The 56,539-nt window shown below is 72.6% G+C and carries 56 protein-coding genes (2 of these 56 running past the window's edge); 43 read left to right on the top strand and 13 right to left on the bottom strand.

Annotation, left to right across the window (positions count from 1 at the left end; translation table 11 throughout):
- The 3 genes from ACZ514_RS17235 to ACZ514_RS17225 form a co-directional block, all read right to left on the bottom strand.
- Positions 1–754: the 5' portion of a mannosyltransferase family protein gene (locus tag ACZ514_RS17235; protein WP_469125067.1), read on the bottom strand. 491 nt of this gene lie to the left of the window's left edge; the window shows 754 of its 1,245 coding nt (coding positions 1–754); its start codon is at positions 752–754; the stop codon falls past the left edge of the window.
- Between the two features lie 250 nt (positions 755–1,004).
- Positions 1,005–2,234: a DUF349 domain-containing protein gene (locus tag ACZ514_RS17230; protein WP_468169079.1), complete on the bottom strand. Its 1,230-nt coding sequence runs from the start codon at positions 2,232–2,234 to the stop codon at positions 1,005–1,007.
- A 187-nt stretch (positions 2,235–2,421) separates the two neighbouring features.
- Positions 2,422–3,204, bottom strand: coding sequence for a peptidylprolyl isomerase (locus tag ACZ514_RS17225; protein ID WP_468169076.1), 783 nt, complete (start codon positions 3,202–3,204; stop codon positions 2,422–2,424).
- 152 nt (positions 3,205–3,356) lie between these two features.
- Here ACZ514_RS17225 and ACZ514_RS17220 point away from each other — a divergent pair, with 152 nt between their 5' ends.
- From ACZ514_RS17220 to ACZ514_RS17205, 4 genes are all read left to right on the top strand, one after another.
- Positions 3,357–4,067 (top strand): MBL fold metallo-hydrolase, encoded by a 711-nt coding sequence (locus tag ACZ514_RS17220; protein ID WP_468169073.1) that lies wholly within the window; start codon positions 3,357–3,359, stop codon positions 4,065–4,067.
- A gap of 10 nt (positions 4,068–4,077) precedes the next feature.
- Positions 4,078–5,337, top strand: coding sequence for a histidine--tRNA ligase (hisS, locus tag ACZ514_RS17215; RefSeq protein WP_468169070.1), 1,260 nt, complete (start codon positions 4,078–4,080; stop codon positions 5,335–5,337).
- 159 nt (positions 5,338–5,496) lie between these two features.
- Complete coding sequence (locus tag ACZ514_RS17210) at positions 5,497–6,111, top strand: vitamin K epoxide reductase family protein (protein ID WP_469125066.1); 615 nt, start codon at positions 5,497–5,499, stop codon at positions 6,109–6,111.
- A 40-nt stretch (positions 6,112–6,151) separates the two neighbouring features.
- Positions 6,152–7,513 carry a replication-associated recombination protein A gene (locus ACZ514_RS17205; RefSeq protein WP_469125065.1) on the top strand — a complete coding sequence of 454 codons (1,362 nt, stop codon included), beginning with the start codon at positions 6,152–6,154 and terminating at the stop codon, positions 7,511–7,513.
- Between the two features lie 2 nt (positions 7,514–7,515).
- Here ACZ514_RS17205 and ACZ514_RS17200 read toward each other — a convergent pair whose 3' ends face one another.
- Positions 7,516–8,418, bottom strand: coding sequence for a DUF2470 domain-containing protein (locus tag ACZ514_RS17200; protein WP_468169061.1), 903 nt, complete (start codon positions 8,416–8,418; stop codon positions 7,516–7,518).
- Positions 8,419–8,473: 55 nt separating this feature from the next.
- Here ACZ514_RS17200 and rpsD point away from each other — a divergent pair, with 55 nt between their 5' ends.
- The gene (gene rpsD / locus ACZ514_RS17195; RefSeq protein WP_007263048.1) at positions 8,474–9,085 is read left to right on the top strand and encodes a 30S ribosomal protein S4; all 612 of its coding nucleotides are present in this window, start codon (positions 8,474–8,476) and stop codon (positions 9,083–9,085) included.
- Between the two features lie 17 nt (positions 9,086–9,102).
- On the opposite strand, the gene ACZ514_RS17190 is transcribed toward rpsD, so the two are convergent.
- Positions 9,103–11,262: an ATP-binding protein gene (locus ACZ514_RS17190; protein WP_469125064.1), complete on the bottom strand. Its 2,160-nt coding sequence runs from the start codon at positions 11,260–11,262 to the stop codon at positions 9,103–9,105.
- Positions 11,263–11,431: 169 nt separating this feature from the next.
- Between ACZ514_RS17190 and ACZ514_RS17185 the strand changes: the two genes are divergently transcribed.
- The 14 genes from ACZ514_RS17185 (at position 11,432) to nusB (ending at position 24,599) form a co-directional block, all read left to right on the top strand.
- A complete protein-coding gene (locus tag ACZ514_RS17185) occupies positions 11,432–11,860 on the top strand; it encodes a DUF948 domain-containing protein (RefSeq protein WP_469125063.1) in 429 nt (142 codons plus the stop codon).
- 8 nt (positions 11,861–11,868) lie between these two features.
- Complete coding sequence (locus tag ACZ514_RS17180; RefSeq protein WP_468169052.1) at positions 11,869–12,231, top strand: DUF6167 family protein; 363 nt, start codon at positions 11,869–11,871, stop codon at positions 12,229–12,231.
- Positions 12,231–14,900, top strand: a complete 2,670-nt coding sequence (alaS, locus tag ACZ514_RS17175; protein WP_468169049.1) for an alanine--tRNA ligase — start codon at positions 12,231–12,233, stop codon at positions 14,898–14,900. The genes ACZ514_RS17180 and alaS overlap by 1 nt, the downstream gene beginning before the upstream one ends.
- Before the next feature lie 2 nt (positions 14,901–14,902).
- Positions 14,903–15,373, top strand: coding sequence for a Holliday junction resolvase RuvX (gene ruvX, locus ACZ514_RS17170; RefSeq protein WP_388944493.1), 471 nt, complete (start codon positions 14,903–14,905; stop codon positions 15,371–15,373).
- 128 nt (positions 15,374–15,501) lie between these two features.
- Positions 15,502–17,220, top strand: coding sequence for an endolytic transglycosylase MltG (gene mltG / locus ACZ514_RS17165; protein ID WP_468169046.1), 1,719 nt, complete (start codon positions 15,502–15,504; stop codon positions 17,218–17,220).
- A 7-nt stretch (positions 17,221–17,227) separates the two neighbouring features.
- Positions 17,228–18,055 (top strand): shikimate dehydrogenase, encoded by an 828-nt coding sequence (locus ACZ514_RS17160; protein ID WP_468169043.1) that lies wholly within the window; start codon positions 17,228–17,230, stop codon positions 18,053–18,055.
- 237 nt (positions 18,056–18,292) lie between these two features.
- Complete coding sequence (gene aroC / locus ACZ514_RS17155; protein ID WP_468169040.1) at positions 18,293–19,477, top strand: chorismate synthase; 1,185 nt, start codon at positions 18,293–18,295, stop codon at positions 19,475–19,477.
- Positions 19,474–19,992 (top strand): shikimate kinase, encoded by a 519-nt coding sequence (locus ACZ514_RS17150; RefSeq protein ID WP_468699921.1) that lies wholly within the window; start codon positions 19,474–19,476, stop codon positions 19,990–19,992. Before aroC ends, ACZ514_RS17150 begins: the two co-directional genes overlap by 4 nt.
- Positions 19,989–21,080 carry a 3-dehydroquinate synthase gene (gene aroB / locus ACZ514_RS17145; protein ID WP_468699922.1) on the top strand — a complete coding sequence of 364 codons (1,092 nt, stop codon included), beginning with the start codon at positions 19,989–19,991 and terminating at the stop codon, positions 21,078–21,080. The genes ACZ514_RS17150 and aroB overlap by 4 nt, the downstream gene beginning before the upstream one ends.
- Positions 21,077–21,517, top strand: coding sequence for a type II 3-dehydroquinate dehydratase (gene aroQ / locus ACZ514_RS17140; protein ID WP_468169031.1), 441 nt, complete (start codon positions 21,077–21,079; stop codon positions 21,515–21,517). Before aroB ends, aroQ begins: the two co-directional genes overlap by 4 nt.
- Before the next feature lie 46 nt (positions 21,518–21,563).
- A complete protein-coding gene (locus ACZ514_RS17135; protein ID WP_469125062.1) occupies positions 21,564–22,340 on the top strand; it encodes an AAA family ATPase in 777 nt (258 codons plus the stop codon).
- Positions 22,341–22,433: 93 nt separating this feature from the next.
- The gene (locus tag ACZ514_RS17130) at positions 22,434–23,540 is read left to right on the top strand and encodes a M24 family metallopeptidase (RefSeq protein WP_468169025.1); all 1,107 of its coding nucleotides are present in this window, start codon (positions 22,434–22,436) and stop codon (positions 23,538–23,540) included.
- Positions 23,541–23,598: 58 nt separating this feature from the next.
- Positions 23,599–24,165: an elongation factor P gene (efp, locus tag ACZ514_RS17125; protein ID WP_352215843.1), complete on the top strand. Its 567-nt coding sequence runs from the start codon at positions 23,599–23,601 to the stop codon at positions 24,163–24,165.
- A gap of 2 nt (positions 24,166–24,167) precedes the next feature.
- Positions 24,168–24,599, top strand: coding sequence for a transcription antitermination factor NusB (nusB, locus tag ACZ514_RS17120; protein ID WP_468169022.1), 432 nt, complete (start codon positions 24,168–24,170; stop codon positions 24,597–24,599).
- Between the two features lie 235 nt (positions 24,600–24,834).
- Here the strand turns inward: nusB and bldD are convergent, their stop codons facing one another.
- Positions 24,835–25,335, bottom strand: a complete 501-nt coding sequence (gene bldD / locus ACZ514_RS17115; RefSeq protein ID WP_007263032.1) for a transcriptional regulator BldD — start codon at positions 25,333–25,335, stop codon at positions 24,835–24,837.
- 249 nt (positions 25,336–25,584) lie between these two features.
- Between bldD and pyrR the strand changes: the two genes are divergently transcribed.
- The 14 genes from pyrR (at position 25,585) to ACZ514_RS17045 (ending at position 42,098) form a co-directional block, all read left to right on the top strand.
- Positions 25,585–26,172 carry a bifunctional pyr operon transcriptional regulator/uracil phosphoribosyltransferase PyrR gene (pyrR, locus tag ACZ514_RS17110; protein WP_469125061.1) on the top strand — a complete coding sequence of 196 codons (588 nt, stop codon included), beginning with the start codon at positions 25,585–25,587 and terminating at the stop codon, positions 26,170–26,172.
- Positions 26,173–26,279: 107 nt separating this feature from the next.
- Complete coding sequence (locus ACZ514_RS17105; RefSeq protein WP_468169016.1) at positions 26,280–27,269, top strand: aspartate carbamoyltransferase catalytic subunit; 990 nt, start codon at positions 26,280–26,282, stop codon at positions 27,267–27,269.
- Positions 27,270–27,271: 2 nt separating this feature from the next.
- On the top strand, positions 27,272–28,558 hold the full coding sequence (locus tag ACZ514_RS17100; RefSeq protein WP_469125060.1) for a dihydroorotase: 1,287 nt from the start codon (positions 27,272–27,274) through the stop codon (positions 28,556–28,558).
- Entirely contained in the window at positions 28,555–29,136 is a 582-nt protein-coding gene (locus tag ACZ514_RS17095) for a PH-like domain-containing protein (protein WP_468169010.1), read from the top strand. Before ACZ514_RS17100 ends, ACZ514_RS17095 begins: the two co-directional genes overlap by 4 nt.
- The gene (gene carA / locus ACZ514_RS17090) at positions 29,133–30,290 is read left to right on the top strand and encodes a glutamine-hydrolyzing carbamoyl-phosphate synthase small subunit (protein ID WP_468169007.1); all 1,158 of its coding nucleotides are present in this window, start codon (positions 29,133–29,135) and stop codon (positions 30,288–30,290) included. Before ACZ514_RS17095 ends, carA begins: the two co-directional genes overlap by 4 nt.
- Positions 30,283–33,591, top strand: a complete 3,309-nt coding sequence (gene carB, locus ACZ514_RS17085; RefSeq protein WP_468169004.1) for a carbamoyl-phosphate synthase large subunit — start codon at positions 30,283–30,285, stop codon at positions 33,589–33,591. The genes carA and carB overlap by 8 nt, the downstream gene beginning before the upstream one ends.
- Positions 33,592–33,678: 87 nt before the next feature.
- The gene (locus tag ACZ514_RS17080; protein ID WP_468169001.1) at positions 33,679–34,788 is read left to right on the top strand and encodes a quinone-dependent dihydroorotate dehydrogenase; all 1,110 of its coding nucleotides are present in this window, start codon (positions 33,679–33,681) and stop codon (positions 34,786–34,788) included.
- Complete coding sequence (pyrF, locus tag ACZ514_RS17075) at positions 34,785–35,627, top strand: orotidine-5'-phosphate decarboxylase (RefSeq protein ID WP_468168998.1); 843 nt, start codon at positions 34,785–34,787, stop codon at positions 35,625–35,627. The genes ACZ514_RS17080 and pyrF overlap by 4 nt, the downstream gene beginning before the upstream one ends.
- Positions 35,628–35,908: 281 nt before the next feature.
- A complete protein-coding gene (locus ACZ514_RS17070; RefSeq protein WP_361607391.1) occupies positions 35,909–36,232 on the top strand; it encodes an integration host factor in 324 nt (107 codons plus the stop codon).
- Positions 36,233–36,293: 61 nt separating this feature from the next.
- Positions 36,294–36,857, top strand: coding sequence for a guanylate kinase (gene gmk / locus ACZ514_RS17065; protein WP_266578270.1), 564 nt, complete (start codon positions 36,294–36,296; stop codon positions 36,855–36,857).
- Between the two features lie 42 nt (positions 36,858–36,899).
- Positions 36,900–37,172: a DNA-directed RNA polymerase subunit omega gene (gene rpoZ, locus ACZ514_RS17060; RefSeq protein ID WP_004948662.1), complete on the top strand. Its 273-nt coding sequence runs from the start codon at positions 36,900–36,902 to the stop codon at positions 37,170–37,172.
- Between the two features lie 97 nt (positions 37,173–37,269).
- Complete coding sequence (gene coaBC, locus ACZ514_RS17055) at positions 37,270–38,493, top strand: bifunctional phosphopantothenoylcysteine decarboxylase/phosphopantothenate--cysteine ligase CoaBC (protein ID WP_468168995.1); 1,224 nt, start codon at positions 37,270–37,272, stop codon at positions 38,491–38,493.
- Between the two features lie 212 nt (positions 38,494–38,705).
- Positions 38,706–39,914: a methionine adenosyltransferase gene (gene metK, locus ACZ514_RS17050; RefSeq protein ID WP_467892650.1), complete on the top strand. Its 1,209-nt coding sequence runs from the start codon at positions 38,706–38,708 to the stop codon at positions 39,912–39,914.
- Positions 39,915–39,998: 84 nt separating this feature from the next.
- Positions 39,999–42,098: a primosomal protein N' gene (locus ACZ514_RS17045; RefSeq protein ID WP_468168992.1), complete on the top strand. Its 2,100-nt coding sequence runs from the start codon at positions 39,999–40,001 to the stop codon at positions 42,096–42,098.
- Positions 42,099–42,270: 172 nt separating this feature from the next.
- On the opposite strand, the gene ACZ514_RS17040 is transcribed toward ACZ514_RS17045, so the two are convergent.
- Positions 42,271–42,801, bottom strand: coding sequence for a hypothetical protein (locus tag ACZ514_RS17040; protein WP_468168989.1), 531 nt, complete (start codon positions 42,799–42,801; stop codon positions 42,271–42,273).
- A 248-nt stretch (positions 42,802–43,049) separates the two neighbouring features.
- Between ACZ514_RS17040 and fmt the strand changes: the two genes are divergently transcribed.
- Both fmt and ACZ514_RS17030 read left to right on the top strand, forming a co-directional pair.
- A complete protein-coding gene (gene fmt / locus ACZ514_RS17035; RefSeq protein ID WP_468168986.1) occupies positions 43,050–43,994 on the top strand; it encodes a methionyl-tRNA formyltransferase in 945 nt (314 codons plus the stop codon).
- A gap of 57 nt (positions 43,995–44,051) precedes the next feature.
- The gene (locus tag ACZ514_RS17030; RefSeq protein ID WP_468168983.1) at positions 44,052–45,518 is read left to right on the top strand and encodes an RsmB/NOP family class I SAM-dependent RNA methyltransferase; all 1,467 of its coding nucleotides are present in this window, start codon (positions 44,052–44,054) and stop codon (positions 45,516–45,518) included.
- Between the two features lie 17 nt (positions 45,519–45,535).
- Here the strand turns inward: ACZ514_RS17030 and ACZ514_RS17025 are convergent, their stop codons facing one another.
- Positions 45,536–46,801 carry an MFS transporter gene (locus ACZ514_RS17025; RefSeq protein ID WP_469125059.1) on the bottom strand — a complete coding sequence of 422 codons (1,266 nt, stop codon included), beginning with the start codon at positions 46,799–46,801 and terminating at the stop codon, positions 45,536–45,538.
- A 134-nt stretch (positions 46,802–46,935) separates the two neighbouring features.
- Between ACZ514_RS17025 and rpe the strand changes: the two genes are divergently transcribed.
- From rpe to ACZ514_RS17000, 5 genes are all read left to right on the top strand, one after another.
- The gene (gene rpe / locus ACZ514_RS17020) at positions 46,936–47,622 is read left to right on the top strand and encodes a ribulose-phosphate 3-epimerase (RefSeq protein ID WP_468168977.1); all 687 of its coding nucleotides are present in this window, start codon (positions 46,936–46,938) and stop codon (positions 47,620–47,622) included.
- Between the two features lie 138 nt (positions 47,623–47,760).
- Positions 47,761–48,774 carry a sugar-binding transcriptional regulator gene (locus ACZ514_RS17015; RefSeq protein ID WP_468169429.1) on the top strand — a complete coding sequence of 338 codons (1,014 nt, stop codon included), beginning with the start codon at positions 47,761–47,763 and terminating at the stop codon, positions 48,772–48,774.
- A gap of 142 nt (positions 48,775–48,916) precedes the next feature.
- Positions 48,917–49,138: a hypothetical protein gene (locus ACZ514_RS17010; protein ID WP_388943635.1), complete on the top strand. Its 222-nt coding sequence runs from the start codon at positions 48,917–48,919 to the stop codon at positions 49,136–49,138.
- A 49-nt stretch (positions 49,139–49,187) separates the two neighbouring features.
- Complete coding sequence (locus ACZ514_RS17005; RefSeq protein WP_469125058.1) at positions 49,188–49,625, top strand: guanyl-specific ribonuclease; 438 nt, start codon at positions 49,188–49,190, stop codon at positions 49,623–49,625.
- On the top strand, positions 49,622–49,996 hold the full coding sequence (locus ACZ514_RS17000; protein WP_468168971.1) for a barstar family protein: 375 nt from the start codon (positions 49,622–49,624) through the stop codon (positions 49,994–49,996). The genes ACZ514_RS17005 and ACZ514_RS17000 overlap by 4 nt, the downstream gene beginning before the upstream one ends.
- Positions 49,997–50,101: 105 nt before the next feature.
- Here the strand turns inward: ACZ514_RS17000 and ACZ514_RS16995 are convergent, their stop codons facing one another.
- From ACZ514_RS16995 to ACZ514_RS16975, 5 genes are all read right to left on the bottom strand, one after another.
- The gene (locus ACZ514_RS16995) at positions 50,102–50,581 is read right to left on the bottom strand and encodes a group II truncated hemoglobin (protein WP_468168968.1); all 480 of its coding nucleotides are present in this window, start codon (positions 50,579–50,581) and stop codon (positions 50,102–50,104) included.
- Positions 50,578–50,907, bottom strand: a complete 330-nt coding sequence (locus ACZ514_RS16990) for a putative quinol monooxygenase (RefSeq protein WP_469125057.1) — start codon at positions 50,905–50,907, stop codon at positions 50,578–50,580. The genes ACZ514_RS16995 and ACZ514_RS16990 overlap by 4 nt, the downstream gene beginning before the upstream one ends.
- A 77-nt stretch (positions 50,908–50,984) precedes the next feature.
- Positions 50,985–51,476: a hypothetical protein gene (locus ACZ514_RS16985; protein ID WP_469125056.1), complete on the bottom strand. Its 492-nt coding sequence runs from the start codon at positions 51,474–51,476 to the stop codon at positions 50,985–50,987.
- An 84-nt stretch (positions 51,477–51,560) separates the two neighbouring features.
- Positions 51,561–53,198, bottom strand: a complete 1,638-nt coding sequence (locus ACZ514_RS16980; RefSeq protein ID WP_469125118.1) for an NAD(P)/FAD-dependent oxidoreductase — start codon at positions 53,196–53,198, stop codon at positions 51,561–51,563.
- Between the two features lie 113 nt (positions 53,199–53,311).
- Positions 53,312–53,578, bottom strand: coding sequence for a UBP-type zinc finger domain-containing protein (locus ACZ514_RS16975; RefSeq protein WP_468169423.1), 267 nt, complete (start codon positions 53,576–53,578; stop codon positions 53,312–53,314).
- 283 nt (positions 53,579–53,861) lie between these two features.
- On the opposite strand from ACZ514_RS16975, the gene ACZ514_RS16970 reads away from it, so the two are divergent.
- The 3 genes from ACZ514_RS16970 to ACZ514_RS16960 all read left to right on the top strand — a co-directional run.
- Complete coding sequence (locus ACZ514_RS16970) at positions 53,862–54,686, top strand: type 1 glutamine amidotransferase domain-containing protein (RefSeq protein ID WP_468168959.1); 825 nt, start codon at positions 53,862–53,864, stop codon at positions 54,684–54,686.
- 20 nt (positions 54,687–54,706) lie between these two features.
- Complete coding sequence (locus ACZ514_RS16965; RefSeq protein WP_469125055.1) at positions 54,707–56,350, top strand: thiamine pyrophosphate-binding protein; 1,644 nt, start codon at positions 54,707–54,709, stop codon at positions 56,348–56,350.
- Positions 56,351–56,417: 67 nt separating this feature from the next.
- Positions 56,418–56,539: the 5' end (the start) of a nuclear transport factor 2 family protein gene (locus ACZ514_RS16960; RefSeq protein WP_468168953.1), read on the top strand. It continues 310 nt past the right edge of the window; 122 of the gene's 432 nt are visible here — the first part of the coding sequence; the start codon lies at positions 56,418–56,420; the stop codon falls past the right edge of the window.

The following is a 56,539-nucleotide window of genomic DNA, read 5'->3' as shown; positions in this document are numbered from 1 at the left end:
TCCGGCCCACGGCCGGACGCTGCGCACGCCGCCCGCGGCGCCACTGCGCGTACTCCCAGACGCCCGCCAGCACCACGGCCGCGACGATCGCCGACCCCGAGGGCCGGGTCGCCCCGGCGAAGAAGGCCAGCACACCGGCCGTCACCCACGACTTCGCCAGCACCGCGTACATCGCCCACACCGACAGGGCGATGAACACCGGCTCGGTGTACGCCATCGACTGGACCAGCGCCGCCGGCACGATCGCGAACAGGGCACAGGTGAAGAGCGCGACCCGGCGCCCGTAGACCTTGTCCGTGACGGCGAAGATCCCCCACGCGGCGACCACCGACGCGAACAGCGCCACCCCGATCGCCGCCCACATCACGGGCAGCTGCGTGAGGTTCGCGGTCCACCGCACCAGCACCGGGTAGACGGGGAAGAACGCCATGTGGCAGCCCGGCCCCACCGGGGCGCAGGACGCGGGCATCTCGGTCGTCAGACCGTGCTCCGCGATGTGCAGGTAGAAGTCGGAGTCCCAGCGCCCGCCGAGGACCTCCAGCGGCCCCACGCCCTCGCGGCGCGCCCAGACCGCCATCACGGCGAGCCCGGTGGCGCGCAGCGCGATGTGGATCAGCAGCGCCTTCCGGGCGCGCTCCAGACTGGCGAGTACGCGCCGTCCGGCCCCCCGGGGCCCCGTTCCCCCCGCGTCGGCGACCGGCCGGGCGACGAGAAGGGGTTCTGGGACATCAGCGCGTATATGGGTGTGCGTCACATTCGATCCTGGTCGCCCGGCGGAGAGCCGCCGAGGCGGCACCGTCCAACGGTACACATGCGTCGGGTGTGACCGGCGCGCAGCCCGCGCCGGTACCGCACCGCCGACGGGGCGCGCGCACGGGACCCGCGGACGGCACGCGCGAGCCGGCGGGTGAAGGGCCCGGGAAGCCCCCGGCCGCCGCTCGCCCCGGAACGCCGGACGGGCACCACCGGACCGAACCGGTGGTGCCCGTCCCGACGGCCGGCCGTCAGCCGCCGAACTCCTCCAGGCCCTTCAGCGCCTGGTCCAGCAGGGCCTGGCGGCCCTCCAGCTCGCGCGACAGCTTGTCCGCCTTCGCGTTGTTGCCGGCCGCGCGCGCCGCGTCGATCTGCTCGCGCAGCTTGTCGACGGCCGCCTGGAGCTGCCCCGTCAGCCCGGCGGCGCGAGCCCGCGCCTCCGGGTTCGTACGGCGCCACTCGCCCTCCTCGGCCTCCTGGATGGCCCGCTCCACGGCGTGCATCCGGCCCTCGACCTTGGGACGGGCGTCGCGCGGCACGTGGCCGATGGCCTCCCAGCGCTCGTTGAGGGAACGGAACGCGGCCCGGGCCGCCTTCAGGTCCGTCACCGGCAGGAGCTTCTCCGCCTCGACGGCCAGCTCCTCCTTCAGCTTCAGGTTCTCGACCTGCTCGGCGTCGCGCTCCGCGAAGACCTCGCTGCGCGCCGCGAAGAACACGTCCTGCGCACCGCGGAAACGGTTCCACAGGTCGTCCTCGGCCTCGCGCTGCGCCCGGCCCGCCGCCTTCCAGCTGTCCATCAGCTCGCGGTAGCGGGCGGCCGTCGGGCCCCAGTCCGTCGACTTCGACAGCGCCTCGGCCTCCGCGACCAGCTTCTCCTTGGCCTTGCGGGCGTCCTCGCGCTGGGCGTCGAGCGCGGCGAAGTGCGCCTTGCGGCGCTTGGAGAAGGCGGAGCGGGCGTGCGAGAAGCGGTGCCACAGCTCGTCGTCCGACTTGCGGTCGAGCCGGGGCAGGCCCTTCCAGATGTCCACGAGCGCGCGCAGCCGCTCACCGGCACTGCGCCACTGGTCGCTCTGCGCCAGCTGCTCGGCCTCGGTGACCAGGGCCTCCTTGGCGGAACGGGCCTCGTCCGCCTGCTTGGCCTTCTGGACCTTGCGCTCCTCGCGCCGCGAGTCCACCGTCGCCACCAGCTTGTCGAGCCGGACGCGCAGCGCGTCGAGGTCACCGACGGCGTGGTGCTCGTCCACCTGCGTCCGCAGGTGCTCGATGGCCGTCTGGGCGTCCTTGGCGGACAGATCGGTGGTCCGCACCCGCCGTTCGAGGAGGCCGATCTCGACCACCAGGCCCTCGTACTTGCGCTCGAAGTAGGCCAGGGCCTCCTCGGGGGTGCCCGCCTGCCACGAGCCGACGACCTGCTCGCCCTCGGAAGTACGCACGTACACGGTGCCGGTCTCGTCGACTCGGCCCCACGGGTCGCTGCTCACAGCGCCTCCTCCACCTGATGCCCGCCAGGGGGTACGCCCCCGGGCATCGTCCACAGTTTCCTGGGGCGGGCAGCGCCCGCCCTGCACAACGCCAACATAGGCGACCGCCGGGCCGGCTGTCCGCATCCCGCACGACGGAATATCGACGTACGGGCGGCGGGCCGCCGCCCCGGGGCCGCGCCGCCCGTCAGTTCTTGGTGACGGTGCCCTTCTCGATGGTCACCGGCGTCTTGGGGGCCCCGTCCTGGGCGCCGTCGGCGGTCCCGGCCTTGGCGACCTCCTCCAGCACCTTCAGCCCGGCCGCGTCGATCTTGCCGAAGGGGGTGTAGGACGGGGCGAGCGGGCTGTCCTTGTAGACCAGGAAGAACTGGCTGCCGCCGGTGCCGGGGCGGCCGGTGTTGGCCATCGCCACCGTGCCGGCCGGGTAGATCACCTGGCCCTGCTCGTTCGGCTTGCCCAGGGCGTCCAGGTTCTCGTCCGGGATGGTGTAGCCGGGGCCGCCCATGCCGGTGCCCTCCGGGTCGCCGCACTGGAGGACGAAGATCCCGCCGGTCACCAGGCGGTGGCACTTGGTCTTGTCGAAGAAGCCCTTGTCGGCGAGCGACTTGAACGAGTTGACCGTCTGGGGGGTCTTCGCCGCGTCCATCTCGAACGTGACGTCGCCCGCGCTGGTCTTCAGGCCGAAGGTGTACTTCGCCTTGTCGTCGATGGCCATCGCGGGGGAGGGCGACTTCTTCGGCGTGGGCGCCGACGGGGACGACGAGGGGTCGGCCGCCGCGTCCTTCGTGTCCTCGCCGTCGAAGACACCGCTCACGACGAGGCCGACCAGCGTGGCGATCACCACGGCCGCGGCCGCGCCGATCACCGCCAGGCGCTGCCGCGACTTGCGGCGGGCCTCCGCGCGGCGCTTCTGCTGGCGCTCGTACTTCTCCCTGGCGAGCTGTCGCCGACGCTGATCGCTCGTGACCACCGGGTCGTCTCCTTGTGCGTCTCTGGTACCGCTGTCCGGGCTCGGTTAGGCCGTACCGTATATGGGTTCGCTGTGTGATGAGGGCCGCCGGTAGGCTCTGAGCAGCAGATTCCGATCCGCTGCCTCCCGCCGGACGACGATTGAGGACGAACGTGCTGATTGCCGGATTCCCCGCCGGGGCCTGGGGCACCAACTGCTACCTGGTCGCCCCCGCCGCCGGTGAGGAGTGCGTCATCATCGACCCGGGCCACCAGGCCGCCCAAGGAGTCGAGGAGACGCTGAGGAAGCACCGTCTCAAGCCCGTCGCGGTCGTCCTCACCCATGGCCACATCGATCACGTGGCCTCGGTGGTCCCGGTCTGCGGAGCACACGACGTGCCCGCCTGGATCCACCCCGAGGACCGCTACATGATGAGCGACCCGGAGAAGGCCCTCGGCCGCTCCATCGGCATGCCGCTCATGGGGGAGCTGACCGTGGGAGAGCCGGACGACGTCCGCGAGCTCGCCGACGGCAGCCGGCTCAAGCTGGCCGGGATGGAGTTCTCGGTGGCGCACGCGCCCGGGCATACCAAGGGGTCGGTGACCTTCAGGATGCCCGAGCAGGCCGACGTCCCGCCGGTCTTCTTCTCGGGCGACCTGCTCTTCGCCGGCTCCATCGGACGCACCGACCTGCCCGGCGGCTCCCACGCCGAGATGCTCCGGTCGCTGGCCCGCGTGTGCCTGCCGCTGGACGACTCGACGGTGGTGCTGTCCGGCCACGGTCCCCAGACCACCATCGGCCGCGAGCGCGCGACCAACCCGTACCTGCGGGAGGTCGCCGCCGGCCCGGGGGGCGACACCGCCGCCCCACGACGAGGAATGTGACGAGAGTTCCGTGAGCACCTTCAAGGCCCCCAAGGGCACGTACGACCTGCTGCCGCCCCGGTCCGCCACCTTCCTGGCGGTCCGCGAGGCGATCGCCGCCCCCCTGAAGAACTCGGGCTACGGCTACGTCGAGACCCCCGGGTTCGAGGACGTCAAGCTGTTCTCCCGCGGTGTCGGCGAGTCCACCGACATCGTCAGCAAGGAGATGTACACCCTCACGACCAAGGGCGGCGACGAGCTCGCCCTGCGCCCGGAGGGCACCGCCTCGGTGCTGCGGGCGGCCCTCCAGGGCAACCTCCACAAGCTCGGCGGCCTGCCCGTCAAGCTCTGGTACTCCGGTTCGTACTACCGCTACGAGCGCGCCCAGGCGGGCCGCTACCGCCACTTCTCGCAGGTCGGGGCCGAGGCCATCGGAGCCGAGGACCCGGCGCTGGACGCCGAGCTGATCATTCTCGCCGACCAGGCGTACCGCTCGCTGGGCCTGCGTGACTTCCGGATCCTGCTGAACTCGCTCGGCGACAAGGAGTGCCGCCCGGTGTACCGGGAGGCACTGCAGACCTTCCTGCGCGGCCTCGACCTCGACGAGGAGACCGTCCGCCGGGCCGAGATCAACCCGCTGCGCGTCCTCGACGACAAGCGGCCCGAGGTGCGGAAGCAGCTGGTGGGCGCGCCCGTGCTGCGCGACTACCTGTGCGACGCGTGCAAGGCGTACCACGAGGAGGTCCGCGGCCTCGTCTCGGCCGCCGGTGTCGCCTTCGAGGACGACGAGAAGCTCGTGCGCGGCCTCGACTACTACACCCGCACCACCTTCGAGTTCGTCCACGACGGTCTGGGCTCGCAGTCCGCGGTGGGCGGCGGCGGCCGTTACGACGGCCTGTCCGAGATGATCGGCGGACCGGCGCTGCCGTCGGTCGGCTGGGCGCTCGGCGTGGACCGGACCGTGCTGGCGCTCGAGGCCGAGGGCGTGGAGCTGGACATCCCGGCCGCCACCGCCGTGTTCGCGGTGGCGCTGGGCGAGGCCAAGCCGGCCGTGTTCGCCCTGGTGACCGAGTTGCGCAGGGCCGGCGTCGCGGCCGACATGTCGTACGGGGGCAAGGGCCTCAAGGGCGCCATGAAGGACGCGAACCGCAGCGGCGCGCGCTTCGCGATCGTCGCGGGCGACCGCGACCTCGCCGACGGCGTGGTCCAGCTCAAGGACCTGGAGTCCGGGGAGCAGACCGCCGTGGCGGTCGCCGACGTGGTCGCCGAGGTACGGGCCCGGCTGGCCTGACACCGGCGTCCCGCGGGGGCGGGGCGGGGAGGGATCCCCGCCCCGCCCCCGTGTTTTTGCGGGCCGTCCTTATCTCCGCCGAACGGATGGCGGACGCCCCCGTACGGCACAATGGCCCCTGCTTGATGACCTTGCGGACGCGGAGCGGGCGGGATCGGGATGACGACAACAGGCGCGGGCGCGGACACCGCTCCGCGGACCTTCGGCGCGAGCCGGGCACTGGCCTGGCTGCTGGTGATCACCGGAGCGGCGGGCCTGCTGGCCGCCTGGGTGATCACCATCGACAAGTTCAAGCTGCTGGAGGACCCGAACTTCACCCCCGGCTGCTCCCTGAACCCGATCGTCTCCTGCGGCAACATCATGAAGAGCGAGCAGGCGGCCGTCTTCGGCTTCCCCAACCCGATGCTGGGCCTGGTCGCCTACGGGATCGTGATCTGCGTCGGCATGAGCCTGCTGGCCGGGGCCCGGTTCGGCCGCTGGTACTGGCTGGCCCTGAACGCCGGCACCCTCTTCGGCGTCGGGTTCTGCACCTGGCTGACGTACCAGTCTCTGTACAACATCAACTCGCTCTGCCTGTGGTGCTGCCTGGCCTGGGTCGCCACCATCCTGATGTTCTGGTACGTCACCTCCCACACCGTGCGCCAGGGCCTGCTCCCCGCCCCCGGCCCGCTGCGCGGCTTCCTCGACGAGTTCACCTGGGTGCTGCCCGTACTGCACGTCGGGATCATCGGCATGCTGGTCCTGACCCGCTGGTGGGACTTCTGGACCTCCTGAACGCGGCCGCCCTGTCGGTGGGCTCGCTTAGGCTTCCGGTGTGGAACCAGATCTCTTCACCGCCGCCGCCGAGGACCGCCAGGAGAAGGACCCCGCGAGCTCTCCGCTCGCCGTCCGCATGCGCCCGCGCAACCTGGACGAGGTCGTCGGCCAGCAGCACCTGCTGAAGCCGGGCTCGCCGCTGCGCCGCCTGGTGGGGGAGGGCGCCGGGGGGCCGGCCGGAGCCTCGTCGGTGATCCTCTGGGGACCGCCCGGCATCGGCAAGACCACCCTCGCGTACGTGGTCAGCCAGGCCACGAAGAAGCGGTTCGTCGAGCTGTCGGCGATCACGGCGGGGGTCAAGGAGGTCCGGGCCGTCATCGAGGGCGCCAAGCGCGCCGCCGGCGGCTACGGCAAGGAGACCGTCCTCTTCCTCGACGAGATCCACCGGTTCAGCAAGGCGCAGCAGGACTCGCTGCTGCCCGCCGTGGAGAACCGCTGGGTCACCCTGATCGCGGCGACCACGGAGAACCCGTACTTCTCGATCATCTCCCCGCTGCTGTCGCGTTCGCTGCTCCTCACGCTGGAACCGCTGACCGACGAGGACCTGAGCGCGCTGCTGCGGCGCGCGCTGACGGAGGAGCGGGGGCTGGGCGGGGCGGTGTCCCTGCCGGCCGAGGCGGAGGCGCACCTGCTGCGCATCGCCGGCGGCGACGCCCGCCGGGCGCTGACCGCGCTGGAGGCCGGAGCCGGCTCGGCCATCGCCAAGGGCGAGGAGGAGATCACCCTCCAGACCCTGGAGGAGGCCGTCGACCGGGCGGCCGTCCGCTACGACCGGGACGGCGACCAGCACTACGACGTGGCGAGCGCCCTGATCAAGTCGATCCGGGGCTCCGACGTGGACGCGGCGCTGCACTACCTGGCCCGGATGATCGAGGCGGGGGAGGACCCCCGGTTCATCGCCCGGCGCCTGATGATCTCCGCGAGCGAGGACATCGGCCTCGCGGACCCGACGGCCCTGCCGCTGGCGGTGGCGGCGGCCCAGGCGGTGGCGATGATCGGCTTCCCGGAGGCCGCGCTGACCCTGTCGCACGCCACCATCGCGCTGGCCCTCGCGCCGAAGTCGAACACCGCCACGACCGCGATCGGCGCCGCGCTGGCCGACGTACGGGCCGGGCTGACCGGGGCCGTTCCCGCGCACCTGCGGGACGGGCACTACAAGGGCGCGGCGAAACTGGGGCACGCCGTGGGCTACGTCTACCCGCACGACGTGCCCGGCGCCATCGCCGCGCAGCAGTACGCCCCGGACGAGATCCACGGCAAGCGCTACTACGAGCCGACGCGGTACGGCGCCGAGGCGCGCTACGCCGACGTGGTGGACAAGGTCCGCGAACGGCTGCGGGGCGGCGGATCCTCCGCCTGACCTCAGCGCGCGGCGGCGGCGAACAGGGCGCGCATCGCCCGGCGCAGCCCGCAGACGTCGGCCACCGGCTCGGGGAAGTCGAAGCGGGCGTCGAAGGAGGCCCGGCCGGGTCCCCGGGTGAAGCGCACGCGCAGCCCGAGCCGGTCCAGGGCCAGCGGGACGGCCGTCGTCGCGGCCCCAGCGCGCGGGCCCAGCAGCGCGCACAGGTCGGCGACGCGGTCGGCGTGGGCGGCGGCGAGGTGCTGGAGCAGTTCGGTCTCGTGGGCGGCCAGCGGGTCGGGTTCGGCCGCCGCCAGCTCGTCCGGGTCCACCGGACCGGCGCCCCACAGGTCGTCCAGCGAGATCTCGCCGACCTCCAGGCGCAGCATCGTCCAGGCGGGACGGCCGGTGTACGGGGGGTCCTGCGACTCGCCCAGGCCCAGCAGCTCGCCCACCGGGTGCCGTTCCACGAGCAGCGCCGCGCAGTCCGCGCGGGCCTCCCCGCGCACCGGGGTCAGCCACCCGGTGAGCCGGGCGCGGCCTCGGATACGATGGGGCACGGACACCGGCGCCACATCCGTGATCTCGATCACGGCGGTGAGGTCGTCGTCCTGGGCGTGAGCGGCGGCCCTGGCAGCCGCGGATTCCCCTGATACCAGGAGGATCACGTCCCCGTCCGGGGTGACGGTCCGCGCGGCCGGCACCCCTGTCCACCACTCGGCCTGGTCAGAAGCACCCGGCAGGGTGAGGGATACTGAGGCGTTGGACTCTACGAGGGTTCGTACGCGTTCGGCTCCGGTGAGCTGCCGAACGCCTTCCCTGGGACGCGGCTGACCTTGCTTATCGTCGTCGAAAGCGGATTCCGTTTCGTTGGAACCCGAACTGCGGCGCGCACTGGGCAGGGGGATCCCATGTGGTCGAGACATTACGTCCTCCTCGCTAAGGTAAGCCTCACCTAACTTACATGGAGGTAGGTTCCACGTGAACCAGAAGCGACCCAAGGTCAAGAAGTCCCGTGCCCTCGGCATCGCCCTGACGCCGAAGGCCGTCAAGTACTTCGAGGCCCGCCCCTACCCGCCGGGCGAGCACGGCCGTGGCCGCAAGCAGAACTCGGACTACAAGGTCCGTCTGCTCGAGAAGCAGCGTCTGCGCGCCCAGTACGACATCTCCGAGCGCCAGATGGCCCGCGCGTACGACCGCGCGAAGAAGGCCGAGGGCAAGACGGGCGAGGCGCTGGTCGTCGAGCTCGAGCGTCGTCTGGACGCCCTGGTCCTGCGTGCCGGCATCGCCCGCACCATCTACCAGGCCCGCCAGATGGTCGTCCACGGCCACATCGAGGTCAACGGTGGCAAGGTCGACAAGCCGTCGTTCCGTGTCCGTCCGGACGACGTCATCACCGTGCGCGAGCGCAGCCGCGAGAAGCACCCCTTCCAGGTCGCCCGCGAGGGTGGCTACGCCGGTGAGGGCGAGACCCCGCGCTACCTGCAGGTCAACCTGAAGGCCCTGGCCTTCCGCCTCGACCGCGACCCGAACCGCAAGGAAATCCCGGTCATCTGCGACGAGCAGCTCGTCGTCGAGTACTACGCCCGCTGATCCGGCGGCCGTAGCCCTCACAGGCTGGTATCGGCCCGCCGTCCCCTCCGGGGGGCGGCGGGCCTTTCCGTTCCCTGGCGCGGCCCCGGCACCCACTGCGCCCGCAGCACCAGCGCGTCCAGCGTCAGCTGCCGCCCCTCCTCCGCGTACGCCGCGTACCGCTCCGGGCCCAGCACCTCCCCGGCCCGCTCCTGGCACAGCAGCCGGGGCGCGTTGAAGTACCCCGATCCGAACAGCCGCAGGCCGACCCCGTCCCACATGGGCTCCGCCGCCCCCTGGAGCACCGCCGCCTCGGCCGCCGCGCCCTCGGTGACCGTGACCAGCGCCAGCAGCTCCACCGCCAGCACCAGCCCGACCAGGTCGCGGAACGTGTGGTTCACCACCACGCACTCGGTCAGCAGCCGCCGGGCCCGCGCCGGGTCCCCCTCGTCCAGGGCCGCGTACGCCAGCACGTACAGGGCGTACGCCTTCGTCCAGCGCTCACCGCGCTCCAGGCAGATGTCCCGGACCTCCTCGCACAGCGCGACCGCGCCCGCAAGATCACCCTGGAAGGCCCGCGCCATCGCCAGCTCCACCTGGCACATCAGTACGTTGCTGTTCAGCTCCCCGGCCTCCCGGTAGCGCTCCAGCGCCTCGCCCAGCAGCTCCCCGGCCCGCGCCATCTCGTCCGAGACCAGCGCCAGGCACCCCAGCCGGTGCACCGCGTACGCGGCCGCCACCCGGTTCCCCGTGAGCTCCGCGCGGTCCCGGCACTCGTGCAGCGCGCCCATCGAGGCCACCGCGTCACCCTGGAGCGCCGCCACGTACCCCAGCACCCACAGGGCCTTCAGCCGCGAGCCCTCGTACTCCTCGTCCTCCCCGGCCCGCCCCGGGCCGGACTCCAGGCTGCGCGCCAGCCAGTGCCGGCCCTCGGTGAGCCGGCCGCAGCCCGCCCAGTAGAACCACAGGGTCCCCGCCAGGTACTGCCCCAGGTGCTGTTCCCCGGGCTCCTCCAGACAGCACTCCAGGGCCAGCCGCAGATTCGGCAGCTCCGCCTCCACCAGGGCGGCCACCTCCTGCTGGCGCGGGCCGAACCAGTCCAGCTCGCACCACGTGGCCAGCCCCACGTACCAGTCCCGGTGGCGCCGCCGCAGCCGCCCCGCGTCACCGAGCTCCTCCAGCCACCCCGCCCCGTACAGCCGTACGGTCTCCAGCATCCGGTAGCGCACCCCGGCCGGCGTCTCCTCCCGCGCCAGCACCGACTGCGCGAGCAGCTCCCCGACCAGGTCGAGCACGCCGTCCGCCGGCAGGTCCGGCCCCGCGCACACGTACTCGGCGGCGTCCAGGTCGAACCGCCCGGCGAACACCGACAGCCGGGCCCACAGCAGCCGCTCCGCCGGGGTGCACAGCTCGTGGCTCCACCCGATCGCCGTCCGCAGCGTCCGGTGCCGCGGCAGCGCCCCGCGCGCCCCGCCGGTCAGCAGCGCGAACCGGTCCTCCAGGCGGGCCAGCACCTGCTCCGGGGAGAGCACCCGCAGCCGGGCCGCCGCCAGCTCCAGGGCCAGCGGGATCCCGTCGAGCCGGGCGCACAGCTCGGTCAGGGCCGGCCGGACGTCCGGCGCCGGCACGAAGCCGGGGTCGGCGGCCGCGGCCCGTTCGGCCAGCAGGGCCAGGGCCTCTGCGGGAGCGGGCGGGGCCAGCGGGAAGAGCGCCTCCCCGTCCAGGCCCAGCGGGCGCCGGCCGGCCGCGAGCACCCGCAGGCCGGGGGAGCGGCGCAGCAGCCCGCCCAGCAGGGCGGCCGCCTCGTCGACCAGCTGCTCGTACCCGTCGAGGACCAGCAGGAGACGGCGTCCGGCCAGGTGTTCGGCCAGGACCGTGCGGGGCGGGCGGACGGTGTGGTCGGTGAGGTCGAGGGCCTCGGCCAGCGTGAACTCCAGCAGCGCCGGATCGCGCAGGGAGGACAGCTCGGCCAGCCAGACGCCGTCGCAGTAGCGTTCCTGCTGCTCCCCGGCGGCCGCCCGGGCCGCCGCCAGCGCCAGCCGGGACTTGCCCACGCCGCCCATCCCCGTCACCGTGACCAGCCGGGACGACGCGAGGAGCCGCGCGACCGCGGCCAGTTCGGCACCCCGCCCGACGAAGGAACTCAGCTCCGAGGGAAGATTGCCCGGCGTCACTCGTCGGGTGGGTCGCTGTCGCATGGGACACGGAGAGTACTGTTCCGGACGCGCCGCGTACAAGGCGGGTCCGCGCGGGCGTGCGCCGGACCCGGAATTCCGGTACTGCGGCGGATCTCCGGCGCGATAGGGTCGGAGGAAGACTTTTCTCCGTAGTCAATCCGTAGGCGAGCAGATCAGGGAGCGGTGCAACGTGTCCGGTGGAGAGGTGGCCGGCATCCTCGTGGCCGTCTTCTGGGCCATCCTGGTGTCCTTCCTGGCGGTGGTCCTGGTACGGCTCGCGCAGGTGCTCCGCGCGGCCACCCAACTCGTGGCCGACGTCACCGAGCAGGCCGTCCCGCTGCTGGCCGACGCCTCGACCACCGTCCGCTCCGCGCGCACCCAGCTCGACCGGGTCGACGCCATCGCGAGCGACGTCCAGGAGGTCACCTCCAACGCCTCCGCGCTGTCCTCCACCGTCGCCACCACCTTCGGCGGCCCCCTGGTCAAGGTCGCGGCCTTCGGCTACGGCGTGCGCAAGGCACTGGGCCGCACGGAGGACGCACCGCAGAAGACCACCCGGCGAACCGTGATCGTCGGCCGTACGGTGCCGTCGGCCCGGCGCCGGAAGCAGAAGGGCTGAGACCGCCGATGTTCCGCCGAGCCTTCTGGTTCACCGCAGGCGCCGCCGCCGGCGTGTGGGCCACCACCAAGGTCAACCGGCAGCTGAAGAAGCTGACCCCGGAGAGCCTCGCCGCCCAGGCCGCGGACAAGGCCGTCGAGGCCGGGCACCGCCTCAAGGAATTCGCCCTCGACGTCCGGGCGGGAATGACCCAGCGCGAGGACGAGCTGAACGACGCACTGGGGCTGCACCAGGACCCCGGGACGCCCGACAACGTCACCGCCCTCCCCGGGCCGCGGCGGCTGCGGGCCATCGAGCACCACCAGAACGACCAGAACACCCGCCGTTCGAGCAAATCGACGGTCACGCCCAACCGGAATGAGGACCACTGATGGAGTCGGCTGAAATCCGCCGCCGCTGGCTGAGCTTCTTCGAGGAGCGCGGTCACACCGTTGTCCCTTCGGCGTCGCTCATCGCGGACGACCCGACTCTGCTGCTGGTCAACGCGGGCATGGTCCCCTTCAAGCCGTACTTCCTCGGTGAGACCAAGCCCCCCGCCCCCCGGGCCACCAGCGTGCAGAAGTGCGTCCGTACGCCGGACATCGAAGAGGTCGGCAAGACCACCCGCCACGGCACGTTCTTCCAGATGTGCGGCAACTTCTCCTTCGGGGACTACTTCAAGGAAGGCGCCATCAAGTACGCCTGGGAGCTGCTGACCAGCTCCGTGGCGGACGGCGGCTACGGCCTGGAGCCCGAGAAGCTCTGGATCACGGTCTACCTCGACGACGACGAGGCCGAGACGATCTGGCGCGACGTCATCGGCGTCCCCGCCGAGCGCATCCAGCGCCTGGGCAAGAAGGACAACTTCTGGTCCATGGGCGTCCCCGGCCCCTGCGGCCCCTGCTCCGAGATCAACTACGACCGCGGCCCCGAGTTCGGCGTCGAGGGCGGCCCGGCCGTCAACGACGAGCGCTACGTGGAGATCTGGAACCTGGTCTTCATGCAGTACGAGCGCGGCGCCGGCGACGGGAAGGAGGACTTCCCGATCCTCGGCGACCTCCCGTCGAAGAACATCGACACCGGCCTCGGCCTCGAACGCCTCGCGATGATCCTGCAGGGCGTGCGGAACATGTACGAGACCGACACCCTGCGCGTGGTCATGGACAAGGCCACCGAGCTCACCGGCGTGCAGTACGGCGCCGCGCAGCACACCGACGTCTCGATGCGCGTGGTCGCCGACCACATGCGCACCTCCGTCATGCTCATCGGCGACGGCGTCACCCCCGGCAACGAGGGCCGCGGCTACGTGCTGCGCCGCATCATGCGCCGCGCCATCCGCAACATGCGCCTCATGGGCGCCACGGGCCCGGTCGTCCAGGACCTGATCGACGTCGTGATCGGCACGATGGGGCAGCAGTACCCCGAGCTCATCACCGACCGCAAGCGCATCGAGACCGTCGCCCTCGCCGAAGAGGCCGCCTTCCTGAAGGCCCTCAAGGGCGGCACCAACATCCTCGACACCGCCGTGACCGAGACCAAGGCCGCCGGCGGCACGGTCCTCTCCGGCGACAAGGCGTTCCTGCTCCACGACACCTGGGGCTTCCCGATCGACCTCACCCTGGAGATGGCCGCCGAGCAGGGCCTCTCCGTGGACGAGCCGGGCTTCCGCCGCCTGATGCAGGAGCAGCGCGACCGCGCCAAGGCCGACGCCAAGGCCAAGAAGACCGGCCACGCCGACATGTCGGCCTACCGGGAGATCGCCGACGGCTCCGGCGCCACCGAGTTCACCGGCTACGCCACCCACCAGGGCGAGGCCACCATCGTCGGCCTCCTGGTCAACGGCGTCTCCGCGCCCGCCGCCTCCGAGGGCGACGAGGTCGAGGTCGTCCTCGACCGCACCCCCTTCTACGCCGAGGGCGGCGGCCAGCTCGCCGACCAGGGCCGCATCAAGCTCGACACCGGCGCCGTCATCCAGGTGCGCGACGTCCAGCAGCCGGTCCCCGGCGTCTCCGTGCACAAGGGCTCCGTCCAGGTCGGCGAGGTGACGGTGGGCGCCCCCGCGTACGCCGCCATCGACGTCAAGCGCCGCCGGGCCATCGCCCGCGCCCACTCGGCCACCCACCTGACCCACCAGGCGCTGCGCGACGCCCTCGGCCCGACGGCCGCCCAGGCCGGCTCCGAGAACAGCCCCGGCCGCTTCCGCTTCGACTTCGGCTCCCCGAACGCCGTCCCCGGCACGGTCCTCACCGACGTCGAGCAGAAGATCAACGACGTGCTCTCCCGCGAGCTCGACGTCACCGCCGAGATCATGAGCATCGACGAGGCCAAGAAGCAGGGCGCCATCGCCGAGTTCGGCGAGAAGTACGGCGAGCGGGTCCGCGTCGTCACCATCGGCGACTTCTCCAAGGAGCTGTGCGGCGGCACGCACGTCGGCAACACCTCCCAGCTGGGTCTGGTCAAGCTGCTCGGCGAGTCCTCCATCGGCTCCGGCGTGCGCCGCGTCGAGGCCCTGGTCGGCGTCGACGCGTACAACTTCCTCGCCAAGGAGCACACGGTCGTCGCCCAGCTCCAGGAGCTGGTCAAGGGCCGTCCGGAGGAGCTGCCGGAGAAGATCGCCTCCATGCTCGGCAAGCTGAAGGACGCCGAGAAGGAGATCGAGAAGTTCCGCGCGGAGAAGGTCCTCCAGGCCGCCGCCGGTCTCGCCTCCAACGCCCAGGACATCCGCGGTGTCGCCCTCGTCGTCGGCCAGGTGCCGGACGGCACGGGCGCCGACGACCTGCGCAAGCTGGTCCTCGACGTCCGCGGCCGCATCCAGGGCGACCGTCCGGCCGTCGTCGCGCTGTTCACCGTGGCGAACGACCGCCCGCTGACCGTCATCGCCACCAACGAGGCGGCCCGCGAACGCGGCCTCAAGGCCGGTGACCTGGTCCGCGCCGCCGCCAAGACCCTCGGCGGCGGCGGTGGCGGCAAGCCCGACGTGGCCCAGGGCGGCGGCCAGAACCCGGGCGCCGTGCCCGAGGCCATCGCGGCCGTCGAGCGCCTCGTGGCAGAGACGGCCTGACGATGAGCCTGCGCCGCGGCCGCCGACTGGCCATCGATGTCGGGGACGCCCGGATCGGGGTCGCCTCCTGCGACCCCGACGGGGTGCTCGCCACGCCGGTGGAGACCGTCCCGGGCCGGGACGTCCCCTTCGCCCACCGGCGGCTGCGGCAGCTCGTCGAGGAGTACGAGCCCCTCGAAGTCGTGGTCGGCCTCCCCCGCTCGCTCAGCGGGCGGGAGGGGCCGGCCGCGGCCAAGGTGCGCGCATTCGCGAACGAACTGGCCAAGGGCATCAAGCCGGTGACCGTCCGTCTGGTGGACGAGCGGATGACGACGGTCACCGCCGCCCAGGGCCTGCGGGCCTCCGGGCGCAACGCGAAGAAGGGCCGGTCGGTCATCGACCAGGCCGCCGCTGTGGTCATCCTCCAGAACGCTCTTGAGACCGAACGGGTATCAGGTAATCCGCCCGGTGAGTGCGTCGAAGTGGTTGTCTGATCGCGATACGGTAACGTTCCGCGCGATGAGACGGCATTCGAACAGCCGTCGCTCACCACCAAAGAGGCGGAACCGGGTGTCGCGGCCGACGTAAGCCGCGGCCTTCGTCTCGCGGCTCTAGGGGACCGATGACTGAGTATGGCCGGGGCGGTGGCTCCGAACCGTGGCACCCCGGGGACCCGTTGTACGGGGACCAGGGGTGGACCGCGCACCAGACGCAGCAGGCGCAGGTGCCCTACGCCGGCGACCCGCAGCAGCAGTACGCGCAGCCGCAGGAGCCGCACTACCAGCACCAGCACACGGGGCAGTACCCGCAGCAGTACGACGAACAGGGCTACCCCCAGCAGGTCCAGTACCAGCAGATGGCCCCTCAGCAGGCGGCCCCGTCCATGGCGCCCCAGCCGATGGCCCCTCAGCCGGCGTACGACGGCGGGGGCGGCGGCCAGGGCTGGGACACCGGCCAGGGCCAGTACGCGGCGGCCGCCGTACAGGTCGACCCGTACGCCGGCGCGGACCCGTACGCCCAGCAGGCCGTCGGGACCTACCCCGGTGAGGCCCCCGACCTGTACACCACCCCGGAGGCCTACCCGCCTCCGCGGCCGCCCGGCCTGCGCCACCTGGAACCGGATCCCGTCGAGGAGCCGCTCGCCGAGGAGCCCGAGGAGGAACTCCTCCCCGCGGCCGACGGCGACGAGCCGCCCTCGCGCGGGCGCCGCGCCGGCGGCCGGGCCAAGGGCGGCAAGGGCGGCAAACAGAAGAAGCGCAGCGGCACCGCCTGCCTGCTCGCTGCCGTGGTGATCATCGGCGTCGTCGGCGGCGGTGGCTACTACGGCTACACGTACCTGAAGGACCGCTTCGGCGCGGCCGAGGACTACGCGGGCGAGGGCAGCGGCGAGACGGTCGACGTCGAGATCCCCAAGAGCGCGGGCCTGGGCCAGATGGGCCGGATCCTGAAGCAGGCCGGCGTGGTCGCCAGCGCCCAGGCCTTCGTCGACGCCGCCACCGCCAACCCCAGGGGCAAGTCGATCCAGCCCGGCGTCTACCCGCTGAAGAAGCGCATGTCGGCGGCGGCCGCCGTCGCCGTGATGATCGACCCCAGCAAGCTGAGCGTCCTCACCGTCACCGAGGGCATGCGCAACTCCAAGGTGTACGAGGCGATCGACAAGAAGCTCGGCAAGCCTGACGGCACCACGAAGGACGTCGCCCTGCGGGAGGCCAAGAACCTCGGCCTGCCGGCCTGGGCGGCCAACAACCCGAAGGCCATCGACCCGCTCGAGGGCTTCCTGTTCCCCATGCGCTACGACCTCAGCAAGGACAGCACCCCCGAGTCGCTGCTCCGGCAGATGGTCAAGCACTCCGCCGACAAGTACCTGGAGATGGGGATCGAGGGCAAGGCCAGGGAGCTGGGCCTGGACAGCCCGCTCCAGGTGGTCACCGTCGCCAGCCTCGTCAACGCCGAGGGCAAGAACCACGACGACTTCCGCAAGATGGCGGAGGTGGTCTACAACCGCCTCAAGAAGACCAACGACGTCACGAACCAGAAGCTCCAGTTCGACTCGACGTACAACTACGTCAAGAACCAGAGCGAGATCAACTTCAACCTGAGGGAAGCCCAGGCCTTCGACCACCCGTACAACACCCACTTCGTCAGGGGACTGCCGCCCGGCCCGATCGGGAACCCCGGCGCGGAGGCGGTGAGCGCTACCCTCAACCCGGACCACGGCGGATGGATGTTCTTCGTGTCGGTCGACGGCGACAAGACGACCTTCACCAAGACCTACGACGAGCACCTGAAGCTCGTCGCGGAGTTCCAGGAGCGCCAGGCGCAGAAGAAGAACGGCGGGTAGGCAGGACATGTCACGGATACGGGCCGCGGTGCTGGGTTCGCCCATCGAGCACTCCCTCTCACCGGTGCTGCACCGCGCCGCGTACCGGGAGCTCGGCCTCGACGACTGGACCTACGACCGGTTCGAGATCGACGAGGCCGCGCTGCCCGCCTTCGTGGCCGGCCTCGGCCCGGAGTGGGCCGGGCTGTCGCTGACCATGCCGCTCAAGCGGGCCGTCATCCCGCTGCTCGACGGGATCAGTGACACGGCCGCCTCGGTGGAGGCCGTCAACACGGTCGTCCTCACCGAGGACGGCCGCCGCCTCGGCGACAACACCGACATCCCCGGGATCGTCGCCGCGCTGCACGAGCGGGGCGTCGACGAGGTGCCCGCCGCCGCCGTCCTCGGGGCCGGCGCCACCGCCTCCTCGGCGCTCGCCGCCCTCGCCCGGATCTGCACCGGCGAGGTCACCGCGTACGTCCGCTCGCGCGCCCGCGCCGACGAGATGCTCCGGTGGGGCGAGCGGCTCGGCGTCGACGTGCGCACCGCCGACTGGTCGGACGCGGCGCAGGCCCTCGGAGCCCCGCTGGTCATCGCCACCACCCCGGCCGGCGCCACGGACGAGCTGGCCCCCGCCGTCCCCGAGGCGCCCGGCACCCTCTTCGACGTCCTCTACGACCCCTGGCCCACCGCCCTGGCCGCCGCGTGGTCCGGGCGCGGCGGCACCCTCCTCGGCGGCCTCGACCTGCTCGTCCACCAGGCCGTGCTCCAGGTCGAGCGGATGACCGGCCGCACCCCCGGGCCGCTGGCGGCCATGCGGACCGCCGGGGAGGCGGCCCTGCGCGCCCGTCCCTGACGCCCCCCGCGCCCGCGCGCGTAGGAAGCGGATAGCCGTACCCGCCACCCTCACCGCGTACCCTCGCCGGCCACCGCCGGGGAACCCCCCGTCCGTCAGCTGGACCGAGATCGGCTCGACGGCCCGGACGTGGGAGGATTCGGGTATGGCGGTCCCGTCCGCGCTCCCCCCGGCCACCGCCGGGAGGGCCCCGGGTACGCGCCGCCGCTGTACCAGGCGCGAGCATGAGGAGCATCGTTGAGCAGGTTGCGTTGGCTGACCGCGGGAGAGTCGCACGGACCGGCCCTGGTCGCGACGCTGGAGGGCCTTCCCGCCGGCGTCCCGGTCACCACCGAGCTGGTGGCCGACCACCTGGCGAGGCGCCGGCTCGGCTATGGCCGCGGTGCCCGGATGAAGTTCGAGCAGGACGAGATCACCTTCCTCGGCGGCGTCCGCCACGGGCTGTCCCTGGGCTCCCCGGTCGCGGTCATGGTCGGGAACACCGAGTGGCCCAAGTGGGAGACGGTGATGTCGGCCGACCCGGTCGACCCCTCGCTGCTCAAGGACACCGGCCGCAACGCGCCGCTGACCCGCCCCCGCCCCGGCCACGCCGACCTCGCGGGCATGCAGAAGTACGGCTTCGACGAGGCCCGCCCGATCCTGGAGCGCGCCAGCGCCCGCGAGACGGCCGCCCGGGTCGCCCTCGGCGCCATCGCCCGGTCCTTCATCAAGGAGGCCGCCGGCATCGAGATCGTCTCCCACGTGGTGGAGCTGGCCTCGGCCAAGGCGCCCTACGGCGTCTACCCGACCCCCGCCGACGTCGAGAAGCTCGACGCCGACCCGGTGCGCTGCCTCGACGCCGACGCGTCGAAGGCGATGGTCGCCGAGATCGACCAGGCCCACAAGGACGGCGACACCCTCGGCGGCGTCGTCGAGGTGCTCGCGTACGGCGTGCCCGTCGGCCTCGGCTCCCACGTCCACTGGGACCGCCGCCTCGACGCCCGCCTCGCCGCCGCGCTCATGGGCATCCAGGCCATCAAGGGCGTCGAGGTCGGCGACGGCTTCGAGCTGGCCCGCGTGCCCGGCTCCAAGGCGCACGACGAGATCGTCTCCACCCCCGAGGGCCTCAAGCGCACCTCCGGCCGCTCCGGCGGCACCGAGGGCGGCCTGACCACCGGCGAGCTGCTGCGCGTCCGCGCCGCGATGAAGCCCATCGCGACCGTGCCGCGCGCCCTGGCCACCGTCGACGTCGCCACCGGCGAGGCCACCGTGGCCCACCACCAGCGTTCCGACGTCTGTGCCGTGCCCGCCGCGGGCATCGTCGCCGAGGCCATGGTCGCGCTGGTGCTGGCCGACGCGGTGGTCGAGAAGTTCGGCGGGGACTCGGTCCCCGAGACCCGCCGCAACGTCCGGTCGTACCTCGACCACCTGCAGATCCGGTGACCGCCGGCCCCCTGGTCGTACTCGTCGGCCCCATGGGCTCCGGCAAGTCCACGGTGGGCGGCCTGCTCGCCCGCCGGCTCGGCGTCCCCTACCGGGACACCGACGCGGACATCGTCGCGGCCCAGGGCCGGGAGATCTCCGACATCTTCGTCGACGAGGGCGAGCCGTACTTCCGTGAGCTGGAACGCGAGGCCGTGGCCGCCGCCGTCGCCGAGCACACGGGAGTCCTCGCCCTCGGCGGCGGCGCCGTCCTCGACGAGGGCACCCGCGCCCTGCTGAGCGGGCTGCCCGTCGCCTACCTGTCGATGGACGTCGAGGAGGCCGTGCGCCGCGTCGGGCTCGGCGCCGCCCGCCCGCTGCTCGCCGTCAACCCGCGCCGCCAGTGGCGCGAGCTGATGGAGGCCAGGCGCCACCTGTACACCGAAGTCGCGCGCGTCGTGGTGGCCACCGACGACCGCACCCCCGAAGAGGTCGCCCAGGCGGTCCTCGACGCTCTGGAGTTGAAGGACGTATGACAGACCAGGTGACGCGTATCCACGTCGGCGCCAGTGCCGGACACGACGCGTACGACGTGCTGGTCGGCCGGCAGCTGCTCGGCGAGCTGGGCGGCCTGATCGGCCCGAAGGCCCGGCGGGTCGCCGTGATCCACCCCGAGGCGCTGGCCGAGACCGGCGAGGCGCTGCGCGCGGACCTGGCGGAGCAGGGCTACGAGGCGGTCGCCATCCAGGTGCCGAACGCCGAGGAGGCCAAGACCGTCGAGGTGGCCGCGTACTGCTGGAAGGCGCTCGGCCAGTCCAACTTCACCCGTACCGACGTCATCGTGGGCGTCGGCGGCGGCGCCACCACCGACCTGGCGGGCTTCGTCGCGGCCAGCTGGCTGCGCGGGGTGCGCTGGATCGCCGTGCCGACCACCGTCCTCGCGATGGTGGACGCGGCCGTCGGCGGCAAGACCGGCATCAACACCGCCGAGGGCAAGAACCTCGTCGGGGCGTTCCACCCGCCGGCCGGGGTGCTCTGCGACCTCGCCGCGCTGGAGTCGCTGCCGGTCAACGACTACGTCAGCGGCCTCGCCGAGATCATCAAGGCCGGGTTCATCGCCGACCCGGTGATCCTCGACCTGATCGAGGAGGACCCGGCGGCGGCCCGTACGCCCGCCGGCCCGCACACGGCCGAGCTGATCCGCCGCTCCATCCAGGTCAAGGCCGACGTGGTCTCCAGCGACCTCAAGGAGTCGGGGCTGCGGGAGATCCTCAACTACGGCCACACCCTCGCGCACGCCATCGAGAAGAACGAGCGCTACAAGTGGCGGCACGGTGCGGCGGTCTCCGTCGGCATGGTCTTCGCCGCCGAGCTCGGCCGGCTGGCCGGGCGGCTCGACGACGCCACGGCCGACCGCCACAAGGCGGTGCTCGCCTCCGTGGGCCTGCCGCTGACGTACCGCGGCGACCAGTGGAGCAAGCTGCTCCAGACCATGCAGGTCGACAAGAAGTCCCGCGGCAACCTGCTGCGCTTCATCGTCCTGGACGGCCTGGCCAAGCCCACCGTCCTGGAGGGCCCCGACCCGGCCCACCTCGTCGCCGCCTACGGCGAGGTCTCCGCGTGAGCCGCCGGGTGCTGGTCCTGAACGGCCCGAACCTGGGCCGGCTCGGGTCCCGCGAGCCCGACGTGTACGGGGCCACCTCGTACGCCGGCCTCGTGGAGAGCTGCCGCACCCTGGGCGCGGAGCTCGGCTTCGACGTGGAGGTCCGCGAGACCAACGACGAGGGCGAGCTGGTGCGCTGGCTGCACGAGGCGGCCGACGGCGGGATCCCGGTCGTCATCAACCCCGGGGCCTTCACGCACTACTCGTACGCCATGCGGGACGCGGCCGCCCAGCGGACCGCACCGCTGATCGAGGTGCACATCTCCAACCCGTACGCCCGGGAGGAGTTCCGGCACACCTCGGTCATCGCGGCCGTGGCGACCGGCACCGTCGCGGGCTTCGGGCTGGGCTCCTACCGGCTGGCGCTGCGTGCGCTGGCGGAGGAAGTCACGGCCTGAGATAACGTTCTCGCATCAGTCGCCTGAACGAGACGGAGTGGCGCGGATGCAGCACGGAGTGGGGGGCTGGGGTCCGACGGGACAGCACCCGGCGGTTCCCCCGCAGCCGCCGATACCCCCTGCCCAGGGCTGGCCGGTGGCGCCGGTTCCCGAAGCGACGGGGCACATTCCGCTGCCTCCCGCCGCGGCCCCCGGGCCGGGCGCGCCCCCGCCCGGTACCGGTGGGGCCGTGCCCGGTACCGGTGGGGCCGTGCCCGGTACCGGTGGGGCCGTGCTCGCCGTCCTGCTGATAGGACCGGCCGGCGCGGGCAAGACGACCGTGGCCCGGCACTGGGCGGCCACCCGCCCGGTACCGACCGCGCACATCAGCCTGGACGACGTCCGCGAATGGGTCTGCTCCGGCTTCGCCGACCCGCAGGCCGGCTGGAACGAGCACTCCGAGGCCCAGTACCGCCTCGCCCGCCGCACCTGCGGCTTCGCCGCCCGCAACTTCCTGGCCAACGGCATCTCCTGCATCCTCGACGACGCGGTCTTCCCCGACCGGCCCGTGGTCGGCCTGGGCGGCTGGAAGCGGCACGTGGGGCCGGCGCTGCTGCCGGTCGTCCTGCTGCCCGGGCTGGACGTCGTCCTCGACCGCAACGCGGCCCGCTCCGGCAACCGCCGGCTCTCCGACGAGGAGGTCGCCCGCATCCACGGCCGGATGGCCGGCTGGTACGGCTCCGGGCTGCCGATCATCGACAACTCCCAGCTCGACGTCGAGGGCACCGCGCGGGCCCTGGACGAGGCCCTCGCCCGGGCACTGACGAGCCCGCCCCGCTGGTAGGGCCGCCGCGGCGGTGGGCCGCGGGCGTCGGCGCGGCCCCGTCCGGCCGCGCTCGCCGGGCCGGATGCGCCCGGCGCTCGTAGGCTCGAAGACATGTCAGACGTGTACGCGGCCCGCAGGGGCCTGCTCCGCGAGCGCTGCGCCGCCGCGGGCAATGCCGCCGCACTGGTCACGCGTCCAGCGAACGTCCGCTACCTCGCCGGGGCGTCCCCGCTGGGCGCCGTCATGCTGGTCGGGCCCGTCGAGGACGTGCTGTTCTGCCCCGCGGCGCCCACCGGGGAGGTGGACGAGGGGCGGCTCGACGAGGGCCTGCGGGTGTCCGTACTGCCCGCCCCCGGAGCCGATCCGGCCGTGGCCGCCGCCGATCTGGCCGCCTCCGTCCGGGCCGACTCCCTCGCCGTCGAGGAGCACCACCTCACCGTCGCCCGGCACCGGGCCCTGCGCTCGGTCGCGCCCCGGCTGCGGCTGTCCGACCTCGGCACGGCCGTGGAGCAGCAGCGGCTGGTCAAGGACGAGGAGGAGATCGCCTGTCTGCGGATCGCCGCCGAGATCGCCGACCAGGCCCTCGGCGAGCTGCTGGAGTCGATCCTCGTGGGCCGGACCGAACGCCACCTGGCCCTGGAGCTGGAGCGCCGTCTCGTCGACCACGGCGCGGACGGCCCGGCGTTCCCCACGTCCGTCGGCACCGGCCCGCACTCGGGCCGCTCCCGGCACCGGCCCTCGGACCGGCGGGTGGAGGAGGGCGACTTCCTCTCCGTCTGCCTCGGCGCCGGATACCGCGGTTACCGCTGCGAGATCGGCCGCACCTTCGTGATCGGCACCACTCCCGCGGACTGGCAGATCGAGCTGTACGACCTGGTCTTCGCCGCCCAGCGGGCGGGCCGGCAGGCCCTGGTGCCGGGGGCCGCGTACCGCGACGTGGACCACGCGGCACGGTCCGTACTGGACTCGGCGGGGTACGGTGAGGCCCTCGCGGGGTGGATGGGGCACGGGGTCGGTCTCGAAATCGACGAGGACCCGCAGCTTGCACCTACGGCAATGGGTAAACTGGACGCTTGCGTGCCGGTCACCGTCGAACCGGGGGTTCACCTCCCCGGCCGGGGAGGTGTCCGGATCGATGACACGCTCGTCGTACGCCCCGAGGCGGACGGCGGTCCCGAGCTACTCACCATTACGACCAAGGAGCTGCTCGCGCTCTAGTCCGCGACGCGGACCGTGCGCGCATCCGTGGTCTTCCAGTGCAGGAGATTCCGCAACCGTGGCTTCCACGAACGACCTCAAGAACGGCATGGTGCTCAAGCTCGACGGTGACCAGCTCTGGTCCGTCGTCGAGTTCCAGCACGTCAAGCCCGGCAAGGGCCCGGCCTTCGTGCGCACCAAGCTCAAGCACGTGCTCTCCGGCAAGGTCGTCGACAAGACCTTCAACGCCGGCACGAAGGTCGAGACCGCCACGATCGACCGGCGTGACATGCAGTTCTCGTACATGGACGGCGAGTACTTCGTCTTCATGGACATGCAGACCTACGACCAGCTGATGGTCGACAAGAAGGCCGTCGGCGACGCCGCCAACTTCCTGATCGAGGGCTTCACCGCCTCCGTCGCGCAGCACGAGGGCTCGGTCCTCTACGTCGAGCTCCCGGCCGCCGTCGAGCTGGTCATCGAGCACACCGACCCGGGCGTCCAGGGCGACCGCTCCACCGGCGGCACCAAGCCGGCGCGCCTGGAGACCGGCCACGAGATCCAGGTCCCGCTCTTCGTCAACACCGGCGAGAAGGTCAAGGTCGACACCCGCACCTCCGACTACCTCGGCCGGGTGAACAGCTAACCGTGGCTGCCCGGAGCAACGCGCGCAAGCGCGCCTTCCAGATCCTCTTCGAGGCCGACCAGCGCGGCGTGCCCGTGCGCGAGGTCCTCGCGGACTGGATCCGCCACGCGCGGTCCGACGACCGGCAGCCGCCGGTCAACGCCTTCACGATGGACCTCGTCGAGGGGTACGCCGACAAGGTGAACCGCATCGACGACCTGATCGTCACCTACGCCGTGGACTGGGAGCTCGACCGCATGCCGGTCGTGGACCGGAACATCCTCCGGCTGGGTGCCTTCGAGCTGATCTGGGTCGACGAGACCCCGGACGCCGTGGCGATCGACGAGGCCGTGCAGCTGGCCAAGGAGTTCTCCACGGACGACTCGCCCGCGTTCGTGAACGGCCTCCTGGCCCGCTTCAAGGACCTGAAGCCGAGCCTGCGCCGGGGCGAGTGACCCCCGGGGCGGACGGCTGAGCGGAGGGCCCGCGGCGCGAAGAGCGCCCCGGGCCCTCCGCCGTTTCCGCGGCCGGCCGCGTCCGGCACCGCCCGGCACCGCCCGCCGCCGCCCGGCCACGAGCCGCCCGGCCACGAAAAAGCCCGGCCACGAAAAAGCCGGCGGGTGCCGGCGCCCTGGGGCGCCGGCACCCGCCGGTAACGTTTCTGCTGGGCCGGTACGAACCCCCTGGGGACTAGATGTCCTCGTGGGCCACGGCGCGACGCGCGTCGGCGTCGAGCACGCCCCAGCTGATGAGCTGCTCGGTCAGGACCGAGGGGGACTGGTCGTAGATGACGGCCAGGGTGCGCAGGTCGTCCTGGCGGATCGACAGCACCTTGCCGTTGTAGTCGCCGCGCTGGCTCTGGATGGTCGCGGCGTAGCGCTGGAGCGGGCCGGCCTTCTCGGCGGGGACGCCCGCCAGGCGCTCCAGGTCGAGGCGCAGCTTCGGCGGCGGCTCGGCCGCACCGCCGGGGGTCGTGCCCGGCAGCAGTTCCTGGACCGGAACCCCGTAGAAGTCCGCCAGCTCGGCGAGGCGCTGGACGGTCACGGCGCGGTCCCCGCGCTCGTAGGAACCGACCACCACGGCCTTCCAACGGCCCTGCGACTTCTCCTCGACACCATGGAGGGAGAGGCCCTGCTGGGTGCGGATGGCGCGGAGCTTGGCCCCGAGCTGTTTGGCGTATTCGCTGGACATAACGCTCCCGGACGCTGTGACGCTGTGACTACATGGAGACCATGCGGCTCCGCCGCGCGGCTGGTAACTCACTGTGAGGTTACGCAGCGTTACGTGGATGCGTCAAGCCGAATGCTCTTCCCCGCCCACTTACGAGCGGGATCACCGGGGTCCGGTGCGGACCGGGGCGTCCACCCCTGGTACCGTGGTCGGCGTACATCAGACGTCCTTTAAGGTCCGTCCCGTGAGGCGGAGAAGGAGGTCCTTTTCATGGACAGCACGACTTCCCGGGTCTCGGCCGATGAGGAGATGCGCCCCGTTCTGGAGGCGCAGGACATCGCCCGGGTCCTGACGCGCATCGCCCACGAGATCGTCGAACGCGCCAAGGGCGCCGACGACGTGGTGCTCCTCGGCATTCCCACCCGCGGTGTGTACCTGGCCGGCCGGCTGGCCGCCAAGCTCGAGGAGATCACCGGGGCGAAGGTCCCGGTCGGCTCCCTCGACATCACCATGTACCGCGACGACCTGCGCCTGAAGCCCGCCCGGACGATCGGCCGCACCGAGATCCCCGGCGACGGCATCGACGGCCGCCTGGTGGTCCTCGTCGACGACGTCCTCTTCTCCGGCCGCACCATCCGGGCCGCCCTCGACGCGCTCGGCGACATCGGCCGCCCCCGCGCCGTCCAGCTCGCGGTCCTCGTCGACCGCGGCCACCGCGAACTCCCCATCCGCGCCGACTACGTGGGCAAGAACCTGCCCACCTCGCTGCGCGAGACCGTCAGGGTCCAGCTCCAGGAGGAGGACGGCCGCGACGCCGTGCTGCTCGGCCAGCGGACCTCCCGGGCAGCAGGGCAGTAACCCCCGCGCGTACGGGACCCCCGCGGGGCCCGTGCCGAGCCCTGCCCTGCCCTGCCGCACCACCGTCAGCCCCGCCTGCCTGCCCTCCAGACTTACGGAGCACCCAGATGAAGCGCCACCTCATCTCGGCCGCCGACCTCACGCGCGACGACGCCGTCCTGATCCTCGACACCGCCGAGGAGATGGCCCGCGTCGCCGACCGGCCGATCAAGAAGCTGCCCACCCTGCGCGGCCTCACCATCTGCAACCTGTTCTTCGAGGACTCGACCCGCACCCGGATCTCCTTCGAAGCGGCCGAGAAGCGCCTCTCCGCCGACGTCATCAACTTCGCCGCGAAGGGCTCCAGCGTCTCCAAGGGCGAGTCCCTCAAGGACACGGCCCAGACCCTGGCCGCCATGGGCGTGGACGCCGTGGTCATCCGCCACCACGCCTCCGGCGCCCCCTACCGGCTCGCCAACTCCGGCTGGATCGACGCCCCGGTGATCAACGCCGGCGACGGCACCCACCAGCACCCCACCCAGGCGCTGCTCGACGCGTTCACCATGCGCCGCCGTCTGGTCGGCCGGGACGCCGGGCTCGGCAAGGGCCTGGACGGCCGCCGGATCACCCTCGTGGGCGACGTCCTGCACAGCCGCGTGGCCCGCTCCAACGTCGACCTGCTGCACACCCTCGGCGCCGAGGTCACCCTGGTGGCCCCGCCGACCCTGGTGCCGGTCGGCGTCGAGAACTGGCCCTGCGAGATCTCGTACAGCCTCGACGAGGTGCTGCCGAAGTCGGACGCGGTCATGATGCTGCGTGTGCAGCGCGAGCGGATGAACGCCGCCTTCTTCCCGACCGAGCGCGAGTACTCGCGCCGCTACGGGCTGGACGCCGCCCGGATGGCGCGGATGCCCGAGCACGCCATCGTGATGCACCCCGGCCCCATGGTCCGCGGCATGGAGATCACCGCCGAGGTCGCCGACTCCGACCGCTGCACGGTCGTCGAGCAGGTCGCCAACGGCGTCTCGATCCGCATGGCCGTCCTGTACCTGCTGCTCGGAGGCTCCGAGCCCGCCGTCACCGCCCCCGCCGCCGCCCGTACCGAGGAGACCAAGTAACCATGAGCAAGATCCTTATCCGCGGTGCCAAGGTCCTCGGCGGCGAGGCGCAGGACGTCCTGATCGACGGCGAGACCATCGCCGAGGTCGGCACCGGGCTGTCCGCCGAGGGCGCCCACGTCATCGAGGCCGGGGGACAGGTCCTCCTCCCGGGCCTCGTCGACCTCCACACCCACCTGCGCGAGCCCGGCCGCGAGGACTCCGAGACCGTCCTCACCGGCACCCGCGCGGCCGCCTCCGGCGGCTACACGGCCGTCTTCGCCATGGCCAACACCTTCCCGGTCGCCGACACCGCCGGCGTCGTCGAGCAGGTGTGGCGCCTGGGCAAGGAGTCCGGCTACTGCGACGTACAGCCCATCGGCGCCGTCACCGTCGGCCTGGAGGGCAAGAAGCTCTCCGAGCTGGGCGCCATGCACGAGTCCGCCGCCCGCGTCACCGTCTTCTCCGACGACGGCAAGTGCGTGGACGACGCCGTGATCATGCGCCGCGCCCTGGAGTACGTGAAGGCCTTCGGCGGCGTCGTCGCCCAGCACGCCCAGGAGCCCCGCCTCACCGAGGGCGCCCAGATGAACGAGGGCATCGTCTCGGCCGAGCTGGGACTCGGCGGCTGGCCGGCCGTCGCCGAGGAGTCGATCATCGCCCGCGACGTCCTGCTCGCCGAGCACGTCGGCTCCCGCGTGCACATCTGCCACCTCTCCACCGCCGGCTCCGTCGAGATCGTCCGCTGGGCCAAGTCCCGCGGCATCGACGTCACCGCCGAGGTCACCCCCCACCACCTGCTCCTCACCGACGAACTCGTGCGCTCGTACGACCCGGTCTACAAGGTCAACCCGCCGCTGCGTACCGAGCGCGACGTGATGGCCCTGCGCGAGGCGCTCGCCGACGGCACGATCGACATCGTCGCCACGGACCACGCCCCGCACCCCCACGAGGACAAGGACTGCGAGTGGGCCGCCGCCGCCATGGGCATGGTCGGCCTGGAGACCGCGCTCTCCGTCGTCCAGCAGACGATGGTGGAGACCGGCCTGCTCGACTGGACGGGCGTCGCGGAGCGGATGTCGCACGCTCCGGCGCGCATCGGAGGCCTCGCGGGGCACGGCCGGCCCGTCTCGGCAGGTGAACCCGCGAACCTGACCTTGGTCGATACCTCGTACCGTGGTGTCGTGGACCCCGCACTCTTCGCCTCCCGCAGCCGCAACACGCCTTACGAGGGCCGTGAGCTGCCGGGGCGCGTCACTCACACCTTCCTGCGGGGCCGGGCAACGGTCGTGGACGGGAAACTGGCGTGACACCTGCAGTGATCCAACTGGCCGCCGAGGCCGCCGAACGACAGTCGGCGGAGGTGACGGACTGGGGCCCCCGCATGGCGTGGGTGCTCGGCCTGCTCGTCTTCATCGCGTTCGTGTACTGGCTGATGCGGCAGGGCTGGAAATGGCGCGGGGCCCTGCAGAGCGATCTGCCGGAGCTGCCCGCCGCCCCCGGCGGTCTTCCCGAGCACCGGCTGGCCCTGACCGGCCGGTACCACGGGTCCACCACCGCCGGGCAGTGGCTCGACCGGATCGTCGCCCACGGGCTCGGAGTCCGCAGCCGGGTCGAGCTCACCCTCACCGACGCGGGCCTCGACGTGGTCCGTCCGGGGGCGACCGACTTCTTCGTACCGGCCGCTCAGCTGCGCGGCGCCCGCCTCGACAAGGGGATCGCGGGCAAGGTACTCACCGAGGGCGGCCTGCTCGTCGTCACCTGGGCGCACGGCGACACGCTGATCGACTCCGGATTCCGCTCCGACCGGGCCGCCGAGCACGCCGCCTGGGTCGAAGCGATCAACCTCATGAACTCAACCACCACGACGGAAGGCGCCGAACGATGACGACCTCCACCAGGGGAGCAGCCAAAGCTCCCGCCGTACTCGTCCTGGAGGACGGTCGGATCTTCCGCGGCCGTGCCTACGGCGCCGTGGGGGAGACCTTCGGCGAGGCCGTGTTCTCCACCGGCATGACCGGCTACCAGGAGACCCTGACCGACCCGTCGTACCACCGGCAGGTCGTCGTGATGACCGCCCCGCACGTGGGCAACACCGGTGTCAACGACGAGGACCCCGAGTCCTCCCGGATCTGGGTGTCCGGCTACGTCGTGCGCGACCCCGCCCGCGTCCCCTCCAACTGGCGCTCCCGGCGTTCGCTGGACGAGGAGCTGGCCGCGCAGGGCGTCGTCGGGATCTCCGGCATCGACACCCGCGCCCTGACCCGCCACCTGCGCGAGCGCGGCGCCATGCGCGTCGGCATCTTCTCGGGCGAGGCCGTCGCCGACGACGCGGCCCTGCTGGCCCGCGTCCTGGAGGCCCCGCAGATGAAGGGCGCCGACCTCTCCGCCGAGGTCGCCACCAAGGAGACGTACGTCGTCCCCGCGATCGGCGAGAAGAAGTTCACCGTCGCCGCCGTGGACCTCGGCATCAAGGGCATGACCCCGCACCGGATGGCCGAGCGCGGCATCGAGGTGCACGTGCTGCCCGCCACCGCCACCGTCGAGGACGTCTACGCCGTCTCCCCGGACGGGGTGTTCTTCTCCAACGGCCCCGGCGACCCGGCCACCGCCGACCACGCGGTCTCCGTCATGCAGGGCGTCCTCGCCCGCAGGACCCCGCTGTTCGGCATCTGCTTCGGCAACCAGATCCTCGGCCGCGCGCTCGGCTTCGGCACCTACAAGCTGAAGTACGGCCACCGCGGGATCAACCAGCCGGTGCAGGACCGCACCACCGGCAAGGTCGAGATCACCGCGCACAACCACGGCTTCGCCGTCGACGCGCCGCTCGACCAGGTGTCCGAAACCCCCTACGGCCGCGCCGAGGTCTCCCACGTCTGCCTGAACGACAACGTCGTGGAAGGCCTCCAGCTGCTCGACCAGCCGGCCTTCTCCGTCCAGTACCACCCCGAGGCGGCCGCCGGCCCGCACGACGCCGCGTACCTCTTCGACCGCTTCACGTCTTTGATGAGCACCGCCCAGATGGAGGCCGAGCGTGCCTAAGCGCACCGATATCCAGTCCGTCCTGGTCATCGGCTCCGGCCCGATCGTCATCGGCCAGGCCGCCGAATTCGACTACTCCGGCACCCAGGCCTGCCGCATCCTCAAGGCCGAGGGCCTGCGGGTCATCCTGGTCAACTCCAACCCCGCGACGATCATGACCGACCCGGAGATCGCCGACGCCACGTACGTCGAGCCGATCACCCCCGAGTTCGTCGAGAAGATCATCGCGAAGGAGCGCCCCGACGCGCTGCTGCCGACCCTCGGTGGCCAGACCGCGCTCAACACGGCCATCTCCATGCACGAGCAGGGCGTGCTCGAGAAGTACGGCGTCGAGCTGATCGGCGCCAACGTCGAGGCCATCAACAAGGGCGAGGACCGCGACCTCTTCAAGGGCGTCGTCGAGGCCGTCAAGGGCAAGATCGGCTACGGCGAGTCCGCCCGTTCGGTGATCTGCCACTCGATGGACGACGTCCTCAAGGGCGTCGACACCCTCGGCGGCTACCCCGTCGTCGTGCGCCCCTCCTTCACCATGGGCGGCGCCGGCTCCGGCTTCGCCCACGACGAGGAGGAGCTGCGCCGCATCGCCGGCCAGGGCCTCACGCTCTCCCCGACCACCGAGGTGCTCCTGGAGGAGTCCATCCTCGGCTGGAAGGAGTACGAGCTGGAGCTGATGCGCGACACCAAGGACAACGTGGTCGTCGTCTGCTCCATCGAGAACTTCGACCCGATGGGCGTGCACACCGGTGACTCGATCACCGTCGCCCCGGCGATGACGCTCACCGACCGCGAGTACCAGCGGCTGCGCGACATCGGCATCGCGATCATCCGCGAGGTCGGCGTCGACACCGGCGGCTGCAACATCCAGTTCGCGATCAACCCGGACGACGGCCGCGTCATCGTCATCGAGATGAACCCGCGCGTCTCCCGTTCCTCCGCGCTCGCCTCGAAGGCCACCGGCTTCCCGATCGCCAAGATCGCCGCCAAGCTGGCCATCGGCTACACGCTGGACGAGGTCCCGAACGACATCACGGAGAAGACCCCGGCCTCCTTCGAGCCGACCCTCGACTACGTCGTCGTCAAGGCCCCGCGCTTCGCCTTCGAGAAGTTCCCGGCCGCCGACGCCACCCTCACCACCACCATGAAGTCGGTGGGCGAGGCCATGGCCATCGGCCGCAACTTCACCGAGGCCCTCCAGAAGGCCCTGCGCTCGCTGGAGAAGAAGGGCTCCCAGTTCACCTTCGTCGGCGAGCCCGGCGACAAGGAAGAGCTGCTGGCCACCGCGGTCCGTCCGACCGACGGCCGCATCAACACCGTCATGCAGGCCATCCGCGCCGGCGCCACCCAGGAAGAGGTCTTCGAGTCCACGAAGATCGACCCCTGGTTCGTCGACCAGCTCTTCCTGATCAAGGAGATCGCGGACGACCTCGCCGCCGCCGAGAAGCTCGACCCCGAGCTGCTCGCCGAGGCCAAGCGCCACGGCTTCTCCGACGCCCAGATCGCGGAGATCCGCGGTCTGCGCGAGGACGTCGTCCGCGAGGTCCGCCACGCGCTGGGCGTCCGCCCGGTGTACAAGACGGTCGACACCTGCGCCGCCGAGTTCGCCGCGAAGACCCCGTACTTCTACTCGTCCTACGACGAGGAGTCCGAGGTCGCCCCGCGCGAGAAGCCCGCGGTGATCATCCTGGGCTCCGGCCCGAACCGCATCGGCCAGGGCATCGAGTTCGACTACTCCTGCGTCCACGCCTCCTTCGCCCTGAGCGACGCCGGCTACGAGACCGTGATGGTCAACTGCAACCCCGAGACCGTCTCGACGGACTACGACACCTCCGACCGCCTGTACTTCGAGCCGCTGACGCTCGAGGACGTGCTGGAGATCGTCCACGCCGAGTCGCTGGCCGGCCCCATCGCCGGTGTCGTCGTCCAGCTCGGCGGCCAGACCCCGCTGGGCCTCGCCCAGGCGCTCAAGGACAACGGCGTCCCGGTCGTCGGCACCTCCCCGGAGGCCATCCACGCCGCCGAGGACCGCGGCGCCTTCGGCCAGGTCCTGGCCGACGCGGGCCTGCCCGCGCCCAAGCACGGCACCGCCACCACCTTCGCGGGGGCCAAGGCGATCGCCGACGAGATCGGCTACCCGGTCCTGGTCCGCCCGTCCTACGTGCTCGGCGGCCGAGGCATGGAGATCGTCTACGACGAGACCCGCCTGGAGTCGTACATCGCGGAGTCCACCGAGATCTCCCCCACCCGCCCCGTGCTGGTCGACCGCTTCCTCGACGACGCGATCGAGATCGACGTCGACGCCCTCTACGACGGCACCGAGCTCTACCTCGGCGGCGTCATGGAGCACATCGAGGAGGCCGGCATCCACTCCGGCGACTCGGCCTGCGCCCTGCCCCCGATCACCCTCGGCGGCTTCGACATCAAGCGCCTGCGCGCCTCCACCGAGGCCATCGCCAAGGGCGTCGGCGTCCGCGGCCTGATCAACATCCAGTTCGCGATGGCGGGCGACATCCTCTACGTCCTGGAGGCCAACCCCCGCGCCTCCCGGACCGTCCCCTTCACCTCGAAGGCGACCGCCGTCCCGCTCGCCAAGGCCGCCGCCCGCATCTCGCTCGGCGCCACCATCGCCGAGCTGCGCGCCGAGGGCATGCTGCCCAGGACCGGCGACGGCGGCACCCTGCCGCTGGACGCGCCGATCTCCGTCAAGGAGGCCGTCATGCCGTGGTCGCGCTTCCGCGACATCCACGGCCGCGGCGTGGACACCGTCCTCGGCCCGGAGATGCGCTCCACCGGCGAGGTCATGGGCATCGACACGGTCTTCGGCACGGCGTACGCGAAGTCGCAGGCCGGCGCGTACGGCCCGCTGCCGACCAAGGGCCGCGCGTTCATCTCCGTCGCGAACCGCGACAAGCGCTCGATGATCTTCCCGGCCCGCGAGCTCGTCGCCCACGGCTTCGAGCTGCTCGCCACCTCCGGCACCGCCGAGGTGCTGCGCCGCAACGGCATCAACGCCACCGTGGTGCGCAAGCTCAGCGAGGGCGAGGGCCCGGACGGCGAGAAGACCGTCGTCCAGCTGATCCACGACGGCCAGGTCGACCTGATCGTCAACACCCCCTACGGCACCGGCGGCCGCCTCGACGGATACGAGATCCGTACGGCCGCCGTGGCGCGCAGCGTCCCGTGCCTGACCACGGTCCAGGCGCTCGCCGCCGCCGTGCAGGGCATCGACGCGCTCAGCCGCGGTGACGTCGGCGTGCGCTCCCTCCAGGAGCACGCGGAGCACCTGAACGCCGCCCGCGACTAGCAGCCCGTAGCGGAGAGGGGGACACCGGACGCGCGAACCGCGCCGGGTGTCCCCCTCTTCTTGAGCGCAGAAGGGACTTTTCGGACGATGTACAAACTGTTCTTCAACCTGGTCTTCAAGCGGATGGACCCCGAGCGGGCCCACTACGCGGCCTTCCGGTGGATCCGCCTCGCCGCCCGCGTCCCAGTGCTGCGCACCTTCGTCGCGGCCGTCCTGGCACCGCGTCACGCGTCCCTGCGCACGGAGGCGCTCGGTCTGCGGATGCACGGCCCCTTCGGGCTGGCGGCCGGCTTCGACAAGAACGCCGTCGCCATCGACGGCATGGCGATGCTCGGCTTCGACCACATCGAGATCGGCACCGTCACCGGCCAGGCGCAGCCCGGCAACCCCAAGAAGCGCCTCTTCCGCCTGGTCCCGGACCGGGCGCTGATCAACCGGATGGGCTTCAACAACGAGGGCTCGGCCGCCGTCGCCGCCCGCCTGGGCGCCCGCAACCCCGTCTTCCGGACGGTGGTGGGCGTCAACATCGGCAAGACCAAGGTGGTTCCGGAGGCCGAGGCGGCCGCCGACTACGTGGTCTCCACCGAGCGCCTGGCCCGCCACGCCGACTACCTGGTCGTCAACGTCTCCTCGCCGAACACCCCGGGCCTGCGCAACCTCCAGGCCACGGAGTCCCTGCGGCCGCTGCTGACCGCGGTGCGCGAGGCCGCCGACCGCGCGGTCACCGACCGCCGGGTGCCGCTGCTGGTCAAGATCGCCCCCGACCTCGCGGACGAGGACGTCGACGCGGTCGCCGACCTCGCCCTGGAGCTGGGCCTGGACGGCATCATCGCCACCAACACCACCATCGCCCGCGAGGGCCTCGGCCTGAAGTCCGACCCCGCCCTGGTCAAGGAGACCGGCGGGCTGTCCGGCGCCCCGGTCAAGGAGCGCTCCCTGGAGGTCCTGCGCCGCCTCTACGCGCGCGTCGGCGACCGCCTGGTCCTGGTGGGCGTCGGGGGCATCGAGAACGCCGAGGACGCCTGGCAGCGGATCCTGGCGGGAGCCACCCTGATCCAGGGCTACAGCGCCTTCGTCTACGAGGGCCCGTTCTACGCCCGCGCCATCCACAAGGGCCTGGCCGCGCGCCTGGCCGCCAGCCCGTACGCGACCCTGGCCGAAGCCGTGGGCGCGGAGACCCGAAAGGCCGCGCTGTGAGCCCTGTGACCCCCTTCGGAACCCGGCTGCGCGCCGCCATGGACTCCCGGGGCCCCCTGTGCGTGGGGATCGACCCGCACGCCGCCCTGCTGGCCTCCTGGGGCCTGGGGGACGACATCGCCGGTCTGGAGCGGTTCTCCCGCACGGTCGTCGAGGCCCTGGCCGAGTCGGTCGCCGTCTTCAAGCCGCAGGCCGCCTTCTTCGAGCGCTTCGGCTCGAAGGGCGTCGCGGTGCTGGAGCGGACCGTCGCGGACGCCCGTGCCGCCGGGACCCTGGTGGTCATGGACGCCAAGCGCGGCGACATCGGCTCCACGATGGCCGCGTACGCCGCCGCCTTCCTGGACCCCGCCTCCCCGCTGTTCTCGGACGCCCTGACGGTCTCCCCGTACCTCGGCTACGGCTCGCTGGCCCCGGCCGTGGAGCTGGCCCGCCGCTCGGGCGCCGGTCTCTTCGTCCTGGCCCTCACCTCCAACCCGGAGGGAGCGGAGGTCCAGCGTGCGGTCCGCGAGGACGGCCGTTCGATCGGCGCGACCATGCTGGCGCACCTGGCGGCGGAGAACGCGGGCGCCGAGCCCATGGGCTCCTTCGGCGCGGTGGTCGGTGCCACGCTGGGCGACCTGTCCTCCTTCGACCTGGACATCAACGGCCCGCTGCTGGCCCCGGGCATCGGTGCCCAGGGCGCGACCGCGGCGGACCTCCCGGCGGTCTTCGGCGCCGCCGTCGCCAACGTGGTCCCGAACGTCTCCCGCGGGGTCCTGAAGCACGGTCCGGACGCCGCCGCCCTGCGCGCCTCGGCGAAGCGCTTCGCCGAGGAGGTGCGGGAGGCCGTCGCGGGCTGATCGCCGGGGTGCGGGACGGGCCCCGTGACACGGGATCTCGAAAATCGAACGTCTTTCCCCGGACAAAACCAGGGTGGTATGTCCGTGATGTACGGTTCAGTGGAGGCTGACCAGGACTTTTCGTCCGTTCTCGCTGACTGGAGCGGCCTTGGCCGCTAGTCTCCGACCAGGGTGAACGAGCAGCGAGCGAATTACATCGCTGTTCGGGACCTCACCCGGCGTGGTGCCCACGGGCCCCCGCCGTCCGTATCCGACAGTTCGACATCCGAGGTGACGTAGGCGTGGCTCTTCCGCCCCTTACCCCTGAACAGCGCGCAGCAGCGCTCGAAAAGGCCGCCGCGGCTCGCCGGGAGCGGGCCGAGGTGAAGAATCGACTCAAGCACTCCGGCGCCTCCCTCCACGACGTCATCAAGACGGGTCAGGAGAACGACGTCATCGGAAAGATGAAGGTCTCCGCCCTTCTCGAGTCGCTGCCCGGCGTCGGCAAGGTCCGCGCCAAGCAGATCATGGAGCGCCTCGGCATCTCCGAGTCCCGGCGTGTCCGAGGTCTCGGCTCCAACCAGATCGCCTCTCTGGAGCGCGAGTTCGGCGGTAGCAGCGCCTGAGGCGCCGCCCGAAGTGCTCCCGGCGTTCTCAGGCAGTCCCGAGAACCTGGATAATCGCTCTATGGCAGCAGAGGTTCGTCCGCGGCTGACCGTGCTCTCCGGCCCCTCGGGGGTCGGCAAGAGCACGGTCGTCGCGCATATGCGCAAGGTCCACCCCGAGGTATGGCTCTCGGTGTCGGCCACCACCCGCAAGCCGCGGCCCGGTGAGCGACACGGAGTCCACTACTTCTTCGTCAACGACGACGAGTTCGACAAGCTGATCGCCAACGGCGAGCTGCTGGAGTGGGCCGAGTTCGCGGGCAACCGCTACGGCACACCGCGCGGCGCGGTACTGGAACGCCTGGACAACGGCGAACCGGTGCTGCTGGAGATCGACCTGCAGGGCGCCCGGCTCGTCCGCGAGTCCAAGCCCGACGCGCAGCTGGTCTTCCTGGCCCCGCCGAGCTGGGACGAACTGGTCCGCCGCCTCACCGGCCGCGGCACCGAGTCGCCCGAGGTCATCGAGCGCCGGCTGGAGAGCGCCAAGATCGAACTCGCTGCCGAGTCCGAGTTCGACACCACCCTGGTGAACACCTCCGTCGAGGACGTGGCGCGTGAGCTGCTAGCCTTGATGAAAGTTGTTTGATCGAATTTGTTTCGATCTTCACCCATCTTCGGAAGGTAGAGCGTGTCCTCTTCCATCACCGCGCCCGAGGGCATCATCAACCCGCCGATCGACGAGCTGCTCGAGGCCACGGACTCGAAGTACAGCCTCGTGATCTACGCGGCCAAGCGTGCGCGTCAGATCAACGCGTACTACTCGCAGCTCGGTGAGGGCCTGCTCGAGTACGTCGGCCCCCTGGTGGACACCCACGTCCACGAGAAGCCGCTTTCGATCGCGCTGCGCGAGATCAACGCGGGTCTGCTGACCTCCGAGGCCATCGAGGCCCCGGCCCAGTAGGGCAGCGGGAAATCCTTCACCACAGGCCCGGCAGAACATCTGCCGGGCCTGTGGTGTGTCATAGGTGTCGTAGGCGAATCGTCAAGGGGAGTGCGTGGTGGACAAGCCGAAGGTCGTGCTGGGCGTCAGCGGCGGGATCGCCGCCTACAAGGCGTGCGAACTGCTCCGCCGGCTGACCGAGTCCGGGCACGACGTACGGGTGGTGCCCACCGCGGCGTCCCTGAACTTCGTCGGCGAGGCCACCTGGGCCGCGCTCTCCGGGAACCCGGCCTCCACCCAGGTCTGGGAGAGCGTCCACGAGGTGCCCCACGTGCGCATCGGCCAGGAGGCCGACCTCGTCGTCGTCGCCCCGGCCACCGCCGACATGCTGGCCAAGGCCGCCCACGGGCTGGCCGACGACCTCCTCACGAACACCCTGCTCACCGCCCGCTGTCCGGTGGTCTTCGCCCCCGCGATGCACACCGAGATGTGGGAGCACCCCGCCACCCAGGAGAACGTCGCCACGCTGCGCCGCCGCGGCGCCGTCGTCATCGAGCCCGCCGTCGGCCGGCTGACCGGCAAGGACACCGGCAAGGGCCGGCTGCCCGACCCGGACGAAATCTTCGAGGTCTGCCGCCACGTCCTGCGCGGGCACCGCACCCGCGGCGCGGCCGGGCCCGACCTCGCCGGGCGGCACGTGGTCGTCAGCGCCGGCGGCACCCGCGAGCCCCTGGACCCGGTGCGCTTCCTCGGCAACCGCTCCTCCGGCAAGCAGGGCTACGCCCTCGCCCGCACCGCCGCCGCACGCGGCGCCCGGGTCACCCTGGTGGCCGCCAACACCGCGCTGCCCGACCCCGCCGGGGTGGACGTCGTACGGGTGGGCACGGCCCTCCAGCTGCGCGAGGCGGTGCTGAAGGCCGCCGCGGACGCCGACGCCGTGGTGATGGCCGCGGCCGTGGCCGACTTCCGGCCCGCCCGGTACGCCGACGGCAAGATCAAGAAGCGGGACGGGCAGGACCCCGAGCCCGTGGCCCTCGTACGGAACCCCGACGTCCTCGCGGAGATCTCCGCCGGGCGGGCCCGGGAGGGCCAGATCGTCGTGGGCTTCGCCGCCGAGACGGACGACGTGCTCGAGAACGGCCGGAGCAAGCTCCGGCGCAAGAAGTGCGACCTGCTCGTCGTCAACGAGGTGGGCGAGAGCAAGACCTTCGGTTCCGAGGAGAACGAGGCCGTCATCCTGGCTTCGGACGGGGCGGAGATCCCTGTGGCCCATGGTCCGAAGGAAGTGCTGGCGGACGCGATCTGGGACCAGGTCGCCCCGCGGCTCGCGCCCCCGGCGTGACCTCCACCGCGCCCGGGCGTTTCCCTTCTCGCGGGTAGATCCGTACGTCAGAATGGAGTGCCGCAGGTCACACGGCTCCCACAGGGCGAGACGGGTGGTCCGGCGAACGGTGGCGACCGATAAACTGCACACTTGGAACGTGATCGGGCGCAGCCCCCGGTGTGGTTCCGCCAAATGATCAGCCAGCAGCCGCTGCAACCCCAGGGAGCGTTGTGTCCCGTCGCCTGTTCACCTCCGAGTCCGTGACCGAGGGTCACCCCGACAAGATCGCTGACCAGATCAGCGACACGATCCTCGACGCGCTCCTCACCGAGGACCCGACCTCGCGTGTGGCCGTGGAGACGCTCATCACCACCGGCCTCGTGCACATCGCGGGCGAGGTGACGACCAAGGCCTACGCGCCGATCGCCCAGCTCGTCCGCGACAAGATCCTCGAGATCGGCTACGACTCGTCCAAGAAGGGCTTCGACGGCGCCTCCTGCGGCGTCTCGGTGTCCATCGGCGCCCAGTCCCCGGACATCGCGCAGGGTGTGGACACGGCCTACGAGCAGCGCGTCGAGGGCGACGAGGACGAGCTCGACAAGCAGGGCGCCGGCGACCAGGGCCTGATGTTCGGCTACGCCACGGACGAGACGCCCGAGCTGATGCCGCTGCCGATCCACATCGCGCACCGCCTCTCGCGCCGCCTGTCCGAGGTCCGCAAGAACGGGACCATCCCCTACCTGCGTCCCGACGGCAAGACCCAGGTCACCATCGAGTACGACGGCGACAAGCCGGTCCGCCTGGACACGGTCGTCGTGTCCTCGCAGCACGCCGCCGACATCGACCTGGACTCGCTGCTCGCTCCCGACATCCGCGAGTTCGTCGTCGAGCACGTGCTGGCGCAGCTCGTCGAGGACGGCATCAAGCTGGACACCGAGGGCTACCGCCTCCTGGTGAACCCGACGGGCCGTTTCGAGATCGGCGGTCCGATGGGTGACGCCGGCCTGACCGGCCGCAAGATCATCATCGACACGTACGGCGGCATGGCCCGCCACGGCGGCGGCGCGTTCTCCGGCAAGGACCCGTCGAAGGTCGACCGTTCCGCCGCGTACGCGATGCGCTGGGTGGCGAAGAACGTGGTCGCCGCCGGTCTGGCCGCGCGCTGCGAGGTCCAGGTCGCGTACGCCATCGGCAAGGCCGAGCCCGTCGGCCTCTTCGTCGAGACCTTCGGCACCGCCAAGGTCGACGTCCAGAAGATCGAGGACGCCATCGCCGAGGTCTTCGACCTCCGCCCGGCCGCGATCATCCGCGACCTCGACCTGCTGCGGCCGATCTACGCCCAGACGGCCGCCTACGGCCACTTCGGCCGCGAGCTCCCCGACTTCACCTGGGAGCGCACCGACCGCGTCGACGCCCTGCGCGCCGCCGCCGGCCTGTAGACGGCGCAGCCGCCCCGCGAACGGCCCCGGACCCTCGTGGTCCGGGGCCGTTCGATGTCAGCGGGGTTTGCTAGAAATGCCTGTGTGAGCAGCGCGAACGAGTCCCAGCCGGAACAGCTCGCCCTGATCCGGGAAATGGTCGCCGAGGCGAAGGCCAAAGCGCCCAAGGCCAAGCCGCGCACCTGGCGCGGGGCCGCCGTGGCCGAGGAGCTGCCCGTCGCCCGGGTCCTCGTGAACAAGGGCGTCCTCCACCTCGACCGGCTCTTCGACTACGCCGTGCCCGCCGAGCTGTCCGAGGCCGCCCAGCCCGGCGTGCGCGTCCGGGTCCGCTTCGGCGCGGGCGGACACCGCGTGCACGGCGGCCGCCGCGAGGGCGGCGGGCTCATCGACGGCTTCATCGTGGAACGGCGTGCCGAGTCCGACTACGAAGGGGCCCTGGCCGCCCTCGCCCAGGTGGTCTCGCCCGAGGTGGTCCTCGGCCCGGGCATGCTGGCCCTCGCCCGGGCCGTCGCCGACCGGTACGCCGGAAGCCTGGCCGACGTGCTCCAGCTGGCGCTGCCCCCGCGCAGCGCCCGGGCCGAGGCCAGGCCCTCGCCCGCACCGCTGCCCCCGCCCGCCGCTCCCGAGCCCGGCGGCTGGACCCGCTACGGCGCCGGGCCCGCCTTCCTGCGGGCCCTGGCCACCGGAGGCACCCCCCGCGCGGTGTGGACGGCGCTGCCCGGTCCCGGCTGGGCCGACGAGCTCGCCCGGGCCATGGCGGCCACCCTCGCCTCCGGGCGCGGTGCCCTCGCGGTGGTCCCCGACGGGCGGACCGCCGCCCGGGTCGACACCGCCCTCACCGCCCTGCTGGGCGAGGGGAGGCACGCGCTGCTGACCGCCGAGTCGGGCCCCGAGAAGCGCTACGGGCAGTGGCTCGCGGTGAGCCGGGGTTCCGTCCGCGCCGTCGTGGGCACCCGGGCGGCGATGTTCGCGCCCGTACGGGACCTCGGGCTGGTCGCCGTCTGGGACGACGGCGACTCCAGCCACAGCGACGACCACGCCCCCTTCCCGCACGTGCGGGAGGTGCTGGAGCTGCGCGCGGTCAGTGACGGCTGCGGTTTTCTGGCCGGGAGCACCAGCTGCACCGTCGAGGCCGCCCAGCTGGTGGAGTCCGGCTGGGCCCGCCCGCTCGTCGCGGACCGCGAGACCGTACGGGCCGTCGCGCCCCGCATCCGGACCGTCGGCGACGAACTGCTGGCCCGGGACGGGGCGGCCCGCGCCGCCCGGCTGCCCAGCCTGGCCTGGGAGACCGTACGGGAGGGCCTGAAGAGCGGACCCGTACTGGTCCAGGTGCCGCGGCGCGGGTACGTGCCGCGGCTGGCCTGCGAGCGCTGCCGGACGCCCGCCCGCTGCACGGTGTGCGCCGGGCCGCTGGAGGCCCCCGACGAGCGGGAGCTGCACTGCGGCTGGTGCGGGCGGGCCGAGAGCGCCTGGCACTGCGAGGAGTGCGGCTCCTTCCGGCTGCGGGCCCAGGTGGTGGGTGCGCGGCGTACCGCCGAGGAGCTGGGCCGTGCCTTCCCCGCCGTTCCCGTACGGACCTCCGGGCGCGACCACGTGCTGGACGAGGTGCCCGACCGCCCCGCGCTGGTGGTGTGCACCCCCGGCGCCGAGCCGGTCGCCGCCGGCGCCGGGTACGCGGCCGCGCTGCTGCTGGACGGCTGGGCGATGCTCGGGAGGCCCGACCTGCGGGCCGGGGAGGACGCCCTGCGCCGCTGGATCGCCGCCGCCTCGCTGGTCCGGGGGGACGGGCAGGTGGTGGTGGTCGCCGAGCCGACGCTGCGGCCCGTGCAGGCGCTGGTGCGCTGGGACCCGGTCGGGCACGCCGTGCGGGAACTGGCCGAGCGGGCCCAGCTGGGCTTCCCGCCGGTGTCCCGGATGGCCGCGGTGGCCGGCCGGTCCGACGCGCTGGAGGCCTTCCTCGAAGCCGCCGACCTGCCGGCGGACGCGGAGGTCCTGGGGCCCGTACCGCTGCCCGGGCGGCGCGGGGAGCCCTCTCCGGGGGAACGGGCCCTGGTGCGGGTCCCGCCGGGGAGCGGGGCCGCGCTGGCCCGGGCGCTGAAGGAGGCGCAGGCCGCCCGGCTGGCGCGGGGGGTGCCGGCGGGGGAGGCGGTCCGGGTCCGGATCGACCCCCCGGACATCGGCTGACCCGGCGCGGGCACCGGGTCCGGTGGCCGGGAGCGGGAGGACACGGGCACCGGCCGGACCCGGGCGTGCGAAACCCCCGGCGGGGCGGCCGCGGGGGCCGCCCCGCCGGGGGTGGGTACCGCCGCCGCGCCCGGCCGTCGGGGGTCGGCGTCCCGGCGGAGGCGGGCGGCGGTCAGCCGTTGCGGGGGCCGGGGAAGGCCGAGGTGCGGCCCGCCGGTACGGCCGTGGCGCCGGCCTGCGCCTCCTCGCGCACGGGCTGCGGGGGCACCGAGCGCGCCGCGGGGATCGTGGGGACCGGTCCCAGGGTGCGGGTCGTGGTGCCCTCGGCCAGCGGCTCCGCGGCCTCGGCGGCCTGCGCGCGGCGTGCGCCGTAGCGGCGGTGCACGGCCTGCTTGGTGACGCCGAGCGCCGAGCCGACGGCGTCCCAGGAGAAGCCGAGGGAGCGGTCGAAGTCCACCGCCGCGGTGACCAGCGTCTCGACGCTGTCCCTCAGCTCCTGCGCGAGCCGGACGGTGGGGGCGGGGGCCCTGCCGTAGACGACGAAGCCCGTGGAGGGCCCGGAGCGGCGCGGACGGTACACGTTCCCGAGCTGGGCCGTGAGCGTCCGCAGTGCGTCCACCTGCCGGCGAACCCGCTCGATGTCCCGCACCAGGAGGTGCAGGCTGGCCCGTGCTTGGGCGTCATGGGTGGCGTGGTCGGCCATGGAGAAGCCTCTCGAACCGGTGCTGGAGAGCGGATCGGGCCGCAGACACCGTTCTTGATCGCGGCCCGTTTCGGTCAATCTCTCTTGACCAACGCGTCAGCGGGCGCCCAGGTCACGCACTGGGGGCGTGTCGGCATATGCGAGAGGCGCGTGTGTGTGCGTACGCCCCCCGATACCGCAGGTGGGCCCGGGTGGACGTCCCATAGACTGGTGTGCTGCTGACAGCCGAGATAGCGAGGTAGGACCCAGTGAAGCTGGTCTTCGCAGGCACCCCCGAGGTCGCCGTACCCGCCCTGGACGCCCTGATCGCCTCCGGGCGCCACGAGGTCGCTGCCGTCGTCACCCGGCCCGACGCCCCGGCCGGGCGCGGGCGGCGCCTGGTCGCCAGCCCCGTCGCCGAGCGCGCCGAGGAGGCCGGCATCGAGGTCCTCAAGCCGGTCCGGCCGCGTGACGAGGAGTTCCAGGCGCGGCTGCGGGAGATCGCCCCGGACTGCTGCCCGGTCGTCGCGTACGGGGCGCTGATCCCGAGGAGCGCGCTCGACATCCCCCGCCACGGCTGGGTCAACCTGCACTTCTCGCTGCTGCCGAGCTGGCGGGGCGCCGCCCCCGTCCAGCACTCGATCATGGCGGGGGACCAGGTCACCGGAGCCTCCACCTTCCGGATCGAGGAGGGCCTCGACACGGGTCCGGTCTTCGGGGTCCTCACCGAGGAGATCCGCCCGACCGACACCAGCGGCGACCTGCTGACCCGCCTCGCCTTCGCCGGGTCCGGACTGCTGTCCGCGACCATGGACGGCATCGAGGACGGCAGCCTGCGCGCCATGGAGCAGCCCGCGGAGGGCGTCTCCCTCGCGCCGAAGATCACCGTCGAGGACGCCCGGGTCGACTGGAACGCGCCCGCGCTGCGCGCCGACCGCGTGGTGCGCGGCTGCACCCCCGCCCCGGGGGCCTGGAGCGTCTTCCGCGGCGAGCGCCTCAAGCTGATCTCCGTCGGGCTCGTCCCCGAACGCACCGACCTCGCCCCGGGCGAGCTGGCCCCGGCCAAGAACAACGTCCACGTGGGCACCGGCTCGCACGCCGTCGAACTGCTCTGGGTGCAGCCGCAGGGCAAGAAGCCGATGAAGGGCGCCGACTGGGCCCGCGGGGTGCGCATCGCTCCCGGCGAGCGCCTGGGCGCGCCCGTCGTAGGCTGAACCCGAGCCTCCCCTCCCCTCCGCAACCGCACCTCGTAACCCCGGAGCACCTTTCACGTGAGCGAACAGCCCCGTCGTCGTCCCGCCCCCAAGACGGGCGCCGGCAAGCAGGCCAAGCCCTACCGCCGGCCGCAGAAGGACCCCGTCCGGCTGCTCGCCTTCGAGGCGCTGCGGGCGGTGGACGAGCGCGACGCGTACGCGAACCTGGTCCTGCCCCCGCTGCTGAAGAAGGCCCGGCAGGACGAGCGGTTCCAGGCGCGTGACGCGGCCCTGGCGACCGAGCTGGTCTACGGGACGCTGCGCCGGCAGGGCACGTACGACGCGGTCATCGCCGCCTGTGTGGACCGGCCGCTGCGCGAGGTGGACCCGCCGGTCCTGGACGTGCTCTCGCTGGGCGCGCACCAGCTGCTGGGGACCCGCATCCCCACCCACGCGGCGGTCTCCGCCAGCGTGGAGCTGGCCCGCGTGGTGCTCGGCGACGGGCGGGCGAAGTTCGTCAACGCCGTGCTGCGCAAGATCGCCGCCCATGACCTGGAGGGCTGGCTGGAGCGGGTCGCGCCGCCGTACGAGGAGGACGCCGAGGAGCACCTGGCGGTCTACCACTCCCACCCGCGCTGGGTCGTCAGCGCCCTGTGGGACGCGCTGGGCGGCGGCCGCGCCGGCATCGAGGACCTGCTGGAGGCCGACAACGAGCGGCCCGAGGTGACGCTGGTGGCCCGCCCCGGCCGGTCCACGCCGCAGGAGCTGCTGGAGGCGGTCGGCGAGGACTCGGCGCTGCCGGGGCGCTGGTCCCCGTACGCCGTCCGGATGGCCGAGGGCGGCGAGCCCGGCGCCCTGGAGGCGGTGCGCGAGGGGCGCGCCGGTGTGCAGGACGAGGGCAGCCAGCTGGTGGCCATGGCGCTGGCGGCGGCTCCGGTCGAGGGCCGTGACGAGCGGTGGCTGGACGGCTGCGCGGGTCCGGGCGGCAAGGCGGCGCTGCTGGGCGCGCTGGCGGCGCGGCGCGGGGCGTTCCTGCTGGCCTCCGAGAAGCAGCCGCACCGGGCGCGCCTGGTCGAGCGGGCCCTGTCCGGCAACCCCGGCCCGTACCAGGTCATCGCCGCTGACGGTACGCGGCCGCCGTGGCTGCCCGGCTCCTTCGACCGGGTCCTGATGGACGTCCCCTGTTCGGGCCTGGGGGCGCTGCGGCGCCGTCCGGAGGCCCGCTGGCGGCGTCGCCCGGAGGACCTGGAGGGCTTCGCGCCGCTCCAGCGGGCCCTGTTGCGCGAGGCCCTGTCCGCCGTGCGCGTGGGCGGTGTCGTGGGCTACGCGACCTGCTCCCCGCACCTGGCGGAGACGCGGGTGGTCGTGGACGACGTCCTCAAGGGGCGGGGGGCCGGGGCGCAGCCGGTGGCCGCCGAACTGATCGACGCCCGCCCGTACATGGAGGGCGTGCCGGCGCTGGGCGACGGCCCGGACGTCCAGCTGTGGCCGCACCTGCACGGTACGGACGCCATGTACCTCGCCCTGCTGCGCCGGACGGCCTGAGGCCCGGGCGGCGGCGCTCACCCTTCCACGGTGCGCCGGCCGCGGACCGGCGACAGCAGGGACGGTACGAAGGACAGCGCCAGGACGGCCGCACCGGCCCAGAGGGTGGTGCGCAGGCCGGCGAACTCCGCGAGGAGGCCGGAGAGGGCCGAGCCGAGGGCGATGGCGCCGGTCAGCATGAACCGGAAGGTGGCGTTCATGCGGCCGAGGAGCGGGTCCGGGGTCAGGTGCTGGCGCAGGCTGACGCCGAGGACGTTGCCGCTGCCGATCGTCACGGTGGCCACGAGCCAGCCCGCCCCGGCCACCCACAGCCACGGTCCGCGGTCCGCCATCGGCACCAGCAGGGCCGCCGGTGTCAGGCTGAGGGTCAGGGCGGGTCCGTAGCCCGCGCGGGCCGCGAAGGGCCGGGCCAGCCGGGCGCCGCACAGCAGGCCCGCCCCGCCCGCCGCCCAGAACAGGCCGAGCGCCCCGGCGGACAGGCCGAGTTCGGCCACGAAGAGCACCGGCAGCATGGCGTTGATCATCGAGCCGCCCAGGTTGTTCAGGCTCGCCGTCAGGGCCAGGGCGCGCAGCTCCGCATGACCCAGTACGTGCCTCAGTCCTTCGGAGATCTGGGCGCGCAGCGGGATCCGCGCGGTGGCGGGCGGCCCGGGGACCGGACGGACGCCCAGCATCCGCAGGGCGGAGCCGAGGTGCCCGAGGGCCGCGCAGGCCAGGGCGACGGGTGCGGTCAGGAAGGCGATCAGGGCGCCGCCCGCGCCCCGGCCGGCGATGTTCGCGACGGCCATCAGGGTCGCCATGGCGGCGTTCGCGCGGACCAGGCCGCCCCGGCCGACCAGCCGGGGCAGGGCGCTCTGGGAGCCGACCTCGCCGAACACGGTGGCGCAGCCGGTGAGGAGCACGACGGCGTACAGCTGGGGCAGGGTCAGCACGTCCAGCCACCAGGCGAGCGGGAGGGAGGCGAGGAGCCCCGCCCGGGAGAGGTCGGCGGTGATCAGGACCCGGCGCGTGCGCAGGCGGTCCACCCAGGCGCCGGCCGGGAGGCCGATGAGCAGGAAGGCGGCGGTGGACAGGGCCGCGAGGGCGCCGACCTGGGCGGGGCCGGCGTCGAGGGCGGTCAGGGCGAGCAGGGGGACGGCGATGTAGCCGGTGTTGGCGGCGAACTGGCCCAGGGTGGCGGCGCCGAACAGGGCGCGGAAATCGGGATTGCGCCAGGGGCTGTCCTGGGCGGGCGGCGCGAGGGGGGAGCCGGTGGCGGAACCGGTGGCGGGGGCGGTTGTCATGTACGTAACGGTGGCGGTGACCCACCGCGAAGGACAAGCGAGTATCGCTGCCTTGATCAATTAAGCTGTGCTACGACAACGGCGAGTTCCGGGGCCGTGGCCGGAAGTGCCCGGGAGCATGGCAGGCTTGGGGCATGGCCGTTCAGATCAATCCCAGCATCCTGTCCGCCGACTTCGCCCGTCTCGCCGAGGAGGCCAGGGCCGTCGAGGGGGCCGACTGGCTGCACGTCGACGTCATGGACAACCATTTCGTCCCGAACCTGACCCTCGGCGTGCCGATCGTGGAATCCCTGAGCCGGGCCACGGACATCCCGCTGGACCTGCACCTGATGATCGAGGACCCGGACCGCTGGGCGCCGCAGTACGTGGAGGCCGGGGCCGGCTCGGTCACCTTCCACGCCGAGGCCGCCGCGGCCCCCGTGCGCCTCGCGCGGGAGATCCGGGCCAAGGGGGCACGGGCGGCCATGGCGCTCAAGCCCGGCACCCCGATCGAGCAGTACGAGGACATCCTCCCCGAGCTCGACATGGTGCTGATCATGACGGTGGAGCCCGGTTTCGGCGGGCAGTCCTTCCTCGACATCATGCTCCCCAAGGTCCGCCGGACCCGGGAGCTGATCGCCAAGCACGGCCTCGACCTCTGGCTCCAGGTCGACGGCGGGATCTCGGCCACGACGATCGAGCGGGTCGCCGAGGCCGGCGCGGACGTGTTCGTGGCGGGCAGCGCGGTCTACGGGGCGGTCGATCCCGCCGCCGCCGTCCGCACCCTGCGCGAGCAGGCGGGGGCGGCCATCGCCGCCGCTCCCTGGGCCTGCGGCCACTGAGGCGGGCGCCAGGGGACGGCTCGGTGAACGGAAGCCGTCCAGGCTGATCAATGGCCGTTGGATCTGACAGGATGAACGGCGAGTCGAGAGTGTGAACACGACAGTGTGAACAGCAGTGAGGAGAGCGCGGTGTCTGCAATGTCGGCGGGACGGTCAGCCCTGCGGATGGGACCCGCGGAGCTGGTGCAGGCGGCGGCCATGGCGCGCCGCTTCTACCTGGAGGGCAAGTCCAAGATCCAGATCGCCGAGGAGTTCGGCGTGAGCCGCTTCAAGGTGGCCCGGGTCCTGGAGACCGCCCTCGAACGCGATCTCGTACGCATCGAGATCCGCGTACCGGCGGAACTGGACGCGGAGCGCTCCGACGCGCTCCGCGCCCGCTACGGGCTGCGGCACGCCGTCGTGGTGGAATCGCCCGCCGACGCGAGCGAGGACGCCCCGGACCCCGAGAACCTCGGCGCCGTGGCGGCCGACCTGCTCGGCGAGCTCGTCAACGAGGGCGACGTGCTCGGGCTGGCGTGGGGGCGGTCGACCATCCACATGGCCGCCTCCCTGCACCGGCTGCCCCCCTGCACCGTCGTCCAGCTGACCGGCGTGTACGACGCCGGGACCGCCGAGCGCGGCTCGGTGGAGGCCGTACGCAGGGCCGCGCAGGTCTCCGGCGGGGACGCGCACCCGATCTACGCCCCGATGCTGCTCCCCGACCCGGCGACCGCGGCCGCGCTGCGCAGCCAGACCGGCATCGCGCGCGCCTTCGAGTACTTCGACAAGGTCACCGTCGCGGCCGTGTCCATCGGTTCCTGGGAGCCGGGGATCTCGACCGTCCACGACATGCTGACCGACGAGGAGCGGGCCCACTACGCCTCGCTCGGCGTCGCCGCCGAGATGTCCGCCCACCTCTTCGACAAGGAGGGCCGCCGGGTCGGGCGGGACCTGGGCGAGCGCTGCATCACCGTCGAGGCGGACCGGCTGCGCCGGATCCCCGAGGTCGTCGCCATCGCGGGCGGGCTGCGCAAGGCCGCCGCCATCGGCGCGGTGCTCCGTTCCGGGCTGGTGACCAGCCTCGTCACGGACACGGCGGTCGCCGACTACCTGCTCACCGAGTCCGAGCCCGGACTGCGGCCGGCCCTGGACCGGGCCGACCCCGACGACTGACGCGGACGCCCGGAGCGGGCCGGTCCCGACCGCTGACGGTCACGTTCCGGCCGGGGCCGCGGGGGGCTCCCGGGGCGAAGGGTGCGCAATCGATATCTGCGCATGGGGCCGCGGGGCGCTCCGGGGGCGCATACTGATTCTGATGACCAAGTCAGCAGTACCTCGCCGTCATTTGCCGTCAAGCCCGTTCAAAGCCCCCGCTGAGCCGCCCCTGAGGCGGTTCGACGTCGGCGACCGGGTCAGTCACGACGAGCACGGCCTCGGCCGTGTCGTCGGTGTGGAGGAGGGGGTCGCCGTCCTCGTCGACTTCGGATCGGTCCAGAAGCGCATCCTGAGTCCTTACTTCAAGATGTCCGCACTCTGACACCGCCTGGCTGTTCGCCACCGGATCGGATATTTGGCACGATCGGGGCATGATCCTCAGGAGCGTGCCCCGATCCTTGACGCGTGCGCTCGGGGTCCTGTTCCTCTGCGCCGCGCTGACCGCTGCCCTGGCGGGCTGCGGAGCCAGGGACGCCCCGGCGCGGCTCCCGTCCGCCGCGAGCAGCGCCGCCGCTCCCGCGTGGGCCGAGGGCATGCCGGCCGTGCGGGCCGACGCGCTGCCGCCGCAGGCCCGCGAGGTGCTCGCGCTCATCGACAAGGGCGGCCCGTACGCCCACCGGCAGGACGGGACCGTCTTCGGCAACTTCGAGAAGGCCCTGCCGAAGCGGGAGCGCGGCTACTACCACGAGTTCACGGTGCGCACCCCGGGCGAGCGCGGCCGAGGGGCGCGGCGGATCGTGACGGGCCGGGGCGGGGAGTTCTACTACACGGACGACCACTACGAGACCTTCAAGGCGGTTCTGCGATGAGCCTCGACCCGCGGCCGCTCGCGCCCGCCCTGGCCGCCGCGCGGGAGGCCGGCTGGAGCGTCGTACGGCTGGACCTGGACGGCGTGCGGAGCAAGGCGGCGCTGATGCGGCGCTGCGCGCGGGCCCTGCGGGCGCCGGAGTGGTTCGGCGGGAACTGGGACGCGCTGGCCGACGTCCTGGCCGACCTGTCCTGGCTGCCCGAGGCGCCCGGGCGGCTGCTGGCGGTGACCTCGTGGCGCGGTTACGCCGCCGACCGGCCGGACGACTGGGACACCCTGACGGAGGTCCTCGAGGGCGCGGCGGACTTCTGGCGGGAGCAGGACGGCGCTCCCGCGCTGACGGTGCTGCTGGCCGGGCCCGAGCCGCACTGAGGCGCCGGCCCGAGCCCCACCGAGGCCGGCCGGGGCGACGGCGCGCCGGCCGTGGTGCGTCCGGCCGGGGCCGGCCCGGGCGCCGGCCCCGGCCCCGGCCGGACGTCACTCCGCCTTCGCGGCCTCCGGCTGCCAGGGCGGGGTCTGGCCCCAGGACCAGACGGGAACCTTCGCCCCGTCCACCGGCGGCGGGTTCGGGCCCGAGTAGATCAGGGCCATCCGCGTACCCCACTCGATGTAGTAGACGAACACCGCCCGGAACTCCGGGTCCGCCGGCAGGCCGACCTCGTCGGCCGTGTCCAGCAGCAGGTCCACCCAGCGGCGGCGCTGCCGCTCGGTGATGCCGCGCCCCAGGTGCTTGGTGGCCATGTGCGGGTGGCCGCCGTGGTGCGCCGAGTACGCGGCCGGACCGCCGAAGACCTCCCCCAGCCAGGCCGCGACGTGCTGGGGGTGCTCCGCGTCCATGCCCGCGAAGACCGGGGCGAGGACCTCGTCGCGCAGCGCATGGGCGTAGAAGACGTCGGTGAGCCTGCGCAGGGCCTGTGCCCCGCCCATCCACTCGTAGATCGTGGGAGTCGTGCTCATGACTGTCCGGCGCCCTTTCCCGGACCTGCCACGCCGGTCACGAGGTAGTGCTGCATCTCCTCGATGGTCGTCACGTACGGGCGGATCGCGCTGAAGAACGCCGGGAAGTGCTCACCCTTGCGGAAGCCGTTCAGGTGGGCCTCGATCGAGGTCCAGCGGATGCGGAGGACGTAGCGGTCCTTCTCCTCCTCGCAGTGGGCCAGCTCGTAGTCGATGCACTCGGGGGACGCGGCCAGGGCCTCGGAGGCCCGGGCGTACGCGTCCTCGAACGCCCGCTGGTCCTGCGGGGCGATCCGGTAGCGGATGTACTCGACGGTGGTGGTCATGGATTGCGTGCCTCTCCCTGGGATCAGGTCGTCCCGGCTACCTTTCCGCGATCATGCGTACCCGGACAGGTTTTCCGTCACTCGGACCGCGACTTCTGGAGGTCCGGGCCCTGGGCGCGGACCTGCCGCACCCTGTCGAGGGACTCCCGCAGCTCGCCGAGCCACGCGTCGGCGTTCTCCCCGACGAGGCGCACGCACCACGCCAGGGCGTCGGCCCGGCTGCGCGCCACGCCGCCGGCGACCAGCGTGTCCAGCACCTGGCGCTCGGACTGGCGCAGCCGCGTCATGACGGGGACGGCGAGGTGGGTGAACAGGACCGTCTCCCCGCCCGACTCCACGCCCCAGGCGACCTTGCGGCGGTAGAGCTCCTCCGCCTCGCGGGCCACCTCCATCCGCTGCTCGCGGGTGCGCTCGCGGAACTCCCTGACCGACTCGGACGCCGGGACGCTGCCGACGACCGTGATCTCCTCCCGGTCGACCGTGACCGAGAGGAGGGACGCGTAGACGTCCACCGGCAGGCGCTCGGCGAACCACGCGCGGAGCTGCTCGCTCTGTTCGGCTGTAATCATGTAATCAACGTTGCATCCGTTCTCGCCGTGATCGCAAGGCTCCGGCCGTTCGCCCTCGGCGTGGAAGCGGCCGCCGCGGCCCGCTCAGCCCATCGAGCGGTAGCGGTGGATCAGCGAGACCGCCATCGCGCCCTCCCCGACGCCCGAGGCGACCCGCTTGACCGAGTGGGCGCGCGCGTCCCCCGCCGCGAAGACCCCCGGGACGCTGGTCTCCAGCGGGTACGGGGCGCGCTCCAGGCTCCACTCCGCCGGGAGTTCGCCGCCGTTGGCGATCAGGTCGGAACCCGTGAGGACGAAGCCGTACTCGTCCCGCTCCACGACCCCCGCCAGCCAGTCCGTGTGCGGACGGGCGCCGATGAAGGTGAACATGAACCGCGCCGGCACCTCCCGGTCCTCACCCGTGCCGGCGTCGTGCAGGGTGATCCGCTCCAGGTGCTCCCCGCCGTGGAGGGCGGTGACCGTGGTGCGGACCCTCACCTCGATGTTGGGGGTGCGGCCGATCTCGTCGATCAGGTAGCGCGACATGCTCGCCTCCAGGGAGGCCGCGCGCACCAGGACCGTGACCCGGGCGGCGTACTTGGCGAAGTGGACCGCCGCCTGGCCGGCCGAGTTGGCGCCGCCCACGATGAACACGTGCTGCGAGATGCAGGCCGAACTCTCCGTGGTCGCCGCGCCGTAGTAGAGCCCGGCCCCCTCGAAGCGGTCCGCGCCGGGCGCGCCGAGCCGGTTGTACGAGACGCCGGTCGCCAGCAGCACCGTCTCCGCGCTGATCTCCGTGCCGTCCGCCAGGGTCAGGACCTTCGCCGGGTCGGCCCGGGTCAGGGAGACCACCTCCACCGGGTGCAGGATCTCGGCGCCGAACCGGGACGCCTGGATGGTGGCCCGGCGGGTCAGGTCCCCGCCGGAGAGCCCCGAGGGGAAGCCCAGGTAGTTCTCGATCAGGCTGGAGGTGCCGGCCTGGCCGCCCGGGGCGCGGGAGTCCAGCATCAGCGTGGACAGGCCCTCGGAGGCCGCGTACACCCCGGCGGCGAGCCCCGCCGGGCCGGCGCCGACGATGACGCACTCGTAGTGCGGGCGGGAGGCGGTGGTGGCCAGGCCCAGGCGCCGGGCGAGTTCGGTGTCGGACGGGGCCGGCAGGACCGATCCGTCCGGGAAGCGCACCAGCGGGAGCGCCGCGTCCGCCGGCGCGGCGGCGATCACCGTCAGCGCCTCGGGGTCCCGTTCGACGTTGAGGAAGCGGAACGGCTGCCCGTTGCGGGTGAAGAAGTCCCGGACGGCATGGGTGCCGGGGGAGACCAGGTGGCCCGCGACGATGATCCCGTCGTACGCCGGCCGGTAGGCGGCCAGCCAGTCGGAGAGCAGGTCGTCCAGCACCGGGAAGAGCCGCTCGTGCGGCGGGTCCCAGGGCTTGAGCAGGTAGTAGTCCAGCCGGACCCGGTTGATGGCGGTGATGGCCGCGTCCGTCTCCGCGTACGCGGTCAGCAGGACCCGGCGGGCGTCCGGGAAGCGGCTGACCGCCTCCAGCAGGAACTCCACCCCGGTGACGTCCGGCATCCGCTGGTCGACGAGGAACAGCGCGGGGTCGTGGCCGCGCTCGTCCAGGGAGTCCAGGATCTTCAGGGCGTCGGCGGCCGAGGAGGCGCCGAGCACCCGGTAGCGGTCGCCGTAGGCGCTGCGCAGGTCGCGGCGGACGGCACGCAGCACCTGCGGGTCGTCGTCCACGGCGAGGATGACGGGCTTGCGGCTCTCCGCGCGTGCGGCGCCGCCCGTGACGCCCGGGACCGTGACGCCCGGGGCGGCCGTCGTGGCCGGGGCGGCGCCCTCCGGTGCCGCGCTCACGCCCGGTCCAGCATCAGCTGGTCGGCGTAGCACCACGCCCACTCCTCGCCGGGCTCGTGCGAGGCCGCGACCGGGTGCGCGGTCGTCCGGTAGTGCCGGGTGGCGTGGCGGTTCTTCGACGAGTCGCAGCATCCGACGTGCCCGCAGCTCAGGCACATCCGCAGGTGCACCCACCCGTCACCCAGCCGCAGGCACTCCTCGCAGCCCTCGGCGGAGGGCTCCACCGGACGTATCCGGTCGATGTGCGTGCACCACAACTCCATCGTCATCGTCCCCGTCCCTCTCCTCGGCACTTCCACACCCCGTCGCGCCCGTCCACCACGGCGCGTCCAGACCATAGAGCCGGAATCCCGGGAACGGTTCACCGATCCGGCCGAAGTCAGGAAGTCCGGCGGGTACTTCCTGACCTCGGCGGCCGACTAGGTGAGGTGGTGCCGTCACCTTGCCCGCTACCTCACGAAGTCACCTTCGCGCGCTTTGACGAGGGCACCCGGTGCACGCAGTGTGGGGAACGCAAACGACAACAGGCGGCGCCTGGAGGAATCTGTGAGCAGAAAGATTCTGGTCATTGTCTCCGAACACGGCTACTGGTCCGAGGAATTGATCGGACCCGTTTCCACGTTCGACGAGCGGGGCTACGAGACCGTATTCGCCACGCCGACCGGAAAGCGCGCCCACGCACTTCCGCCGAGCCTCGACGCGAACTACGTCGACCCTCCGCTGGGCCGCTCGGTCACCACCGAGGAGAACGCCCGGCTCGGCCGCGAGTTCGAGCGGTCGAGCCGGCTCGACTCGCCCCTCGACATCGAGGCGTGGGTGCCCGAGCGCCCGTACACCAGCGACGAGGGATACCTGCGCAAGCTGGAGCAGTACCACCGGGACCTGGACAAGCTCGACGCCGACGTGGCGGAGTACGACGCGGTCCTCATCGTCGGCGGCAGCGGTCCGATCGCCGACCTCGCCAACAACGAGCGGGTGCACGCCCTGATCCTGGCCTTCGAGAAGGCCGGCAAGGTCGTGGCCGCCGAGTGCTACGGCGTGGCCTGCCTCGCGTTCGCCCGGGACTGGGACGACCGCAGGAGCATCATCTGGGGCAAGCACGTCACCGGCCACTGCAAGGAGTACGACTACAAGGACGGCACCGGATTCCTCGGCACCGATTTCAACATGGGGCCGCCCCCGTATCCGCTGGAGTACATCCTGCGCGATGCGACCGGACCGCGCGGCGCCTATCACGGGAATTTCGGAAAGCCGCTCTCGGTGGTCGTCGACTACCCCTTCGTCACCGGCCGCTCGACCCCCGACTCGTACCTCACGGGGCAGAAGATCGTGGAAGTCCTGGAGGACGGTCTCACCCGCTACGGGTGGTAGGGGAAAAAAGGGGGAGTCCGATGGACACCGAAGCCACTCCCGGACGGGAAAGGCTGATCGAACAGTTCAGGGCCGACGGGCTGAACGTCATGTTCGGAAATCCGGGAACGGTGGAACAGGGATTCCTCGACGCGGTGGACGCGGCGGCGGACTTCCAGTACGTCCTCGCCCTCCAGGAAACCGTGGCCGCGGGCATCGCCGACGGCTATGCCCGGGCCACCGGCGGTGCGGCCCTGCTCCAGCTGCACTCCGGCGTGGGACTGGGCAACGGCATCGGCATGCTCTACCAGTCGCTGCGCGGCCACACCCCGCTCGTGGTCGTCGCCGGCGACGCCGGGGTCCGCTACGACGCCATGGACGCGCAGATGGCCTGTGACCTGGTGGCCATGGCCAGGCCCGTCACCAAGTACGCGACCCGGGTCACCGACCCGCGGTCCGTGCTCCGCACCGTCCGGCGGGCCGTCAAGATCGCCCTGACCCCGCCGCGCGGTCCCGTGTTCGTGGCCCTGCCCATGGACGTGCTCGACGAACCCAACTCCGAGCCGGTGCTGCCCGCCACGGTGCCCCTCACCGACGTGGCGCCCTCGCCGGCCTCGGTCGGCCGGGCGGCCGAGCTGCTGGCCGGGACCGAGCGCCCGGTGGTCCTCGTCGGGGACGGGGTCGCGCTCTCCGGAGCACAGGCCGAACTCGCCGCCGTCGCCGAGTTGCTGGGCGCCGACGTGTACGAGGTCGACTCCTCCGAGGTGAACATCGCCGCCTCGCACCCGCTGCGCCGGGGCCAGAGCGGCCACATGTTCGGCCCGCACAGCAGGGAACTGGTCGCGGAGGCGGACGGGGTGCTGATCGTGGGCACCTACGTCTTCCCGGAGGTCTTCCCCGAGCTGGAGAACCCCTTCCGGCCCGGCGCCAAGGTCGTCCACATCGACCTCAACGCCTACGAGATCGCCAAGAACCACCCCGTCGACCTCGGACTGGCCGCCGACCCGCGGCACGCGCTGCGCGCGCTGGCCGGCGTACTGGAACAGCGGCTGACCCCCGTCCGGCGGGCGGCCGCGGCCGCGCGGCTGGACGTACGGGTCCGCGAGCGGGCCCGGGCGGCGGCGCGGCGGCCGGACGACGACACGCCGATGGCCGTCTTCCTGCGCACGCTCGCCGAACGCACCGGCGGGGACCTGATCGTCTTCGACGAGGCGCTCACCACCTCCCCGCTGGTCACCCGCCACCTGCCGCCCGAACGGCCCGGCGACTACCACCTCACCCGGGGCGGCTCGCTGGGCGTCGGCTTCCCGGGGGCGGTCGGCGCCAAGCTCGCCCGCCCGGACCGGCTCGTCGTCGGCTTCGCGGGCGACGGCGGGGCCATGTACACCTACCAGGCACTGTGGACGGCGGTCCGGCACGGCATCGCCGCCAAGTTCGTGGTCTGCAACAACCGCAAGTACCGGCTGCTCGACGACAACATCGCCCAGTACTGGCGGGAACGGGACATCGCCGAGCACCCCTTCCCGGGCTCCTTCGACCTCTCCCGTCCCGAGATCGACTTCGCCGGGCTGGCCCGGGCGCTGGGCGCCGACGGCACGCGGGTGGAGAAGCCCGACGAGGCCGCGGCCGCCGTCGACCGGATGCTGGCCCACCCCGGGCCCTACCTGGTCGACGTCCAGGTCTGAGCAGCGCCCGCACCCCCGCACCGCCGGGGAACACCACGCGACACACCCACGGACAGGAGGAGACCGCATGCCCGCCGAGCGGCTGACCGAGGACGCGATCCGCGCCTTCGCCGAGAACTGGTACGTGGCCCTGGACCGGCACCTCCCGCTGGAGCGGGTCCTCGCGCTCATCACCGAGGACCTGGAGTT

It is taken from the genome of Streptomyces sp. NPDC034086, assembly GCF_055575515.1.
This window is presented reverse-complemented; position numbering and strand designations above follow the sequence as displayed.

Bases quoted from the DNA above. Each gene is read 5' to 3' on its own strand.
- ACZ514_RS17210 (WP_469125066.1), top strand. From the start codon at position 5,497: ATGACGACAACAGGCGCGGGCGCGGACACCGCTCCGCGGACCTTCGGC.
- ACZ514_RS17200 (WP_468169061.1), bottom strand. From the start codon at position 8,418: ATGTCTCGACCACATGGGATCCCCCTGCCCAGTGCGCGCCGCAGTTCG.
- ACZ514_RS17190 (WP_469125064.1), bottom strand. From the start codon at position 11,262: ATGCGACAGCGACCCACCCGACGAGTGACGCCGGGCAATCTTCCCTCG.
- ACZ514_RS17180 (WP_468169052.1), top strand. From the start codon at position 11,869: ATGTTCCGCCGAGCCTTCTGGTTCACCGCAGGCGCCGCCGCCGGCGTG.
- alaS (WP_468169049.1), top strand. From the start codon at position 12,231: ATGGAGTCGGCTGAAATCCGCCGCCGCTGGCTGAGCTTCTTCGAGGAG.
- ruvX (WP_388944493.1), top strand. From the start codon at position 14,903: ATGAGCCTGCGCCGCGGCCGCCGACTGGCCATCGATGTCGGGGACGCC.
- mltG (WP_468169046.1), top strand. From the start codon at position 15,502: ATGACTGAGTATGGCCGGGGCGGTGGCTCCGAACCGTGGCACCCCGGG.
- ACZ514_RS17160 (WP_468169043.1), top strand. From the start codon at position 17,228: ATGTCACGGATACGGGCCGCGGTGCTGGGTTCGCCCATCGAGCACTCC.
- aroB (WP_468699922.1), top strand. From the start codon at position 19,989: ATGACAGACCAGGTGACGCGTATCCACGTCGGCGCCAGTGCCGGACAC.
- ACZ514_RS17135 (WP_469125062.1), top strand. From the start codon at position 21,564: ATGCAGCACGGAGTGGGGGGCTGGGGTCCGACGGGACAGCACCCGGCG.
- ACZ514_RS17130 (WP_468169025.1), top strand. From the start codon at position 22,434: ATGTCAGACGTGTACGCGGCCCGCAGGGGCCTGCTCCGCGAGCGCTGC.
- bldD (WP_007263032.1), bottom strand. From the start codon at position 25,335: ATGTCCAGCGAATACGCCAAACAGCTCGGGGCCAAGCTCCGCGCCATC.
- pyrR (WP_469125061.1), top strand. From the start codon at position 25,585: ATGGACAGCACGACTTCCCGGGTCTCGGCCGATGAGGAGATGCGCCCC.
- ACZ514_RS17105 (WP_468169016.1), top strand. From the start codon at position 26,280: ATGAAGCGCCACCTCATCTCGGCCGCCGACCTCACGCGCGACGACGCC.
- ACZ514_RS17100 (WP_469125060.1), top strand. From the start codon at position 27,272: ATGAGCAAGATCCTTATCCGCGGTGCCAAGGTCCTCGGCGGCGAGGCG.
- carA (WP_468169007.1), top strand. From the start codon at position 29,133: ATGACGACCTCCACCAGGGGAGCAGCCAAAGCTCCCGCCGTACTCGTC.
- ACZ514_RS17080 (WP_468169001.1), top strand. From the start codon at position 33,679: ATGTACAAACTGTTCTTCAACCTGGTCTTCAAGCGGATGGACCCCGAG.
- gmk (WP_266578270.1), top strand. From the start codon at position 36,294: ATGGCAGCAGAGGTTCGTCCGCGGCTGACCGTGCTCTCCGGCCCCTCG.
- ACZ514_RS17040 (WP_468168989.1), bottom strand. From the start codon at position 42,801: ATGGCCGACCACGCCACCCATGACGCCCAAGCACGGGCCAGCCTGCAC.
- ACZ514_RS17025 (WP_469125059.1), bottom strand. From the start codon at position 46,801: ATGACAACCGCCCCCGCCACCGGTTCCGCCACCGGCTCCCCCCTCGCG.
- rpe (WP_468168977.1), top strand. From the start codon at position 46,936: ATGGCCGTTCAGATCAATCCCAGCATCCTGTCCGCCGACTTCGCCCGT.
- ACZ514_RS17015 (WP_468169429.1), top strand. From the start codon at position 47,761: ATGTCGGCGGGACGGTCAGCCCTGCGGATGGGACCCGCGGAGCTGGTG.
- ACZ514_RS17010 (WP_388943635.1), top strand. From the start codon at position 48,917: ATGACCAAGTCAGCAGTACCTCGCCGTCATTTGCCGTCAAGCCCGTTC.
- ACZ514_RS17005 (WP_469125058.1), top strand. From the start codon at position 49,188: ATGATCCTCAGGAGCGTGCCCCGATCCTTGACGCGTGCGCTCGGGGTC.
- ACZ514_RS17000 (WP_468168971.1), top strand. From the start codon at position 49,622: ATGAGCCTCGACCCGCGGCCGCTCGCGCCCGCCCTGGCCGCCGCGCGG.
- ACZ514_RS16995 (WP_468168968.1), bottom strand. From the start codon at position 50,581: ATGAGCACGACTCCCACGATCTACGAGTGGATGGGCGGGGCACAGGCC.
- ACZ514_RS16990 (WP_469125057.1), bottom strand. From the start codon at position 50,907: ATGACCACCACCGTCGAGTACATCCGCTACCGGATCGCCCCGCAGGAC.
- ACZ514_RS16985 (WP_469125056.1), bottom strand. From the start codon at position 51,476: ATGATTACAGCCGAACAGAGCGAGCAGCTCCGCGCGTGGTTCGCCGAG.
- ACZ514_RS16975 (WP_468169423.1), bottom strand. From the start codon at position 53,578: ATGGAGTTGTGGTGCACGCACATCGACCGGATACGTCCGGTGGAGCCC.
- ACZ514_RS16965 (WP_469125055.1), top strand. From the start codon at position 54,707: ATGGACACCGAAGCCACTCCCGGACGGGAAAGGCTGATCGAACAGTTC.